Origin of the sequence: Acidipropionibacterium jensenii DSM 20535 (assembly GCF_000425285.1) — a bacterium.
GTDB classification, from domain to species: domain Bacteria; phylum Actinomycetota; class Actinomycetes; order Propionibacteriales; family Propionibacteriaceae; genus Acidipropionibacterium; species Acidipropionibacterium jensenii.
The window spans coordinates 1-52,601 of the sequence record NZ_AUDD01000019.1; the positions used below are offsets into that span (position 1 = coordinate 1).

Sequence of the window (52,601 nt, forward strand, 5' to 3'; positions counted from 1 at the left end):
AGCCCGACGATCCGGTGCTCGGTGCTCCGCGACAACCGGTTGGGGCTGTGAGCCGGCCGGGAGGAGTGATCGATCAGCGGCTGGCCGGCACGATAGCGATCGGCCCAGCGTTTCGCGGTGGCCGGACTCACCTGGAAGCGCTCAGCAGCCCGTCTCAGGGGCCAGCCGTCGTCGACGATGCAGGCGGCCAGCCGGAGCCTTCCAGCGGGGGTCAGGGGTGCGTTAGCGTGGGTCACAGAGGCCTCCGGTTCCTGGATGCGTGTGTGGTAACCCACATCCTGCCGGAGGCCTCCCCCCTCAGCTCAACTGTTCACAACGTCCCGGGGAAGTACACCTAGGCCAGCACGAGCTCCCTGGGCCCACCAAGCCGCACCGGGCCTCACCAAGCCGCACCGGGCCGGGAAGACAGGGAGGACCGGGCTGGAAAGCCCGGTCCTCCCTCACATGCCGCTCGCAGAGCCGTTACAGGTTGGCCTGACGATCGGCGACGACCGCGGTCAGCGCCCCGAACAGCGGGTGGTCGGAGCCAAGGCCGGTGACCTGGGTGACGAACTCACCGGGCTCGAGATCTGCCAGCAGCTTCTGCAGCTCGACGCTCTGCGGATCCTCGGGCACATCGAACTGGAGAGCCTTCCCGACCGCCTCGACGAGGGCGTCGACCGGCAGGCCGGCCTCCGCCAGTGCCGCCGCGGGTCCGATGAACCGCTCGGGGCCCGACAGCTTGCGCAGCGGCTGACGTCCCACCCGCTCGACGGTGTCGGGCAGGGCGGGCTCGGCGAACCGGTTCAGGATCTTCTCCCGGTAGCGCGCCAGGTCATCGGGATCGAGCCCGTGGCGCCGGCTGAGAAGGGTCGACGTCTCGGCCTGGACCCGCTTGACGAGGTCGGCCACGGCCGGGTCCGCGAGGGACTCGGCGATGCTGTGGTGACCCGCCGCGAAACCTGCGTAGGCGGCCGTCGCGTGGCCGGTGTTGACGGTGAAGAGCTTGCGCTCGATGTAGGGGGCCAGCGAGGGGACGAAGGTGGCACCGGGCAGATCCGGGACCTCGTCACCGAACGGAGGCTGCTCCACGGCCCACTCGAAGAACGGCTCGACGGCCACATCCAGACCCGCATTGGGATCCTGGGCCGGGACGATGCGGTCCACGGCGGTGTTGGCGAACACCGCGCGACTCGCGATGGTCTGCCAGTCCCCGGCCGCCTTCTTCATCTCGCCGACCAGCACATCGGTGGCATTGATGGCGTTCTCGCAGGCCATCACCGCCAACGGTGCCGCCGACGGATCGCGGGACTCGATGCCGCGGTTGATGACCGGAGCCACGAACCGCAGGATCGTCGGGCCGACGGCGGTCGTCACGACGTCGGCCGTGGCGATCTCGTGGACCAGGTCGTCCTCGTGCTCGGCGCTGTTGATCCCCCGGTAGCCGGTGACCGTGTGGTCGTGGCCGGACTCTCCCACCTCGTGCACGCGGTAGCTCGGCTGCGCGTTGAGGGCGTCGATGAGAGCCGCGCTGACGTCTGCGAAGACGACCTCGTAGCCCGCCTCGTGCTCCAGCAGACCGATGAATCCGCGCCCGATGTTTCCGGCTCCGAAGTGAACTGCCTTCTTGCTCATTCTGCATTCACTCCCTCGAGGATGTGGTAGATCCCGTCGGCATCAGGGGCGTCCAGCAGCTTCTGCGCCTCGTCCTCGTCGGAGAAGATGATCGCGATCTTCGACAGGATGGTGAGGTGCTCGTTGTTGACCCCCGCGATGCCAGCGACGATCCGGACCGGATTGCCGTCTCCCCAGTCGATCGGGTTGGCGTAGCGCACCAGGGAGATCGCCGAGTGCGCGATCTTCTCCTTGGCCTCATTGGTGCCGTGCGGAATCGCGAGGTGGTTGCCCATGAAGGTGGACACCGTGTGCTCACGCTCCACCATGGCATCGACGTACTCCTCGGACACGGCGCCCGCCCTGACGAGCAGGCCGCCGGCCTCACGGATGGCGTCCTCCTTCGTCGACGCGGTTCCGGACGCAATGATGAGGTCGCGCGAAAGGATCTCACTCATGGGACTCAGCCTCCTGGGCTTCCTTGATCTCCGTCACGACGGTCTCGTAGACGGGGCTGTTCATGAAATTGTCCACCGACAGATGCTTTGCACTGGGCGCCTTCTGCCTGGCCCGGTCTGTGAGCTCGCGCTGGGTGATGACCAGGTCGACGTCATCGGAGAGGCTCGCCACCGCAAGGTTCGTGACCGTGACGCCCTCGACACCAGCCTTCTTGAGCCTACTGCGCAGCACGCTGGCACCCATCGCACTCGAGCCCATGCCGGCGTCGCACGCGAAGATGATCTTGTGCACCGAGGCCATCGAGGGCTCTGCGGTTGCGACGGGACCGGCGGCCGCGGCGGCCGGGGAACCGGTCTGCGCGTCCTCGGACTTCTGGTCTCCCAGGTTGCCCAGGACGGCGATGCTGCCGCCCTTGTTGGCCTCGGTCTGGGCGATGGCGGCGCTGAGGTCGCCCGTCTTGCCCGCGCCGAGGTCACGACGGCGGGAGGCCCGCAGGATGACCGACGCCACGATGAAGGACACGGCTGCGGCCAGCACGACCGAGAGGATGACGCCGATGAAGCTGCCGCGCGGCGTCTGGGCGATGACGGCGATGATGCTGCCGGGGGCGGCAGGCGCCCTCAGGCCACTGCCGAACACCGCGTTGGTCGCGATGCCGGTGGCGCCACCGAGGATGGCCGCCAGGATGAGGGTCGGCTTCATGAGCACGTAGGGGAAGTACACCTCGTGAATGCCACCGATGAACTGAATCACCGCTGCACCGGGGGCCGACGCCTTCGCGGCGCCGATTCCGAAGAAGGTGTAGGCCATCAGGATGCCGAGGCCGGGGCCGGGGTTCGACTCGACGAGGAAGAGCAGGGACTTGCCCGCCTCGATGGTCTGCTGGGTGGCCAGCGGGACGAGGACGCCGTTACCGATGGCGTTGTTGAGGAACAGCACCTTGGCGGGCTCGACGATGACCGCCAGGACGGGAAGCAGCTGGTGGCTGGCGAGCCATGCCGCACCAGATCCCAACCACGAGCTCACCTGGGTCACCAGCGGCGCGACACCGAAGAATGCCGCCACCGACAGCCCGGCGGACACGATTCCGGCCGAGAACATGTTGACCAGCATTTCGAAGCCGGGCTTGATCTTGCCGTCCCAGATGCTGTCGATCTTCTTCATGATCCAGGCGGCCAGCGGACCGACGACCATGGCGCCCATGAACATCGGGATGGTGCTGCCGACGATGACGCCGACGGTCGCGATGCTGCCGACCACACCGCCCCGCTCGCCGTAGACGATACGGCCGGCGGAGTTCGCGATGAGCAGCGGGAGCAGATAGGTGATCATGGGCTGGACGAGACCGACGTACTGCGTGAAGGTCGCGCCGTTGGCGGCCTTGGCCAGCGTCGTCGCCGCGCCCTGCCAGCCGATCAGGTCGGCATTGCCGAATCCACCGAGGATCCCGTTCGGGGCCCATCCGGTGGCGATGAACAGGGCGGTGATGAGGCCCCAGGCGACGAAGGCCGGCAGGTTCGGCATGACCATGCCGGACAGGAAGGTGCCGAACTTCTGGGCGCCGACCTGGGCTCTCTTCAGGCCGGACTGGGCCGGCGGACTGACTTCTGTTGTCATCATTGACTCGATTCCTGTGAGTGACGGTGTTCCTGATGGGAGTCGGCGGCAGCTATCAACGGCAGAACCTCGTGGCCGTCACCGCCGTGCATGGTGGACTCGGGCAGTACCGCGACCGTCGCGCCATGGCGGGCCGCGGCGTCCCGGATCTCATCCAGATGGGCCGACAGGTGAGTGGCGACCAGGACGACGTCGGCATCGACGACGCGATCCTCGAGCTCGGTCAGGGCGCACGGAGTCACGACCACCGCCAGGCCCGCCTCGCCTGCGGCGTGGCGCACCCGGTGTGCGACGAACGCACTGGAGGCGCCCAGACCGCACACGATCACGATCCGGCGCGCACCATTCGTCGAAACCTTTGCCATCGATTCCCTCCTGATGACATATTGGCCTGCGACAAGAGGTCACGACCAACACGTCTCTTTCCGCACCCGAGGAAGATCCGCTGCGTGGCCCATGGCACTATTGGAATGGCGACGGGCCAAGGAAGGTCCCACGAGATGGGCATCCGCCGAAGGTCGGCAACGACGGGGGCGCGGTCGTGAACCAGGAACGGGAACAGCAACTGGTCGAGCGTCTCGGTCGTGCCGAGGCATGGACGACCAGCAGCTCTCTGGCCGATGCCCTGGGAGTCACCAGGCGTTCCATCAGGAACTATGTGGCGTCGATCAATCGGCACTCCCGCAACCACGAGATCATCGAGTCGAGCCCGCGCGGCTACCGGCTCAACGCCGCCGCCTACGCGGTCTACCGCGAGTCCTTGTCCGCCGGTGAGGCGGCGACCCCCCGTCAGCGGCTCTACGACCTGGTGCGCACGCTCGTCGACAGCGACGACGGGGTCGATCTCTACGAGCTCGCGGGCGAGCTCGCCGTGAGTGACTCCACCGTCGAGTCCGATCTGGGCCGCGTCCGCCGCATCCTGCCCGAGGGCCTGGGGCTGTCGCGGTCCGGCAGCATCGTCGCCCTGGCGGGCGGGGAACGGGCCAAGCGCCGACTGCTGAGCCGGATGTTCCACGACGAGACCGAGCACGGCGTCGTGGGACTGGAGGCCATTCAGCGGGAGTTCGTGCCCGATCACCTCTCCGAGTTCAAGACGGATCTGGTCTCCGCGTTGCGCGAGGCCGGCTACTACGTGAACGACTTCGGCATCGACAGCGCCCTGCTGCACATCGCGATCGCGGTCGACCGCACCAGGAAGGCTCCCGTCGCCGAGGAGGCCGAGGCCGTCCCGGATGACCCGGTGGCCAGGATCATCGCCGGGCTCACGGCGCAGCACTTCGACGTCGCCCTCAGCGGCGACGACCTCGAGTACCTGCCCTCCCTGCTCGCCGTGCACGCCATCACCCCCCTGCTCAATGACGCCGGGCGCTCCTACCTCGACCCGAAGATCGTGGCGGTCGTCCGCTCGGTCATCGAGGACGTCGGGCGGGAGTACCTCATCGACCTGTCGGATGACGAGTTCATCAACCGGTTCGCGCTGCACGTGCGCAGTCTGCTGCGTCGGGCCAGTCAGCGCGCCTACTCCCGCAACCCGCTGGCCGGCTCCATCAAGACCTCCTACCCGATGACCTACGAGCTGAGCGTGTACGTGGCCCGAGGCCTGCAGAAGCGGCTCGGCGTGACCTTCAACGACGACGAGATCGCCTACATCGCACTGCACATCGGCGCCTACCTGTCGGAGCGCGCCCAGGCCGAGGAGCGGGTCACCTGCACGATCGTCTGCCCGACCTACTACGACCTGCAGACCACACTGCGAGACCGGGTGCAGGTGATGCTCGGGGACGTCCTCGACGTGAAGATGCTCATCGCCAGAACCGATGTGGACTGGGACCGTCTGGGCACCGACCTCGTCCTGACGACCATCGAGCCGCCGGTGCCCTCGCCCTCGGCCCTGGTGATCAAACCCTTCTTCTCGCCGGCCGACGCGGACCGGGTGCGCGGCGCCCTCCCCCGGATCCGGACGACGCGACGCCGCCGGGCCATCAAGGAGAACCTGCTGGCCTACTTCGACGAGTCGCTGTTCGTCCGGGACGCGCCGCTGACGGGCGCCGACGACACGATCCGGATGCTCGGGGACCGCATGGTGGCGGCCGGTGCCATCACCTCGCAGTACGTCGCGGGCGCCCTGGAGCGCGAACGGCTGTCCTCGACGGTGTTCGCCGACGGGCTGGCCGTCCCGCACGCCCTCGAGATGTCGGCCCGGCGGACCGTGATCGCGGTTGCCATCAACGGGTCCAGCATCCCGTGGGGCGGCAAGAGGGTGAATGTGGCTGCCTTCGTGGCCTTCAGCTCGGACTCCCGGTCCGACTTCCAGACCTTCTTCGACCAGTTCATCGCGGTGTTCTCAGACGGTTCGAACCTGCGGCGGATCGTGGAGCAGGCCACCTCGTTCCAGGCCTTCATCGCCGAGCTCACCGCGATCCTCGACTCCTGAGTCCGAGGGCGCTGCGCCGGGGCCGCACACAGCGACGTCGGCCGGCCCCAGGCAGTCCCGGGGCCGGCCGACGTCGAAGCGGGCCGATCAGTCCTCCGCGAGGGTGACCTCCAGGCCCCCCATGACCTGGGCGGCCAGGTTGTACAGGAAGCTGAACAGGGTGGCCAGAGCGGTGAACAGCACCGCGTCGATCGCACCGATGATCGCCGTCAGACCCAGCACCCGACCGGTGTTGAGGTAGTCGGACAGCTGGAACTGCTCCTGGGAGGTGGGCGAGGCGATGAGGTCGTTGACGGCCTTGTTCATCGAGTCGAAGGCACCGGAGGCGCCGATCACGCCCCACACCACCCACACCGCGATGAAGAAGATGATCGCTCCGGCGACGCCGAACAGCAGCGAGGTCTTCATCACCGACCACGGGTCGATCCGGGAGATCCTCAGCCGTGCCTTGCGGGTCCTGCGCAGTCCCGCGGCGGCGGTCCGGCCGGCAGGGGCCTGGACCGGACTGCTCGGGGCCGACTGGACGCCGGCGGCCGAGGCCCCGGAGACCGCGGCCTGATTCTGTCCAACCGAGCTCTGTGCGGCCGGGCCCTGCGCGCCCTGGTTCTGGGCCGGCGGAACCGGTCCGGACTGGTTCGAGGGGCCCGGTCCGAAGCTCTCCCGGGCGTCCTTGGCGGTCCAGTGCGTCGCGTCGAGGTCGTTCCCACCCGGGTCTTTTCGGGGGTTCACCCGCGTCCTGAAGTCACTCACCGTCGTCCTCTCCAGTTGCGACGCCGTCCTGGTCGGTGCCCACGCTACCGTGATCCTGCTCGGAGTCGGGCACCGTGCCATCGGCGGGCGTGGTGTCGGTCTCCTCATCGTCCTCGCGCTCCGGGTTGAGCGCGATGAGGGAGACGGCGTCCTTGCCCTTGACGGAGACGAACTTCACACCCATCGTCGAGCGGCCCTTGACGGGAATCTCGGCCACCTGGGAACGGGTGACCTGTCCGGAGTTCTTGATCGCCATGACCTCGTCGGCCTCGCTGACCACCAGCCCGCCGACCAGCGAACCGCGGTCCTCCGACAGCGCCATCGCCTTGATGCCCAGGCCGCCGCGGCCCTGGCGCCGGTACTCCGAGACGGCCGTCCTCTTGGCGAACCCGCCGTCGGTGACGGTCACCACGAAGCGGTCGTCCTCGGGCATGTCGGCGGAGATGATCGACATCGACAGCAGCTCGTCGTCGCCGCGGAACTTCATCCCGGTGACTCCCGAGGTGGCCCGCCCCATCGGCCTCAACTGGTCGTCGGAGGCGGCGAACCGGATCGCCTGGCCCTTGCGGGAGATGAGCAGGACGTCGTCATCGGGTCCGCACAGCTCGGCGCCGATCAGCTCGTCGTCCTCGGTGCGGAAGTTGATCGCGATGACGCCGGCCGACCGCGGGGAGTCGTAGGCGGACAGGACGGTCTTCTTCACCAGTCCGCGCCGGGTGGCCAGCAGCAGGTAGGGCCGGTCGTCGTAGCCGCGCAGCGTCATCACCTGGGTGATGTGCTCCTCCGGCAGGAAGCTCAGCAGACCTGCGACGTGGCCGCCGCGGGCGTCCCGGCCGGCCTCGGGCAGCTGCCACACCTTGGTCCGGTAGACCCGGCCCATGTTGGTGAAGAACAGCAGCCACTGGTGGTTGGTGGTGGCGAACAGCTGGGCCACCTCGTCGTCGGCCTTGAGGGCAGCCCCCTTGACCCCCTTGCCGCCGCGCTTCTGGACCCGGTACAGGTCGGTGCGGGTGCGCTTGGCGTAGCCGCCGCGGGTGATGGTGACGACGACGTCCTCGTCGGGGATGAAGTCCTCCTCGGAGAAGTCCCCGTCGGCGGCGATGATCCGGGTGCGCCGGTCGTCGCCGTACTTGTCGACGATCTCGGCGAGCTCGGTGGAGACGATCTCGCGCTGGCGGGCCTCGTGGGCGAGGATGTCCTTGAAGTCGGCGATCTGACGCTCCAGATCGGCCAGCCGGTCGATGATCTTCTGGCGCTCCAGGGCGGCCAGTCGACGCAGCTGCATGTCGAGAATGGCGCGCGCCTGCACCTCGTCGATGTCGAGCAGCTGCTGCAGTCCGGCCGAGGCCGTCTCGGTGTTGGGGGAGCGCCGGATGAGGGCGATCACCTCGTCCAGCATGTCGAGAGCCTTGACCAGGGCGCGCTGGATGTGGGCGTCCTTCTCGGCCTGGGAGAGCCGGTAGGCGGTCCGGCGCCGGATCACCTCGAGCTGGTGGGTGATCCAGTAGCTGATGAACTGGTCGAGTCGCAGGGTCCGGGGGACGTTGTCGACCAGGGCCAGCATGTTGCAGCCGAAGGTGTCCTGCAGAGCGGTATGCTTGTACAGGTTGTTCATCACCACCCGCGGCTGGGCGTCGCGCTTGAGGATGATGACCAGCCGCTGGCCGGTACGGGCCGAGGAGTCGTCGCGGATGTTGGCGATCCCGTTGATCCGCCCGGAGTTCACCAGGTCGGCAATCTTCTGGGCCAGGTTATCCGGGTTGCACATGTAGGGCAACTGGGTGACCACCAGGCACTGGTGGCCGGCCTTGTCCTCCTCCATGTCGATGACCGCGCGCATGGTCACCGAGCCGCGCCCGGTGCGGTAGGCGTCCTCGATCCCCTGGCGGCCGACGATGAGCGCCCCGCCGGGGAAGTCGGGCCCCTTGATGCGGGCCATCGCGGCCTCCAGCAGCTCCTGCTGGCTCGCCTCGGGATGGGCCAGGGACCACTGGACGGCCTCGTTGACCTCGCGCAGGTTGTGGGTCGGGATGTTGGTGGCCATTCCGACCGCGATGCCGCTCGAGCCGTTGACCAGCAGGTTCGGGAACCGGGCCGGCAGGACGATCGGCTCGGTCTCCTTGTTGTCGTAGTTCGGCTGGAAGTCGACGGTGTCCTGGTCGATGTCGCGGACCATCTCCATCGCCAGCGGCGCCATCTTGCACTCGGTGTACCGCATCGCCGCGGCCCCGTCGTTGCCCTGGGAGCCGAAGTTGCCCTGCCCCTGGACCAGCTTGTAGCGCATCGCCCAGGGCTGGGCCAGCCGCACCAGGGTGTCGTAGATCGCCGAGTCGCCGTGCGGGTGGTACTTGCCCATCACGTCCCCGACGACGCGGGAGCACTTGTTCCAGCCGCGGTCGGGTCGGTAGCCGGAGTCGTACATGGCGTAGATGACGCGGCGGTGGACGGGCTTGAGGCCGTCGCGGACGTCGGGCAGGGCGCGCCCGACGATGACGCTCATCGCATAGTCGAGGTAGGCGTTCTGGATCTCGTCGCGGATCTCGACGGGCTGGACGCCGGTGTGGCGTCCGGTCACCAGGCCCTGGGTGTCGGCCTGGTTCTGCTCATCGGGACCGGTCTCGTCGTCAGCCATGGAATTCCTTGTCAGTGATCATGCATGAAGTTGTTGATAAAGGGCCGGCGACCCCTGCCCCCTGCCGCGGGCCCCCTCCGGAGGGGGCGGGCGGCCTCGCGAGGGGCGTCCTCCTCAGATGTCGAGGAACCGGACGTCCTTGGCGTTGCGCTGGATGAAGTGGCGGCGCTGCTCGACGTCCTCTCCCATCAGGATGGAGAACATCTGGTCGGCCATCGAGGCGTCCTCCAGAGTCACCTGGAGCAGCAGCCTCTTCTCGGGGTCCATGGTGGTGTCCCACAGGTCCTCGGCATCCATCTCGCCCAGGCCCTTGTACCGCTGGATCGGGTTGACCTGGGGCAGCTTCTTGCCGTGCGCGATGCCGTCGTCGCGCAGCGCGTCGCGCTCCTCGTCGGAGTAGGCCAGCTCATGGGCGGAGTTGGTCCAGCGCAGCCTGAACAGCGGCGGCTGGGCCAGGTAGACGTGGCCGGCGTCGATGATCGGGCGCATGAACCGGAACAGCAGGGTCAGCAGCAGGGTCCGGATGTGGGCCCCGTCGACGTCGGCATCGGCCATCAGGATGATCTTGTGGTAGCGCAGCTTGTCGAGGTCGAACTCCTCGTGGACGCCGGTGCCCAGGGCGTTGATGATGCTCTCGATGGTCTCCGAGCTCAGCGCCCGGTCCAGTCGGGCCTTCTCGACGTTGAGGATCTTGCCGCGCAGCGGCAGGATCGCCTGGATCATCGGGTCGCGGCCCTGGGAGGCCGAGCCACCGGCGGAGTCGCCCTCCACGATGAAGATCTCGCACTCCTCGGGATCGGTGGAGGAGCAGTCCTTGAGCTTGCCGGGCAGCGAGGTCGAGCCGAGCAGGCCCTTGCGGTTGCGGGCCATGTCGCGGGCCTTGCGGGCCGCCACCCGGGCCTGGGCGGCCGCCTGGGACTTGCGAACGATGTTCTTGCCCTCGTTCGGGTTCTCCTCGAACCAGTCCGACAGCCTCTCGTTGAGCACCTTCTGGACGAAGGAGCGGGCCTCGGTGTTGCCCAGCTTGGTCTTGGTCTGGCCCTCGAACTGGGGCTCGGTGAGCTTGATCGACAGGACGGCGGTCAGGCCCTCGCGGATGTCGTCTCCGGAGACCCGGTCCTCGCGCTTCTTGATCAGGCCCCAGGTCTCGCCCCACTTGTTGACGGTGCCGGTCAGCGCCGCCCGGAAGCCCTCCTCGTGGGTGCCTCCCTCGATCGTGTTGATGGTGTTGGCGAAGGTGTGGACGCTGGTCGCGTAGGAGGTGTTCCACTGCATCGCGATCTCCAGGCCCATCCCCTCGTCGGGGCGGTGCTCCTCCAGGGAGATCACGGTGGGGTTGATGACGTCCTTGGGGCCGGTGAGGAAGCGGACGTAGTCCTGCAGGCCCCGCTTGTAGCAGAACTCGTCGTGCAGCGGCTCGCCGTCCTCGCCGACCCGGCCCTCGCGGCGGTCGGTCAGCGAGATCGACAGGCCCTTGTTGAGGAAGGCGTACTCGCGGAACCGGGTGGCCAGCGTCTCGTAGTCGAAGACCGTGGTGTCGAAGATGTCGGCACTGGGCTGGAAGGTCGTCGTGGTGCCGGTCTCGTCGGTCTCCTCGAGCATCTCCAGTGGGGCGTCGGGCTCGCCGAGGGTGAAGGCCTGGCGCCAGCGGTGGCCGTCGCGGCGGACCTCGACGATGTAGTGGCTCGACAGCGCGTTGACCACCGAGGAGCCGACGCCGTGCAGGCCGCCGGAGACCTTGTAGCCGCCGTTGCCGAACTTGCCGCCGGCGTGCAGCACGGTGAGCACCAGGGTGACGGTGGGGATGTGCTCGACGGGGTGCTCCTTGACCGGGATGCCGCGGCCGTCGTCGACCACCCGGCACCAGCCGCCGTCGAGCAGTTCGATGGAGATCTTGTCGCAGTATCCGGCCAGTGCCTCGTCGACGGAGTTGTCGGCGATCTCGTAGACCAGGTGGTGCAGGCCGCGCTCGCCGGTCGACCCGATGTACATGCCGGGGCGCTTGCGGACCGCCTCCAGGCCCTCGAGGACCTGGATCTGCTCGGCGTCGTAGGCGCCGTCGACCATCGTGGGGGTGATGTCGTCGGGTGTGGTGTCGGCCTGTGCGCCGTCAGCGGTGGGGGTGTCGTCCACCAGGAGTTCACTCATCTCTGGGTCGGACGACGGTTCGGGCTTCGGCGACTGGCTCACGGGCAACGCGCTCCTGTGTGATCGGGATGATCGGAGAGAGGATCTCTCGGCGTCGGGAGATCCGCGCGAGCGGTTTCCCTGACATCGGCCCCACTCTACTCCTCCTCACCCCCGAAATCCCCTCGGCCCCGCCGCTCAGCGCGGCCCTTCGCGGGGTGGGCCCCACTTCAGGACGCCGTGAGTGCCGCTGAGAGTCGCGCGACCCCCGGTCTGGACTCCCGGGCCGACTCCGGGGGTCCAGACCGCGACACCGGGGATCGCGGGAGAGCCGGCCCGCGGTGAGGGGTCACCGGTCCGGTGCTCCTCCATCACCGGGTCTCCATTCACCGGATCGCTGGTACCGGCTCGCTGGTGTGGCGCTCACCCGGTGATGGGTCGGATCCCGACCCGTCGCACCGCCGGGTACAGGGCCGAGGTGACCGGCAGACCGGCCAGCCGGCCGGCACCGTCCAGGGCGGTCCCGGGGTGCTCGACGATCCGCACCCCGGGAACGGTGCGGGTCAGGTGCTCGTCGAAGGCCTGGCGCACCACCTCGGAGCCGAAGACCTTGCCCACCCGGGCCACCGACGGGGTCCCGACCGCGCGGGTGACAGCTGGGGCCGGGGTCCGGGTTGCGCTCTGCTCGGTGAGCCCGACCACCCGCAGGGCGGCCAGCACCGAGTCCGCCAGGGTGTGCCCGGCGTCCCGGCAGATGCCGGCGGCCACCGGGTCCTCGGCGGCCAGCTCGGCGGTGATCCTGGCGTAGCGGGCCACCCGGCTCACCTTCCCGGGGTCGGCCTGGACCTGGAGGTAGAGGGTCGACAGGTCGGGGAACTCGCTGGTCACCCGCTCGGTGAGGGCGGTCCGGGGGCCGCGTCCGTCGTAGGCCCTCAGGACCGCATCGATGGCGGCCCGGCCGATCCAGAACCCGGACCCGGCGTCTCCGAAGAGGTATCCCCATCCGTCCACCCGGGCGACCCGGTGCTCGCCGACGCCCAGGGTGACCACCCCGGTGCCCGAGGCCACCACCGCGCCCAGGCTGACGTCGCTGGCCCCGCCCTCGGCGTTCTGGGCCAGGGCTCCGAGGTAGCTCGTCACCGAGTCGTGGGCGAGGATCACCTCGCTCACCCGGTCGCTGTCGACCAGGCGGCCCACCTCGGCCGGCTCGGCGTCGTCGGACCATCCCGAGGAGCCCACCGCCACGGTGAGGTTCTCGGTGCCCTCCGGCAGGTCGCCTGCGGCCCGGCCGATGAGTTCGGCCAGCTGGGGTTCCAGCGCGCTCTGGGTGAACACCGGGCCGTACTCGGTCTCCGAGACCGTTCTCCCGGCACTCATCAGGCGCGCCCGCGAACCGCTCTGCCCGCAGTCGATGGCCAGTAGCTCACTCATCGTCGTTCACCTCTCCGTGTCCGATCCCGGCCCTCGTGTCGACGTCTCGTGTCGACGGCCGCATCCATTCTTCCGCCATCGCACGCCCGAGATGAGCATTCCTGGGATCTGGGAGCGGGATCTGCACGACTGGCGGTGCGGTGCGGCCATACTCGGTCCCATGTCATCCGGCGATCTCCCTCATGTCACCGTTCTGGACAGCGGCTGGACCCTCAGCCATCTGGGCGGGGCTCCGGCCCCGTTCCCCATCGAGGAGATCGACGCCCGGGTTCCCGGGTGCGTGCACACCGACCTGCTCGAGGCCGGGCTCATCGCCGATCCCTTCCACGGCACCAATGAGCACCTCACCGACTGGATCGGGCTGTCCGATGTCCGCTACCGGTGCCGCTTCGCGACCCCTGCGGGAACCCCTCCTCGGACGCCGTCCGAACCATTCGAGCCGACCTCCGAGTCATCCGAGGCGTACGAGACGGCCGGGCCCTCCGAACGTGTCACGCTGCGGTTCGAGGGGGTCGACACGGTGGCCGACATCGTCCTCAACGGCACCCTGCTGGGCCGGGTCGCCGACATGCACCGCAGCTACGACTTCGACGTCACCGACCTGCTGCGTCCCGGCCTCCCGCAGGACGCCGGTGGCAGCCCTGCCGAGACCGGGGCCCCTGACTGCAATGTGCTGGACGTCGTCATCCATGCCCCGGTGACCGCGGCCCGGGAGGCGGCCCGGCGGATCGGCGACCGGCCCCAGACCGGTAACGCCCATCCCTTCAACGCGATCCGCAAGATGGCCTGCAACTTCGGCTGGGACTGGGGTCCCGACCTGGCCACCTCCGGGCTGTTCCGGCCGGTGCAGTTGATCCGCTGGCGCACCGCACGGCTGCGGGACCCGCTCAGCGTGGTGGCGGCTGTGGCACCCGGGGCCGGCGGTCAGGTCGGGACCGTCCGCGTCCAGCCGTTCGTCGACCTCGACCCGGCAGCCACCCTGGCAACGGCCGACCTGACTGTCGACGTCTGCCTCACCGACCCCCAGGGCCGGACCCTCGCCACCGCCCGCCACCGGCTGACCGGGGCCGACGACGTCACCCTCCAGGCCCCAGACCCCCGGCTGTGGTGGCCGGTCGGGGAGGGTGACCAGCCGCTCTACCGGGTCGACGTCTCCCTCATCTCTCCGGACGGCAGGGTGCTCGACCGGCGCAGCCGCCGGGTCGGCTTCCGCAGCGTCGAACTGATCACCCGGCCCGACGAGCACGGCACCAGCTTCACCGTCCGCGTCAACGGCCGCGACCTGTTCCTGCGCGGGGCCAACTGGATCCCCGACGACGTCTTCGTCTCCCGGATCGGCCACCAGAACTACCGGCGCGGCATCGCCGACGCCCTGGACGCCCACATGAACGTGCTGCGCATCTGGGGAGGCGGGCTGTTCGCCGACGAGTGGATGCTCGAGCGCTGCGACGAGGTCGGCCTGATGATCTGGCAGGACTTCCCGTTCGCCTGCGCCGCCTACGCCGAGGAGCCCGAGCTGTCCCGCCAGGTCGAGGCCGAGGCGGTCGAGAACGTCATCCGGATGTCCGTCCACCCCAGCCTCATCCTGTGGAACGGGTCCAACGAGACCATCGAGGGGTACGTCCACTGGGGCTGGCAGGACCATCTGGCCCCCGACCAGAGCTGGGGGCTGGACTACTACACGCGGCTGCTGCCCGAGATCGTGGCCCACTGGGACGGCACCCGTCCCTACACCCCGACCTCTCCCTTCAACCCGGTCGACCTGATGGACCCGCGGAATCCCGATCATGGATCGGTGCACTCCTGGCAGGTGTGGAACCAGCTGGATCAGACCCACTACCGCGACTCCGTGCCGCGGTTCTGCGCCGAGTTCGGCTTCCAGGGGCCGGCCGAGCGGGCCACCCTCGCCGAGTACCTGGACGACGACCCGCTCACTGCCAGCAGTCCGGGGATGGTCCTCCACGAGAAGGCCGCCGACGGGCTGCGGAAACTCGAGGACGGCTACGCCCCTCATCTGCCCCGACCGGTCGACTTCGAGGACTGGCACTTCACCACCTCGCTCAACCAGGCCCGGGCGATCGAGTGCGGGATCTCCTGGTTCCGATCATGGTGGCCGCGCTGCGCCGGATCGATCATCTGGCAGCTCAACGACTGCTGGCCGGTGAGCTCGTGGGCGGCGGTCGACTCCCGAGGACGCCGCAAACTGCTCTGGTACGCGCTGCGCGACCTCTACGACGACCACTTCCTCACCATCCAGCCGCGCACGACTGACGGCCTGGGCGGTGTGCCCACGGTGGTCGCCAGCAATCTGGCCGGATCTGCCTGGGAGCAGACGCTCAGCGTCCAACGGTGCGATCTGGGCGGGCGGGTGCTGGACTCACTGACCACCCCGGTGGTGGTCGGACCGCGCGACAATCTGACGATCGCCCTGCCTCAGAGCCTCATCACCCCCGCCGACCCGAGCCGCGAGCTGATCGTCGCGCAGCTGGGCGACCGGCGAGCCCTGTGGTGGTTCGTCAGGGACATCGATCTGGCCCTGGAACCCGCAGATCTGGACATCATCCCTGGTGAGGCCATGATCACCGTGACGGCGCACAACCTCGTCAAGGATCTGTGCCTGCTGTGCGGTCCGGGCGACCCGGTGCTCACCTCCGGGCGACGACGTCTCACCCTGCTGCCCGGGCAGACCGCGGTCCTGCACCTCGATTCGGCGCGACCGGGTGATTCGACACGGCCGGCAGGGCCGCGGCTGCGCAGCGTCAACGACCTGTTGGAGGCCGCCCGCCGCAGGCGCTGAAGCAGCGTTCCCGTGCCTCCCCGGTGCCTGCCGGGTGCGTCGCCACAGTGTTGAGTCGGTCGAGTCGGCTGAGTCGGTTGACTCGGCGGCGACTCAGATGCCGGGGCCGGCGAGGAAGGCCAGCGTGTCGGGGGCCGCGCAGATGGCGACCTTCTCCCCGGCGGCCAGCCACGCCGATCCGCCCGCGGTCACGGTGAGGCTCTGGTTCCCGGCGCTGCAGTCCAGGGATCCCTCGATGACCAGCAGGATCCGGCCCCGTTCGGTGTCGGGCAGCTCCACCGGTTCGGACGGGGTGAGCCGCCACAGCCGGAACTCGGGGTAGGGGGTCTGGTACAGGGCGATGCCCGGGGCGCACGGCTGCGCCAGGGAGGGCACCACCGGATGCGGTTCCAGATCGGCGATCGTGAGCAGGGCGTCGATGTCGACGTGCTTGGCCGTCAGGCCGCCGCGCATCACATTGTCGGAGTTCGCCATGATCTCGATGCCGGTGCCCTGGAGGTAGGCGTGAATGGTGCCGGCCGGCTGGTGGATCTGCTCGCCCGGGCTGAGCCGGACACGGTTCATCAGCAGGGCGGCCAGGATGGACGGATCCCCCGGGTGGTCTGTGGCCAGGTCGACGGCGGTCCTGGCGAACTCCCCGGCGGGCCCGACGCCGTCTGCCCGGTAGCTGCGGGCGGCGTCGAGGAGCTGTGTGAGAGCGGCCCGGACCCGGTCCGATCCGGTGAGGCAGTCGCGGATCACGGCGGCCAGGCCGGTGGCCGGGTCGGACTGCCTCAGCGGCTCCAGGACCTGGTCGACCAGTGGCATCGGACCGAGGGCCGCCACCAGGGCCAGCGACTCGGCGGGGTCGCGGAATCCCGAGAGGGCGTCGAAGTCGGTGAGGGCGACGATCATCTCCGGCTTGGGCCAGTCGTCGCGGAACAGTCTCTCGGGGACGTCCAGGGGGATCCCGGCGGCATTCTCGGCGGCGAAACCGGCCTGGGCCTGGGCCCGGGAGGGGTGGGCCTGAAGGCTCAACGAGTGGGCTGCCGACAGGATCTTGACCAGGTAGGGGAGTCGCTCGCCGAAGGTGGCGCGCGAGACGTCACCGATCTCCTCGCCGTGCCGGGCCAGGTACTCGTCCAGGACGTCCCCCGAGCCGACCTCACCGGACTGCGGGTCGTCCAGGGCCGAGGGGGCCGAGGCGTGTGCGCCGAGCCAGTACTCCGCCCACGGGGCGCCGTCGGGGGGAGTGCCGAGGATCCGTGGAATGTCGTCGGTCGAACCCCACGCATAGTGCTGGACCCGTCCGGTCAGCGACCGCATTCCACCCCTCCTTGTCGACCGGTCCGTCCCGGTCCCAGACAGAGTCAACCACGAGTGCGCACCGGCTACACAGAAACGGCGATCTCACCGGTCGGGTCGGGGGCCGTCAGCCGTAGGTGTCGCGGGGACCCCGACCGGGCACGCTGCGGATCCCGTGCTTCCAGCTGGGTGCGGCGGGTCCCTCCACGACCACCCGGGTGACCGTTCCCTCCCCCAGCTGATGGTTGAGCTCGGCAACCAGATTCGCAGCGATCGATCGCAGCGAGGTGGCCCACACCGTCGACTCCGCCTGGACTGTGAGCACGCTGTCCCGGTAGCCGATCGGATGGGAGTGATGGGCGTTGACCGGCCCCACGAGATCGCTCCAGCGTTCCAGAACGACCCTCAGGCTGATCTGCCGGGACCATCCGCGGTCGGCGATGAGACGATCCATCGCCGTCCCGAGGGAGACCGGGTCGCGACCGTCGGGTCCCGATCCCGACCAGGGGGAGGAGCGACGACGACGCCGCTTGCGGGTGCGTCGGATGCCCATCGGCGGGGGCAGGATGACGTCGTGGTCGGCCCCTGACCGGGGGGTTCCGGCCGGATCGCCCCTGGCCGACAGGGCGATGATCCGAGCCAGGTCGACACCCTCGTCGTCGTGGTCGGCCAGGGCCTCCAGGTCGAACTCGTCGGGAGCCTGGTCGGGGTCTCCGGTGCTATCGGGGCCCCCGGACCGGTGCTCGCTGTGACTCTCGACGCGGCCCCCGCTGTGACGAGGTGCGCTGGTGGACTGTGGATCCTCGGGCGTGGTCGGGTCAGTCATCCTGCCTCCTCCCGTCATCGTCGCTGTGCTGTCCATCCGGGTCGAGCTCGGCACCACTGGTGGTCGTGCTGCTGGGCTCGCTGCTGCTGGACTGGTCGCTGTGGGTCCCATTGTCGTCGGACCCACTGACAGTCTGGGACATCTGCTGGTCGGCGGGGTGCACCTCTCCTCCCCCGACGTGGAACCGCGCCCCGGCCAGCTGGGCCGGCACGTCCTGGGCGACCGCCGCGGTCACCAGAACCTGGTCGGCGTCAATGACGGCGGCGGCCAGCCGGTCGCGACGGGTGGCGTCGAGCTCGGAGAAGACGTCGTCGAGCACCAGCACCGGCTCGATGCCGTCGGCGCGCAGCAGCTGGAAGGAGGCCAGGCGCAGCGCCAGGGCGAGGGACCAGGACTCGCCGTGGGAGGCGTACCCCTTGGCGGGCAGGTCGCCGATGGACAGGATGACGTCGTCGCGGTGGGGTCCGACCAGGGTGACCCCGCGCACCAACTCGTCCGGACGGCGTCTTGCCAGGGCGTCGAGGAACTCCTCGACCAGCAGGGTGCGGTCGACCGGAGCACCGGGGTCCTGCCCGGCGACCGGGGGCTGCCACAGCCGGGAGAGGTCGAGGCTGGCCCGGTAGTCGGCGCTGGCCAGGTCGTTGACCGGCGCGATCTCGCGGTAGGCGGCCGAGGCCAGCGGCATCACCGCGGTGAGGGTGTCCAGCCTGGCCGACAGCAGTTCGGCGCCGATGGTGGCCAGCTGGTCGTCCCAGATGTCGAGGGTGGCGCCGATCTCGGACCCGGCGGAGGCGCCTCGTCCCGACACCGACTTCAGCAGCGCGTTGCGCTGGCGCAGCACCCGCTCGTAGTCGGCCTTCACCCCGGCCATCCGGGGCCAGCGGGTGATCACCAGGCTGTCCAGGAACTCGCGGCGGTCCGAGGGGTCCCCGCGCACGATGGCCAGGTCGCTGGGGGAGAAGACCACCGTCCTCAGTACCCCGAGCAGGTCACGGGTGCGGGGCAGGTTCGCCCGGTTGATGCGGGCCCGGTTGGCCCGGTGGGCGTTGATCTCGATCTCCAGCAGCAGGGACCGGTCGTCGCCGTGACCGGCCCTCACCCGGCCGCGCACCACCGCCTGGTCGCAGCCCATCCGGACCAGCGGCAGATCCTGGCGGACCCGGTGGGAGGAGAGCCGGGAGAGATACTCCACGGCCTCGACGAGGTTGGTCTTGCCCTGGCCGTTGGAGCCGACGAAGGTCGTGACGCCGGGTGCCATGGGCACGTCGGCGCGGACATAGGACCGGAAGTCGGTGAGGGACAGATGCTCGACAAACATCGGGACGATCCTAGAAGACGACGATCCCGGTGAGCCACGGGAGACCGACGGCCCGGGTGGTCGTGGCCCATGATCACCGGGTGCCGGACCGGCAGGCCCGGGTCCGTGAGAGGTCGGGACCGGGTGGTCTGACTGGTCAGGCCCGGGACAGCCAGGACCTGCCGCAGTGGACGATCGATCCGACCGGCAGATGAGGGTCGTCCCCGGAGCGCACCGCGTCGACGATCTCGGCAGGCTCGGCGGGACCGTCCCCCTGGAGGCTCCAGTCCTCCTCGGTGGCCACGATGAGGAAGCGCGGCACCGGGCGGTCCGAGTCGTCGCGACTCACCGGTCCGATGACGACCACCAGGCTTCCGGTGACCGTGGCGACGAGCAGCGCGTCGAGCTCTGCCAGCAGGGCGTCCGAGCCCGTGTCGCAGGCGTCGCAGGCGCACCCGGGAAGGAGTCCGAAGTCGACCGGGTCGTCGGCGATGCCCAGTGCGACGCAGGTGATGCCGCCGTCCTCCAGGACGGTGGTGCGCAGCGGGAGAGTGCCCTCCCGCGCACTTGTCCACAGGCTGGTGGTGGCTGTGGACAACTTCTCCTCCGGCGGGAGATCTCCCGCCGATGGTGTGTCCCCGGGCTCCGCGACGTCGACTCCCCAGGCCTCAGCGAGACACCTCCGCCACGCCTCCAGGCGCAGCCTCAGAGCTCGGAAACGGCCGGGATCTGTGACCCGTCCGTACTCCTCCTCCATGACTCGGCGACCCTCGTGCGGATCGGGCCAGGAAGGAGCGTCGAGCCGGCTGAATTCGGCATCGACGGAGGCCATGGCCTCGTCGATGATGCTCATGTCCGAAGTCTGGCATGGGGTCCGGGGGCCACTGTCGTCACCCCGTCTCAACAGCTCCGGTCCCCCAGTGGTAAAAGACCCGGCGCCCCACCACCTGAACCACCCACTACCCAGCCCGCCTTCTAACCCACCTCACGCGTCCACCCCCACCCCACGCGTCCACCCCCACCCCACGCGTCCACCCCCACCCCACGATGCTCGCGAAGTTCGACGATGCTCGCGCTATAGCGCGAGCATCGTCGAACTTCGCGAGCATCGTGGACATTTCCGGGCCGGGACACTGCCGGGCCGGGACATGTCGAACCCCGGCATTTCAGACCTGGGCACTCCAGACGACCCCGGACATGGCGACGGACCCCCGGTTGTGACCGGGGGTCCGCACACGACGGGGGGACTGAGTCCCTCAGGTCAGTTGGGCAGCCTCATGAGCATGATCACGTGGCGGTAGTCGACCTCCGGCTCCCCCTCCAGGGAGTCCAGGCCCATCACCAGACAGGGCTTGCCCGGGGCGGTGAAGGAGAAGTCGACGAAGGGGGTGTCCAGAGCCCCCAGCGCATCGGTGAGATAGTGCGGGTTGAACCCGGCGGCCAGGATCGACGGATCCCCGTCGACATGGTCGGTGACCAAGGCCTGGATGGCCTCGGAGGCCTGGGCCTGGTCGCCGGTGGCCGCCGACAGGGCGATGTCGTCCTCGTTGATCTCCATCCGCAGCGAGGTGTTGCGCTCGGCGACCAGGGAGACGCGACGCACCGCAGCCATCAGCTCGTCGGTGCGCACCCGCACCGACCGGGTGGCCTTGATGTCCATCAGGTGCCGGACCTTCGGGAACTCGCCGTCCAGCAGTCGGGTGGTCATCCGGCGGCTGCCCGCGGTGCCATGACCCTCGAAGCCGACCAGCCCGTCGCCGGTGGCTCCCGAGGACAGGTTCACCGTCACGCTGTCGCCGGCTGTCATCGACCGGGCGGTCTCGTTGAGCACCTTGGCCGGGACCAGGGCGGTGGCCTCCAGATCGGTGGCGGCGGGCTGCCAGGTGATCTCCTTGAGGGCCATCCGGTACCGGTCGGTCGCCAGCAGGGACAGGGTGTCGCCGTCGATCTCGACGCGCACCCCGGTGAAGACGGGCAGCAGTTCGTCGCGTCCGGCGGCCACCACGACCTGGGCGACGGCCTTGGCGAAGACGTCGGCGGCCACCGTTCCGGTGGTTCCCGGCATCTCGGGCAGGGCCGGGTACTCCTCGACAGGCAGCCCCTGGAGGGTGAACCGGGCGGACCCGCAGACCAGCTCCATCCGGGAGGCGTCGGCGGTGATCTCGACCGGCTTGTCGGGGAGGGACTTGGCGATGTCGGCGAGCAGCTTGCCGGAGACCAGCGCCTGACCCGGCTCGTCGACCTGGGCGGTGAGGGTGATATGACCGGTGGTCTCGTTGTCGGAACCCGACATCGTCACGGTGTCGCCCTCGGCGCGCACCATCAGTCCGGCCAGGATCGGCACGGCCGGCCGGTTCGGCAGGGTACGGGCAACCCAGGAGACTGCATCGGCCATGACGTCGCGTTCCAGCCGGATCTTCACGTGGATCGCCTCTTCTGGTTGTGGAACAAGTTCATCTCGCAGCACACGACTGCGCGCGCATCGATCATATCCAGCCCACCACCCCTCACGCGCCGACAGCAGCCGCGACCTGGAAGGCCCGGTTGAAGGTTGAGGTCCCGCCACTCGGTCCCACTCGGTCCCGCCACTCGGTCCCACTCGGTCCCGCCACTCGGTCCCACTCGGTCCCGCCACTCGGTCCCACTCGGTCCCGCCACTGGGTCGCACTGTCCCGCCACTGGGTCGCACTGTCCCGCTACTCTGCCCCACTACTCGGTGGCGATGGCGGTGAGCACGTTGATCCGGGTCGCCCTCCTCGCCGGCCACACCGCCGCCAGCACCCCGACCGCCGCGGCCGCCACCAGGAAGACCAGCAGCTGGAGCCAGGGGATCGACAGCACGGTGATCCCGTCGTCGACCAGCAGACGCTGCAGGACGGCGCCGAAGATCACTCCCAGGATCAGGCCCACCACCGCTCCGAACAGGGCGATGAGCACGGACTCCAGGGTGATCATCCGCCGCACGTCGCGGCGCTTCATGGCGATCGCGCGCAGCAGTCCGATCTCCCGGGTGCGCTCGATGATGGACAGCCCCAGGGTGTTGACGATGCCCAGGATGGCGATCACCACGCTCAGTCCGAGCAGGGCGTAGATGAACACCAGGATCTGATTGATCTGGGCCATCTGCTGGCCGGCGTACTCGTTGATGTCCATCACCGAGACCAGCGGCATGTCGGCGGTGGCCCGCTCCAGTGCGGCACGGACGGCGTCCCGGTTGGCGCCCGGGGCGATGTTCACCGAGACGAAGGTGTCCTGGCGTCCCAGCCCGACCCGGGTGAGGGTCTGCTTGTCGGTCCAGATGCCGGCGCCGGCCTGACCCTCTCCCGAGCTGAAGACGCCGACCACGGTGAAGGTGACCTTCTTCTGCTTGGAGGCGTTGTAGCCGGCGAAGGTCGACCCGACGCGCATGCTGCGCATGGAGGCGGCGTCCTCGGAGATGATGACCTCCCCGGGGGCGCGGAACATCCTGCCCTGGACGATCTTCTGCGGGAACATCGTGTCCAGGTCGGAAGGCTTCATCCCGGCCACCGAGAAGTAGAGCAGCCGGTCGCCGCTGCCGCCGGGCAGGCGCTGCAGCTTCCCGTCCGGGCCGAGCAGCTGGAAGCCCGCGGTGGTCATGGTGTGCACGGACTCGACGCCGGGGACCTTCGCCGCGCTGGTGGCCACCTGGGTCGGGAAGTCGTCGAATCCCTGGCTGCCGATGAGGTAGTCCCCGCGCAGCCCCTGATGCACCTGGTCGGAGATCGAGGCCTTCGCCGAGGCACCGAAGACGGTCATCAGGGTGACCAGGGTGAGGCCGATCATCAGGGCCGAGGCGGTCGCGGCGGTGCGGCGCGGCTGACGGATGGAGTTGAGTTCGGCGATCCGCCCCACCTCGCCGAAGCCCGCGCGGTAGGCGCGCCCGACCAGCCAGACGACGGGCCGGCCGAGCAGCGGGGTCGCGATCGTCACCCCGATGGTGACCAGTCCCATCCCGATCCCGGCCCAGGCGGCGTCGTGTCCGGGATGGCCGAACAGGCCCATCAGGATTCCGATCGTCCCGACGCCGGCCATCGACAGTCCGACGGCGGTGCGGGCGCCCAGCCCCTGGGGGTTCTCGGTGCGCGACCCGGTCATCGCCTCCACCGGGGGGACCCGGGTGGCGCGCTGGGCGGGCAGCAGGGCGGCGACCAGGGTGACGGTCATCCCCACCACGACCGAGATGGCCACCGCTCTGGCCGGCACCGACAGGTGGGAGACCCCCAGGTCGTAGCCGGCCATCGCCATGAAGGTCTTGATGGCGTAGGCGACGCCGATCCCGGCGACCACTCCCAGCGCGGAGCCCACCAGTCCCACCACCGCGGCCTCCACCAGGACCGAGTTGCGCAGCTGCTTGCGGCTGGCGCCGATCGCCCGGTACAGGGCCAGCTCGCTGGACCGCTGGGCGATGAGGATCGAGAAGGTGTTGAGGATCAGGAAGGCGGCCACCACCAGGGAGATCCCGGCGAAGATCAGCAGGAAGGTGTTGACGTACTTCAGCGCCTCGTTGATCTGGGAGGTGACCTCGGCGGCCAGTGTGGCGCCGTTGGTGGCCCGAATATTGGAGGGCAGGAAGGCGTTGATGGCGGCGGCGACGGCGTCCCGGTCGGCGCCCGGCTCGGTCTGGACCCGCACCCCGGTCCAGGCGTCGCGGCCGGTGGTGAGCAGGGCCTGGGCGCGCGCCGGGGTGAAGAAGATGTAGGAGGCTCCGGCGGTGCCTCCCGACTCCCAGCCGGCGGTGCCGACGACGGTGACGCGCACGGTCCCCCTCTCGGGGGTGATGACGCGCATCGTGTCGCCGATCCGGTAGCCGGACTTCTCCAGGGTGGCGGGATCGACGACGATCTGGTCGTCGGCCCTCGGGGCGTGCCCGGACTTCAGGACGACGCCGGGCTGTCCGCCGTAGACCGGCAGGGTGGTCCAGCTCATCCCGAGCTGGGGCGGTCCGAAGGCGGTGAGGGCCTTGCCGTCGGACCCGATGGCGTAGACCCCGGGGGTGCTCACCACCCCGACCGCCTTCGCGACGCCGGGGACCTCGCCGATCTTGGCGACCAGGTCGGAGCTGATGAGCGGGGCCTCGGCGCCCGCGGAGACGACGGCGACATCGGTGCGCGGGGACACCTCGACGTCGCTCGTGGTGCCCTTGACGATGGCATCGAAGGATCCCTGGAGCATCGCGGTGAAGATGAAGGAGCCGGCCACGAAGGCGACTCCCAGAACCACCGCGAGGGTGGACATGAGCAGCCGCACCTTCCGCGCCCACAGCGACTTCCAGGTGGTCTTCCACACGGTTCTGCTCCTTCCTGCGTCCGGTTGATCAGTTGGTCAGTTCGGCGACGCCGGAGACTCCCGAACCGGACGTCGGCGCGACGGGGCGGGCGGCCACCGGCCGGCGCGGGCGACGGGCGGGACGCGGTGCGGCCGGTGTCCGCTCGTCGAGACGGGCCATGGTGTCCAGGACGTGCTCCCGGGTGGGGTCGGCGAGGTCGTCGACGATCCGGCCGTCGGCCAGGAACAGGGCCCGGTCGGCGAAGGAGGCGGCGACCGGGTCGTGGCTGACCATCACGATGGTCTGGCCCATCGTCTCGACGCTGGATCGCAGGAAGTCCAGGACCTCGCCCGAGGAGGTTGAGTCCAGGTTGCCGGTGGGTTCGTCGGCGAAGATGATCTCGGGCTGGGAGACCAGGGCGCGAGCGCAGGCGACGCGCTGCTGCTGACCCCCCGACAGCTCGGAGGGCTTGTGGCTGAGGCGGTTGGCCAGTCCGACCGTCTCGATGACCTCGTCCCACCAGTGGGGGTCGGGTCTGCGACCGGCGATGGCCAGCGGGAGCAGGATGTTCTCCTTGGCGGTCAGTGTCGGCACCAGGTTGAAGGACTGGAAGATGAATCCGATGCGATCGCGGCGGAGCTCGGTGAGGCCGTTGTCCGAGAGGGTGGCGACGTCGGTCTCCCCGATGAAGGCCTGTCCGGAGGTGGGCCGGTCCAGTGCGGCCATGCAGTGCATCAGGGTCGACTTGCCCGAACCGGAGGGTCCCATCACGGCGGTGAAGTGTCCCTGCTCGAAGCCCACGTCGACACTGTCGAGGGCAACCACCAGGGTGTCGCCGCGACCGTAGGTCTTGGTGAGCGCGGCCGCGCGTGCAGCGGGTGCCGTCATCTGTCCTCCTGGAACTGGTGTCGGGTGCGCGGACCGCGGTGCGCCGGTCCGGTGTCCCAGTGTGCTCTTGTCCACAGCCTGCATCGACCCAGGACCCGTGAAGGGTTGTCCACACGGTGCACCGCACTTACTTTGAAGACCTTTGGATGTATGTCCTTTCGCCGTAGTCATCACCACTGTGGAACCTGTGGAAAACTCGAGTATCCCCTAGTCAGAATGGGATTGAGGGTGTGCAGTGGGATGGGGATCGAGGTGGATCCCGAGGGCCTTGCTGTGGACCTTTTCGGCTGTGAACAGGCGTCCCCCGGTTGTCCACCGGTTATCCACAGGCCCCTGGGGACAACCCCCACCCACCGAGTCTGGACCGGGATCACGACGACGAGAACGGCGGTCGTCCCCGGTTCTGGGGACGACTGGACCCGACTGTGCAGAGGATGGGCGGCAGCCGACGACGGCGTGTCGCGAAGGGATGACGCTGGTACGGGAACGGGAGAAGGGACCAGGGCGTCCTGCACGGTCGGCACGAGTCTGGTTCCCGGAGTGCCTCGGGGACAGATCAGTTCTGCTTGATGCGGTTGGTGAGCTCGGAGACCTGGTTGAAGATCTGGCGCTTCTCACCCATCAGGGAGCGGATCTTGCGATCGGCGTGCATCACGGTGGTGTGATCCTTGCCGCCGAACTCGGCCCCGATCTTCGGCAGCGACAGGTCGGTGAGCTCCCGGCACAGGTACATGGCGATCTGTCGGGCGGTGACCACGGTCTGGGTGCGCGAGGTGCCCATCAGGTCGTCTCGGGTGATCCCGAAGTAGCCGGCGGTCACGGTGATGATCCGGTCCACGGTGACCGGGGCCTCCTGGCCGTCGGGGATGAGATCCCTCAGGACCACCTCGGCCAGGGACATGTTGACGGGCTGCCGGTTGAGGCTGGCGAAGGCGGTGACGCGGATGAGGGCGCCCTCCAGCTCGCGGATATTGGTCTGGATCCGGCTGGCGATGAACTCGAGCACGTCGGGACTCACCGACAGCCGCTCGGAGGCCACCTTGCGTCGCAGGATCGCGATCCGGGTCTCCAGGTCGGGTGGCTGGATGTCGGTGAGCAGACCCCACTCGAACCGGCTTCGCAGCCGCGGCTCGAGGGCCTCCAGGAGCTTCGGGGGGCGGTCGGAGGTCATCACGATCTGCTTCTGCGCGTTGTGCAGGGTGTTGAAGGTGTGGAAGAACTCCTCCTGGGTCTGGATCTTGTTCTCCAGGAACTGGATGTCGTCGACCAGCAGGACGTCGACGTCGCGGTAGGCGCGTCGGAAGTCGTTGGCGGTGTTGGTGCCGATGGCATTGATGAAGTCGTTGGTGAGCTCCTCGGTGGAGACGTACCTCACCTTGACCTTGTCGTAGTAGTTGACGACGTAGTGGCCGATGGCGTGCAGCAGGTGGGTCTTGCCCAGTCCGGAGCCGCCGTAGATCAGCAGCGGGTTGTAGGACTTGCCCGGTGACTCCGCGACCGCGACCGCGGCGGCGTGGGCGAACCGGTTCGAGGCGCCGATGACGAAGGTGTCGAAGGTGTACTTCGGGTTGAGGCGCATCAGCCCGTTGGCCTCGCCGGCCAGTCGCTCATCGGCGCTCTGCGGCCGGTAGGGCAGGGCGTCGGGATCCCCGGGATTGACCTTGGGGACGAACTCGGCCGGGGGCAGCTCCTCCTCGGCCTCCTGCGGCGAGGAGTCGGGGGCGCCAAGGGCCAGCTCGATGTCCGGGTCGATGGTGATGGCCAGGTGGATGGGCCGCCGGAAGTGGTCGGACAGCAGTTCCTCGAGCTCGCTGCGCATCTTGGTCTCGATGCGGTCCCGGGTGAACTCGTTGTGGACGGCGATCATGGCGGTCGAGGTGTGCATCGTCACCGGGCGGCTGTTGGTCAGCCAGGCGCGGTTGGCCGGTGAGACCTTGCGGATGATCGAGGACCAGGCGACGACGAGGTCGGCGGTCGGATCACCGGGTTCATGGGCGCTCATCGGTGGCGGCAGGATGGCATCGGGATGGGGGGAGGTCCCGACGGTGTTCGGACCGGGCTGTGAGGGCCCGGTCGAGTCGTGCTCGATGTGCTGGTGCCCGGCCTGCGGATCCTGTCCGGAGCCCGGGTAGGACGTGTCGCCCTCGGAACTGGCCTCCGTCATACTCGCCACCTGGTTCTGTCGCTCGCTCGTGCAGTGTCCATCCGGTCCCCCGTCGGCGTTGCCGTGGTCGGCGACCGGTTGTCGGCTGTGCCCCCGGCATCCCGAGCTCGTGCGGCCCGTTCCCAGTTGTTCACACCGTTGTCCACAGGACATGGTAGCGGCGGACGGTCGCGGCCTGTCTCCGAGGACCCGGGCTGCGATCGGGCGCCCGGAACCACTCCTGCCATCATTGCTGTCCGGGATCGGCGTGTCGAGTGGACTACTCCGGTGTGATTCAATATGGGTTCTGTTCGAGTTGCCCCGGACGGGGTTGGACTCGTATCGTTGACAAGTCGCCGTCCTTGGCGACTCTTTCCTCCGCGCCCGTCCGGGCGCCCCGGACACAGGGCTGCGGGTTCCGCCGTCACTTCCGGGTGATCCTCGAAACACAAGGGAGAATATCCCGTGAAGCGCACCTTCCAGCCCAGCAATCGTCGCCGTGCACGCAACCACGGTTTCCGTTCCCGGATGCGTACCCGCTCGGGTCGCTCCATTTTGGCCGCCCGTCGCCGCAAGGGTCGCGCGAAGCTCTCCGCCTGAGATCTTCCATGCTGCCTGCCCGCTGCCGGGTGCATCGGCCCGGTGAGTTCCGTGCCGTGACGCACCGCGGCGTCCGGGCCGGTCGGTCCACGCTCGTCGTGCACGCCTCCCGGACCGGTGGTCCGGGCGTGCGCGACGGCGTCACACACCCGGAGTTGTCCACAGATGCTGTGGACAACTCCGTTGACGCTGTGGACAGCCGGCCGCGTGTGGGCTTCATCGTCTCCAAGGCGGTCGGGAACGCGGTGACCCGCAACCGGGTCAAGCGGCGTCTGCGTCATCTCAGTCGCGACCTCCTCGGCGCAACCCCCGATCACACCCTGGTGGTGGTGAGGGCGCTTCCGGCGGCCTCGACCAGTCCGGAGTCCGTGCCCGGGGATCTGGCCGACGCATGGCGGTCGGCGATGCGCAAGGTCGAGCGGGATCGACGTCGCTCGGCCGACCGGTCCACCTCGGCGCGCCCCTCCGGCGCACCCGCCGGCGGCCCCGGTACCGCCGGGACACGAGGATGATCCCGATGACTGGTCGACTGGCCGTTCGACGGTTTCGTCCGGTGACCTGGTTGGCGATCGGGTTCGTCAAGGTCTGGCGCCTGGTGATCTCCCCGATGTACGGCAATGTGTGCAAGTACAAGCCGAGTTGTTCGGCCTACGGCCTTCGGGCACTCCAGGTGCACGGGGTGCTGCGCGCCACCCCTCTCATCGTGTGGCGGATCCTGCGCTGCAACCCCTGGTCCAACGGCGGCTACGACCCGATTCCCGGAACACCCGAGGCCGACGAGTGGGCCGAGCGCCAGGCGGAGCGGGTTCGCGACGTCGCCTCCAGCCGTTCGGGGGTGTGCGGACCAGAGGGTGGTGCCAGCACCGACTCCTGCGCGGTGTCCGCGTCCCTGCGCGTCGATGAGGATGCACAATTGGACGAGATGACGACCGCTGACGGTCGGCACCGCCCGGAGCCCTCCGGGCCCCACACAGTCCCCGGGTCGCACGATCCGGACGATTCCGCGGACAACACCGCGACCATGAACCATTCCCGGGCCGGCCGGCCCGGGAAGTACCTGCGGGACGGCGGTCTTCCGTCTCTCGCGGGGTACACCCGCTGATACCTCTGAGGTGAAGAACTGATGATGAGCCCGCTGGTCATTCTTGGCCTGTGGAGTGGACTCCAATCGCTTGGCCACGCCATCATGATCCCGCTGTACTGGGCGGTCTCCGGACTGCTGGTACTTTTCCACAAGATGTGGTCGCCGCTGCTCGGCGCAGACTCCGGATGGTCCTGGACCCTGGCGATTGTCTTTCTGACCATCTCCATCCGAATCATCCTCATTCCACTGTTCGTCAAGCAGATCAACACGTCTCGGCAGATGCAGCTCATCCAGCCGAAGATGAAGGCCATCCAGGAGAAGTACGGCGACGACCGTGAGCGCTCCGGTCAGGAGATGGCCAACCTCTACAAGGAGGAGGGGGTCAACCCGACCGCCTCCTGCCTGCCCCTGCTGCTCCAGATGCCGATCTTCCTGGCCCTGTTCCGGGTCCTCGACGGTGCGTCGAGGGGGATCGCGCGCGGCAAGTTCTTGGTGGAGAATCCCGATCTGCTGAACTCGCTGCGTCACTCCAAGATCTTCGGCGCGAATCTGTCGGGCCGGTTCCTGCCGTTGAATGATGGTTTCGGCGGCACTCAGATCGTGGCCATTGTCCTCATCATCATCATGGTGGTGACGCTGTTCTACACGCAGCTCCAGCTGATGCGGAAGAACATGCCGCCCGAGGCTCTCACCGGGCACATGGCCCAGCAGCAGAAGATGATGATCTACCTGTTCCCGCTGATGTATCTGTTCACCGGCGTGAGCTTCCCGATCGGCGTCATGCTCTACTGGTCGACCACCAACCTGTGGACGCTGGGACAGCAGGAGATCCTCATTCGGAGCAATCCGACACCGAACACTCCCGCCTTCGTCGACTGGCAGGAGCGGATGCGCGCCAAGGGCAAGGATCCCGACGAGATCGAGCGGCGTCGTCGCGAGAAGGGACGTCGCAAGTCCGTCAAGGCGACCACTGTCGCGGCCGGTTCCGATGAGTCCGGATCGGCCGTCGTGGCCCGCCAGGGGGGCGTGACCCGCCAGACCGTCCGCAAGGCCAGCGACGGCACGAAGCAGGTGGTGCGGCGACAGCAGCCCACCCGCAAGACTCGTGCCGACCGCAAGCATTGAGGTCGGGTCCCCCAGTCGCTGACGGTCATGGGATCGTCACCATTGTCACCAGGTTGCGGGCCCTACCGTCCGCTGGATGAAGGAACCAATTTCATGAGTGAAGAGAGTGCACAGCCGCAGGCCGACGTCCAGGTTGATGACGCGGTGGCAGAGGTGACGATCGAGTCGACCCAGGTGGGCGAGGAGCCCGTGGAGGTCGTCTCCGAGGTGGTCGTCGAGCCTGCCGATGAGGCAGATGCCGATGCACAGGCGCCGGCTCCGGAGGAGGTGGACGTGGTCGAGGTCGTCGAGGAGGATGCCCCGGTGGTCGTGGTTGAGACTGCCGAGGCCGCCGAGCCTGCCGGGGATGTCGCCGGCGAGGCTGAGGATTCCGGGACCGACGACACCGAGGGTGCGCAGGCCGCCCCCAAAGATGCCGAGGAGTCCGAGGAGGGCGAGGAGGGCGACGTCGATCCTCTCGATGAGGAGGGCGATATCGCCGCCGACTACCTCGAGGAGCTCCTCGACATCGCCGATCTGGACGGTGACATCGACACTTATGTGGAGGCCGGGCGTGCCCACGTCTCCATCGTGACCGATTCCCAGACCCTGGTCGGCAAGGACGGGAAGGTGCTGGAGGCCCTCCAGGAGCTGTCCCGACTCGCCGTGATGACCGAGGCCGGTCACCGCTCGCGGCTGATGCTCGACATTGCCGGGTACCGCGAGGTGCGCCGTAAGGAGCTGCTCATCCTGGCCACCGAGGCGATCGCCTCGGTCAAGGAGAGCGGTGAGCCGGAGCACCTGGCCCCGATGAATCCGTTCGAGCGCAAGATCATTCACGACGCCGTGGCGGCAGCCGGACTCTCCAGCGAGTCGGAGGGTGTGGAGCCCCGCCGGCATGTGGTGATCTCGGCCTGACCCTAGTTCGGCAGAGCCTGGTTTCTCCTGAGGCTGGTTTCCATTGAGGCTGGTTCAGGCAGAGCCTGTTGCGCGCTCCCCATCTGAACCTGCTGTGCGTTCTCGGTTGAGGGCGTGTGGGAGTGGCTGCCTGTAGGCCGAGGGTAGTGGGACGGAGGTATTCAGTCGAGGGTGTGCCCTTCACGGGGGACGTCGGGAGTCCGTTGATGCGGACCTCGACGTCCCCCGTGGTGCATTTACCGTGCTGAGCGTTCTGTGGGGAGCTGTACGGGAGCTGTACCCGTGGTGCGTTCCCAAGGAGCGTGCCGTTGATGGTGCCTTCCACCGTGGCGTCTTCCGCTGCGGTGTGCTCCGATGTGTTCCGTCGGTGCTTTCGCAGAGTGGGGCCCGGGAGGCATGGCTTCCGCATCACTCGGGCCAACTGCATCACCCCGCACATATGGGCATCGGATGAAAGCATGCGCACAGTCCGTCGATGAGCGGAAAGGGCATTTGTCGATAAATAGACATGTCGGCGAAGCGATGGTGAACCCGGCGGCCTCATGCGCTGGGGCCCAGCTCGCATCGGTGTCGCTGCGAGCGCTGTCTGCATCGTGAGCCTGTCCTGCTCAATCCTGGGGATGGTGTGCTGGTCACGAGCAGTGTCCCAAGAAGTGAGTCTGGTGGACTCAAGACTGAAGACTTCGACTCACGCACGGAGCCGGTGACAGCTGGGCCAGGGAGAGTGCGGGTTGAGTTGGATAGCTGCCGGTCGTGCCCCTCGGTGGGGGCTCGGTCTGGGGGTCTAGACGCATGAGTCCTTAAAAGTGTGCAGGGAGAAGTGATTGAAACTGAGCCTAAATGGACTGGAGGCGTGCCCCGGGCAGCACTCCAACAGCTCTGGTGACCCCGTTCGGTACGGCATTGCAGCAAGTGGTGTGTGGGGTGTTGATCATGGTCCGGGTAGGAGCGTTGCCGGAAGCTGACGGGGCGCACCAGTGACCCCTGTCGGTCTGGTGATCATGGTTGGGCAGGCGAACCGGCGCTGGATCCGCACGTGACCCGTCGCTCTGGCGGGAGCATGGTCCGGCTCCTCGGTCGTTCGAGGGGTGTGGGGTTGCGAGTGTTGCCGCGGCGCTTGGCACGAAGCGATGAGATGGGAGTCCTCGCACGTGCGAAGAGCGAAGATGTCGGGAAAGATGGAAGGCATGGCAACAGAGGATTCCGAACTTCAGACTGCGGCTGAGGTGTTCGACACCGGACTCGCGCAGATAAAGCAATATGTCGACATATTGACATCGCGCGGTGTGGAGTGGGGCCTTCTGGGACCCAAGGAGGCTCCGAGGGTGTGGGAGCGGCACATTCTCAACAGTGCCGCTCTGACCTCTCTCATCCCGGAGGGATCGCGTGTTGCTGATGTGGGCAGTGGCGCTGGACTTCCTGGAGTCCCTCTGGCCATCCAGCGCCCCGACCTGCGGGTGACTCTCATGGAGCCCCTGCTCAGGCGGTTCAACTTCCTCAGCCAGGTGGTTGAGGAGCTGGGTCTTGGGGATCGCGTCGATGTTCTTCGCGCCCGGGCTGAGGACTGCGATGAGCTTTTCGACATCGTCACCGCCAGGGCAGTCGCGAAGCTGCCGACCCTCATTGGCTGGACGAAGAGCCTCTTCCTTCCCGATGGGTACCTGCTGGCATTGAAGGGAGTGTCGGCTGCCGACGAGGTGAAGGGGTCGGCCAAGGCGCTGAAGGCCGGGGGCCTGGAGGCTGAAGTCCTGGTTGTGCGTTCTCATCCACAGGCACAGGTGACACACGTCGTGCGAGTTGGCAGGAGCAACTGACCCCGGGTTGTTGTCACAACGCCCGGGCTAGTACAGCTAGTGGGCCGTTGTGACTGGAGGTCGCGACATCGTCGATGTCGTCCCGGAGTCCAGTAGCGGCGCACTGAGAGTGGCCTGCCAGCGGTGCGTCCTGGTGATCAAGGAGGCCCGCGTGGGACTGCGGCGACGGTCAGGGCTGTGTCCGTGCCGTTGTGAGTGCGGCGGACACGTGTTCCGGTTGGGCAGCGCGGAACTCCGCGAGCTCCCCACTGAGTGGCGCGAGAAGCGGTTGAACGAGAAGCGGCTGGGTTGAGTTCGCCGTACATCCCGGCGCTCGGGTCGGGTTGGGAGGGGCTCAGCCGGAAGGCCTTCAACCGATGCAGCGACCTGCGGAGTGAGAATCAGATGGGTCCCCAGACATCTCCGAATGTATGTGGATGTTTCACGTGAAACATTGAGGGGGACTCGTCGGTGACAGCGGCCGTCGGTCGGCGCACTGAGAGGGGGGGCCAGCGTCCGCTGAGTCACCGAACGGTTGTGAGGAGCACCTGATCAGGGTGTGCCGGGTGATCTTGGATAGTGTCGCCAACAGATGGAATGGGCGCCCGCACGGCGAGTGACTGGCTCGACGTCCCGGGGTCCACCAACACGCCATCCATCGTGAACACCACTTCATCGCGAACACACTGCGGGGAAAACACTGCGGTCCCAAGGCGAGTGGGCTGAACTCGGGTGTTGCCGATGATGAACTCGGGGTGAGCCTTGGGGCGGGCAGGTCAGGGTGTCGTGGCACGGCGTCGGGAGGCCGACTCTGAAGTCTGGGTCCGGAGTCCAGGGCGGGACGAAAGCCACAGCCGAGCAGCGTCGTGAGAGTGGTTGGGCTGACACAGCGGCGGGCAAAGTGGGCCGAGGTTAGCTGGTTGAACCGGGAGGTTGGCACACCGTCTTACGACGAGTCGCGGAGCTACGCCGACTAACCCTCGACGTGTGCGGGGCTCAAGCGGTGGACAGCCTGTGGATATGTGGATAAGTCGACATCGGGGCCGGCGGTAGTCCCGCCGTCGATCACCTGGGGAAGAGAGCGTCAGGTGAAGACTCTCAGTGGGAGAGCGCAATGAGGACCATGTCGGTGCCAGGTGCCAGGTGCCAGGCGTTGCGAGCCCTGGCTGGTGCACCCGGTGCGGCCCGGAAGGCGAGAGGCAGCAATGATCCCTTCAAACCAGGTCTGCGATCCGTGGCGCTGCCTCGACGATGCAGCCTCCTGTGGATAACTGTTCTGAGTCAGGGGAAGTTATCCACAGCTGGACTGTGTCGTGATGAACCTGGGGTGACCCACGGCTAGAGTGTCGTTGCGGCCCGCGGTCAGTCGGCAGAGTGTGGAACACGCGATGTTTCACGTGAAACATCGATGCTGCATGTGACTGCGATGGGCATGTACATCCACTCCACGCATAGCCACGGAGGATATCCATGAAGGACGAGGTCCCGGTCTACAAGGACGCTCCCAAACGCGCGGCCTTCGAGGTGTCAGACGTACCGGAGCAGCAGAGCCACGAGGCCGACAAAGCAGATGAGGCCGAGCTGCGCACTCTTCCATTGACTCTCCCCCGGCCGACGACTCGGCGTGTGGTGGGAGTGGCGAACCAGAAGGGTGGAGTCGGGAAGACCACGACGGCGGTCAATCTCGCAGTCGGCCTGGCGATGGGTGGACTGAGGGTCCTGCTTATTGATGTCGACCCGCAGGGGAATGCCTCAACGGCCCTGGGGATTCCGCATGAGATCGGAACACCCGGCACCTACGAGGTGCTGGTCGACCAGGAGAAGATCTCCCCACTGGCGCAGATGAGTCCCGAGACTCCGGGGCTGGAAGTGGTTCCCGCCACGATCGACCTGTCGGGTGCGGAGCTCCAGCTCGCCATGGCTCAGAATCGGGAGAGGCGGCTGAAGGACGCCATCGATGAGCACCTGAAGGACCATGACATCGACTACGTGATCCTCGACTGCCCGCCCTCTCTCGGACTGCTCACCATCAACGCCCTCGTCGCAGCTGACGAGGTCCTGCTCCCCATCCAGTGTGAGTACTACGCGCTTGAGGGGGTCACTCAGCTGCAGCGCACCATCACGGCTGTTCAGAAGGCGTTTAATCCGCAGCTGACACTGACCAGCATTCTCATGACGATGTTCGACAAGCGCACCCGTCTCTCGGCCGATGTGGTCGAAGAAGTGCGCCAGCACTTCCCAGGTGAGGTGATGACGACGCTGGTGCCACGATCCGTTCGTGTTGCCGAGGCACCCAGCTACCAGCGGTCCGTCCTGACCTATGAGCCACGATCAACGGGAGCAGTGGCCTACCGGGCGGCCGCCGCCGAGTTTGCCAAGCGACACAGCAAGACCACGGTCAGTGCTGGTCAGACCGGGACGGCAGGGAAGTCAACATCCAAGGGACAGCGGAAGAAGAGGGCATAAACCATGGCGAGCAAGCACCAGGGTGGGCTGGGACGAGGGTTCGGCGAGTTCTTCCAGCCATCGGCACCGGTCGACACCAAGCCCGTTGAACCCATCCCTGACAGCACCGTGACCAAGGCCGACACTGACGCAGCGACACTGACGCGGCCATCCGGACATGAGGATGCCGCGGGCCGGACTCCAGAGGAGACCGAGACGACCGGCTCCTCGACCGACAGTCACGCTGACCAGCAGAATGGCTCGCGGGCCTCAGAACTAGCACACGACCAGGCGGATGCCGCACTTGAGGAACCTCATCGTGACGGCGGGTCCGAGACCGAGGGCACGGAACTGGTGGATGGTTCTCGTCTTCAGTCGGTCGCTGTGAACAAGATCCATCCCAATCCACGGCAGCCCCGTCGTACCTTCGACGAGGAGGCACTCCTCGAGCTGTCTGAGTCGATCGCCGAGGTCGGTTTGCTGCAGCCCATCGTGGTGCGTCCAGAGGGCGACAGCTATGAGTTGGTCATGGGCGAGCGCCGCTGGCGGGCTACCCGGCTGGCGGGACTCGAGAGGATTCCCGCAATCGTCAGGACCACTGAGTCCAAGGATCTACTGCGTGACGCCCTGCTGGAGAACCTTCACCGTGCTCAGCTCAATCCCCTCGAGGAGGCTGCTGCCTATCGGCAGCTGCTGGATGACTTCGAGTGCACCCAGGACGAGCTGTCCAGAAGGATCAAGAGGTCCCGATCGCAGATCGCCAACACTCTGCGGCTCATGAGGCTGCCGAGACCCGTCCAACGGCACCTCATCGATGGATACCTCACAGCCGGCCACGCTCGCGCACTCCTCGGTGCCAAGGATGCGGAGGATCAGGTCAGCATCGCTGAGGAGATCGTCGATGAAGGGCTCAGCGTAAGAGCCACTGAAACCTTGGTGAAGTCCGTCAACGACTCGAAGACCACGGTGAAGCCGCATATCCGCCGCAAGCCCCGAAGCGACGAGGTCGCCCTTCAGCTGGCCACTAGGCTTGCCGATGTCTACGACACCGAGGTGAAGGTCAAGCGCAGGAAGGGTCGGGGGACCATTACCCTGGGCTTCGAGGACGACAACGACCTTGATCGCCTCATGGGGATCTTGGAGCGAACCCAGGAGTCAGCGGCAGATCACTAGATCTATATATCGATTTGTCGACATATAGACGTGTCGGTAGTGGTCCCGCTCAACGGGGGACGCGGTTGGCAAGCCTGCACCCGCCTTGGCAGGCGGGCGTCACAGGACCCGGTGAGTGCCACGGGGCCCGGTTGTGCGCTGAAGGGTGACGAGTGGCGCAGTGTGAGAGCGGCAAACGGCACGGCGGGTTCAGGATGGGCACTGTGTCCATGATCACAAGCTCTCCCGGCAAGGCCCATGCCGAGCCTGACGAAGGTGCGACTTGTCCGGTCGCCGTGCGCGGGTAAGGGGCCAGCGACTCATCCACGCTGTGGTCGCCACGGTGCTGCCCTGGTGTCCATTCGCTTTGGGCGGCAGTGAGCCTTGTGGGTGGGCCCCGACGGCACGTCTGCGTGTTCAGAGTTGGTCGAGTGCCGGAAAAGAGCCTCTCAGTGCCGCTGCGAGAGAGCCGCAGAACAATCAGATCATGCTTCTAGCTGAGAACAATAGAAGATGATCATGCTGGCATGGAGATGTGGATCATGATCGGCGCCGCTGTGGCCACCTGACTACTTAGCTTTGGTTCCCAGTGGGCCAGGCCACAGGAGTCCGCGTGCGTCAGCTCTTGCTGACAGCAGCACAGTACCCCGACCGGCGCACATGCCTCTCCTACAGTCTGAGGGAGCTGGCTGTAAGTGGCTCGTCAGGCAGACAGTTTGGCGCTGCGTTGTCTTGGCGACAGGTGGGACTGGTCGGTCAGGAGGAGAGTGTCACGGGCCTCGTCTTGGCGGCAGGTGACACCCACTCGCCTCGGCGAGGGGTAGAACTGGCGGCTCTTGGTAGCGGGCCGCCAGGCCCCCTCGTCAACCACGTGTGCCGACCGGGGGCGGTTGGTCCTCAGGCCTGTTCCGGAGAGTCGGAGTAGTAGGCGGTCGACTCCGCGATGCGGCGGTTCACATCGGTGCGCGCGTAGTGCTCTGCGACGAAGGACAGGAATGGCACGGTCCCGGCCAGGGCGATGATGGCCAGTCTCCACAGCGGCCAGCCCGCTCTCCTTCCCAGCATGTACGCGGTGATGAGCAGCAGTGCGTACAACCACCCATGGGCGACGCCGACCACACTGGTCATCTGGGGGATGTCGGCGAAGTACTTCAGGGGCATGGCGACGCAGACGAGCACGATGAGGAGAGTCCCCACGACGTAAGCCATCACCCGGTAGCGCAGCAGGGCGCTACGGACCGCGGGAATGTCGTCTGGCAGGATCCAGGGCTCCTGATCGTCGGGGCCGGACTGTGTGGGTTCGGATCCATCGTCGGAGGCTCGTGGCTGGTCGGGGGTCTCATAGAACGCGTCATTGGTGACGTCGTCGACAGGATGCTGCTCGGGCACGTCCCTCAGGCTACTCGGACGCCGGTAGGGGCCTCGACCACTGCGAGGAACCGCCTGCCGAGGTCGGCAGCGACATCTGCAAGGGCCGAGTCGGCCGCCCCGATCTGCTGGGAAGCAGTCAGCGCCGTCTCCCGTGACGCACGGACCTGCCATCCCGACGTCTCAGAGAGCCGCAGCCACCCGTCGAAGATGGACTGATCGGCCTCGGGGTGGAACTGGACTCCCCAGGCGCGCGGAGCGAACCGCACCGCCTGGGGCTGGCCGGTGGGGTCGCTGGCCAGCCGAGTCGCACCCGTGGGCAGGCTGACGGCGATGTCGTCATTGAAGTGAATGGCCTCCGATCCCGCGAGGCCGCCGACAAGAGGGTCCTCCCGGCCCTCGTCGAGCAGTCCGACTGGAGTCATTCCCAGCGTGACGTGATCGCTGCGGCCCACCTCCCCACCGAGTGCGACGGTGGCGAGCTGAAGTCCGAGGCACACTCCGAGGAACGGTGTTTCACGTGAAACACTCGAGCGGATCAGTTGTCTGACAGCTGGCAACCAGCCCCAGACATCGTCGTCCAGGCAGTTCTGCGTGCCACCCATCACGACCAGAGCGTCGGCGTCGTCGATCGACTCGGGTACTGGCTGGTGCCACGCCTCGATGACATCCAGGGTGCAGCCGAGATCGGTCCACACCCGCTGGAGGTGACCCAGCGGGCACTCAGGTTGGTGCACGATGACGCGGATCAGAGTCATGACGAGGATCCTAGGCAGATGCCCGTGTCGAGCGTGTTACCACCCTGGACGCCCGGAATCGTCACCTGGACGCCTGGAATCGTCACCTGGACGGTATGACTCCAGCTGGGTGCCCTGCAGTGACTGGCCGGTTGACGCCGGAACCACGGTCAGTGCCGTGCGTTCCCACCGTTGCGGTTCTTGTCTGCCGCCCGGGCGAAGACGATCGACATCCCCAGGGCGAAGGCCGCGAAGGCCCACCACTGCAGCGCATAGCTGCGGTTGCGTGCCCCACCGTCGGTCTTCGGCAGCGGCAGGGTGGCCGCCTGCATGCCTCCGCGTGCGGCGTCGTCCTTCCCGAGGGTGATGTAGCCCGGCACCATCGGCTCCGGCCACGACTGGGCCAGCACCTCGAGACGCAGTGCCGGCAGGATGGAGGCCGGCATGTGCACCGACGGGCTCTGTGCCTCGGTGGGTTGGGCATCGGATGCGAGCAGGACGCCGACGAGGGTCACGGTGCCGCTGGGTGGCGCGGTGACCTTGGAGACCTGGCTCACCTGCCCGCGGACCACCGGAATCACCTCACCCGAGGTCATCCTCAGTCCCGTCACGACACGCAACGGGTAGGAGGTGCCGACCAGGACCTGGGTGTCCTTGAGGTAGCTGCCCGTCACCTGGACGCGGCGTCCGTAGACGTCGCCGGCCTCACTGTGACGCTGCTGGTTTCCGGACCACATGACCGGTTGCTGGCTCGCGCGAGCCTGGGCGGTACTCGCCCGCTGCGACTCGAAGACGTTCATCTGCCACAGTCCCAGCCCCGTCATCACCACGGCCAGCACCAGTCCGAGGGTGACCAGGAGGAACTGGGTGAGGCGAACCGAGACCTTGCCCGAGCGTCCACGACGTGCGGCCGACGGCGATGCACCTTCCCGGGAGGTCCGCGACACAGGTTCGGTGGGATCAGGCATCGTGGGCGGCGTCGGAGACCAGACGGGAGCAGACCTCCGCCAGATCGACACCGGCGGCTCGCATCCCCACCGGCACCAGGGAGGTGCCGGTCATGCCGGGGGCGACCCCGGCCTCCAGGAAGACCGGTCGTCCGTGCTCATCGATGATGGCGTCCACCCGCGAGATGCCGTTGAGATCGAGGGTCTGCTGGACGGTCCGGGCCATCTCGGCGGCGGCCCGGGCCTGGGTCTCGGTGATGTCCGCCGGCGCGGTGAGCCGGGTCTCCCCGGCGGTGTACATCGACGCGTAGTCGTAGACGCCACTGGCCGGCCTGATCTCCACGGCGGGCAGCACCTCGGTGCCCTCCCGGGTGGTGAGCATGCCGATCGCGAGCTCGGTGCCGGTGATGAACTGCTCGATGACGACCATGTCGTCATAGGCGTAGGCGGTGGCCATCGCCTGCGGGAGGTCGGCGGCGTCGGTCACCTTGGTCACCCCGAGGCTCGACCCGCCCCGTGCGGGCTTGACGATGAGAGGCAGCCCGATGCGCTCGGTGAGGGCCTTGACGAGCTCGACCGCCCCCAGCTCGCGGAAGATGTCATGTGGGAGTGCCGCCTGACGAGGCGTCGTCACCCCGGCCCCGGCCACGATCCTGGTGGCGATCGACTTGTCGAAGGACACCCGGCAGGTGGCCGGTCCCGAGCCCACATAGGGAATCCCCAGGAGTCGCAGCACCTCGGGCAGGGCGCCGTCCTCCCCGACCCCGCCGTGCAGCATCGGGAAGGCCACCAGCCCCTCGGTGCCGAGCAGGGTGGGGACCAGACCGGAGTCGACGTCGGTCTCCACCACCGTGTGACCGGCCCGGCGGAGAGCCTGGGCCACGGTGCGGCCGGACTTCAGGGACACATCTCGTTGGTGGCTCAGACCACCGGAAACGACGACGACGGGGTGCTTCATGGGGCCCATTCTGTCAGGAGGTACCGACCGACGTCGGACCGACACCTCGCGAGCTTGTGACGGACCGCACCACGGCCCACATGACAGACCGCAACCAGCTCCCACCGGCGACCCGCACGACGTCCTGCACGATGCCCCGCGCTGCAGCGGGAATCCCGGCCCACCGTCACAGTGAGTTGGGCCCGGGGCCGAGATCGCGGGAACGCGAGCCGACAGAGGGTCCGACACCGAAGGTCTCGCGGATGTCCAGCTCGCGTCGCATCACCCCGGCGAGCCGGTCGACACCCAACCGGATGCGCTCGGGAGTCGGGTAGCAGTACGACAGCCTCATGTTCTGCTGTCCCCGCCCGTCGGCGTAGAAGGCCGTGCCGGGGGTGTAGGCGACCAGCTCGGTGACCGCCCGTGGCAGCATCGCGGTTGAGTCCAGCCCGTCGGGCATCGTCAACCACACGAAGAAGCCCCCCGAGGGGTGGGTCCAGGTGGTGCCCTCGGGCATCTGCTCGGCCAGCGACTCGAGCATGGCGTCGCGCCGCTGGCGGTACATGTCGATGAACACCCGAACCTGCTTGCGCCAGTCCCAGCTCCTGAGATAGGTCGCCACCGCGAACTGGCTGAACACCGGCGGGCACAGGGTCGCCGACTCCTGGGCCAGCACCAGGCGTTCGCGCACGAAGGTCGGTGCCAGCGCCCAGCCCACCCGGAACCCGGGTGCGAAGGTCTTGGAGAAGGATCCCAGGTAGACGACGTTCTCGGGAGTCATCGAACGTAGCGTCGGCAGCGGGTCACCGTCGAGGTTGAGCAGGCCGTAGGGGTTGTCCTCGACGACCAGCAGATCCAGTCGTCGGGCCTCCTCGGCCAGCGCATGGCGCCGCTCCAGGCTCTGCGAGATCCCCGACGGGTTCGAGTGGTTGGGGATCGTGTAGAGGAACTTCACCCGCTTGCCGGCCCGACGGGCGGCGCTCACCTTGACCCTGAGGTCCTCTGGATCGATCCCCTCCTCGTCCATCCCCACGTGGACCACCTGAGCCTCGTAGGAGGCGAAGGTGTTGAGCGCCCCGACATAGCTCGGCGACTCGGCCATCACGACGTCCCCGGGATCGCAGAAGATCCTGGTGACGAGGTCCAGCGCCTGCTGGGAGCCACAGGTGACGGTGACGTCGTCCGGGTCGGCGTGGACCCCCTCGACCGCCATCACCTGACAGATCCCCTCGCGGATCTCGGGCTCCCCCTGCCCGGAGCCGTACTGCATCACCTGGGCGCCCCGGGCGCCGACGAGATCCTTGAGGACGTCGCCGACGACGTCGAGCGGGAGGTCGCTGATGTTGGGCATGCCACCGGCCAGGGACACCACCTCGGGACGGTTGGCAACCGCGAACAGGGCGCGCACCGGGGAGGTCTTGAGGCCCAGGGTGCGGTTGGCGTACAGCCGGTGGAAGTGGTCGAAGGTGGTGTCGATGCGGGTCTGGTGGCGGGTGGGCTGCTGCTCGTGAGGTGTCATGTCGGTGCGCTCGCTGCTCGTGCTGAGGGTGGTGGGGGTGGGGTGCTGCGAACCGGCGCGGGCCGGCTCAGTAGCCGCTGCGGCCCCGGCAGCCTCGGCGGCGCCCGCAGCGGGAGCGATGAGGTGTGCGAGGTCGGGTGTGGTCTGGCTGAGTCGGTCTGTCATACTCACCCGGCTACTGTGCCTCAGAATCCGGTCCGGTACATAGAATGACACGGCTGAAATTGTGCGGTTTCTCACTCCGCGAGCCTGTCCGGTGGCAGTGGGGTGCCCGCTCGAGTGGCCGCACCGGCACCCTGCGGGGACGAGGTCGACGCGGTTCTGGAGCCCGGCTGTCGGGGATGGCGGGTGTGCGGCAGGATGGGAGCACGGTCCGGGAACCACTCGGATGCTGCTCCAGGGCAGGAGGTCCGGATGCCCCTCAGGCGATTGCGCCCCGTCACGCGGGATCTGGTGGATCGACTTCGCGGTCTCCCGGACGATCCGGCCGCTCATATGTGGGGGCTGGGCCATGGCGATCCGCTGCCCGACTGGGCCGAGGCGGCACTGGAGACCTGGGGAATGATCGGCGTCAGCTACCACGGCCCCGATGGACTCGGATTCCTGCTGGTCGCACCGGGCGACGTCCTGCCCCCCGGCCATCAGATGGGGCGGATCCCTCGGGCGCGAGGAGCCGCCGTCGTGGTGGCCGCCCTTGCTCCCCAGCCCGGGCACAGCAGGGACGCCGGCTCCGGACACGGTCGCAATGGCGCGGCCGGACACGGTACTGGGCGCGGCAATGAGTCTGGTGGTGGCTCTGGGCACGGTGCGGCGGCTTTCGGCCGGCACGGTCGAGATGGCAAGAACGGACATGACCGCTGGCACAATGTCGACAAATCGACCAACCGACATGACGACTCGTCAGACTGCGGCTGGGGCGCGGCCGGCGGAGCCGCGGAGGATCGTGACCCCTTCCACTCGGTGGCCGGTGGCCATCAGCTCACCAGCTTCCTGGTGGGCCGACTCCATGGCAGCGTGACGGCGATCGAGGCCGGCGGGGTCGAGACGCTGTCGCGCGACCCACGGGTCGCCCCGACCACCTGGTGGGAGCGTCTGGGGTTCAGGCTGGTCGACCCGCTGGATGCCGCACCGGTGCGCAGACTGCAGCTGGACCTGCGGCACACCGTGGTCGCCGACGACTGGGGTCGCCGGATCCTGGGATGGGTGAGACGGTGGTCCCCCGAGGTCTCGCCCGAGCCCAACAGCGCCCAGAGGCAGTAGCGCCCGCGGCGGTGGTGCTCAGAGTGGGCTGCGCGGAGACTGGGGGCCCGGAGCACGAAGCCTCCAACGCCGTGGCGCTCAGACCCGTGGTCCCGACTCGCGGCGTCCCTCCCGGCCCGGACTGACCACCTGCCGAGGATCCGTCCGGTGACTCAGTTGGCGGTGAGGTTGAACTGGAAGGAGTACAGCGCCGCGTTGTACACGTGGGAGCCGTACTCGATGACCTGTTCCCTGGCGTCATAGGCGGTCCTCTGCATGGTGAGCAGGGCCGCTCCGGCGGAGATCGCCAGCCGGGAGGCGTCCGCGTCGTTGGCCGACCGTGCGCCGATCGCCTGCTCGGCGGCGACCGGACGCAGCCCGCGCTCATCGAGGCAGGCGTAGAGGCCGAACTGACTGAGCTGGGTGAGGGAGGGGGCGATGTCGGCTCTCAGCAGGTTGGACATGAAGGCCAGCGGGCGCTCGTCGATGAGTCGGAGTCGTTCGATCCGGACGATCTCGTGGCCCTCCTCGCAGTGCAGCAGGGCGGCCTCCTCGTCATTGGCGAGCCGCACCTGGTAGCTCATCACCTGGGTGTGCGGTTTGAACCCGGACTTCACCAGGTCGTCATTGAGTGAGGTCAGGGACAGCGAACGCCTGACATGGGAGGGGGTGACGCGGGTGCCGGCGCCGCGTCTGCGGGTGAGCAGTCCACGCGCGACCAGGTCCTGCAGGGCGCGCCTGGCGGTGGGCCGTGAGACGCTGAGGCGCTGGGCCATCGACACCTCGTCCTCGATGAGCCGGCCGGCCTTGAGGGCCCCCGACAGGATCAACTCCTCGAGGGGTTGGGAGATCTGCCGGTAGAGCGGATCGGCGGAGTCGCGGTCCAGATCGATCTGCGGGATGAAAGGCTGGTCTGCCTCACCGTCGGCAGCTGCGGTTGAAGTCGTCGTCATGGCCTTTGGATGGGGTTGGGAGGGCGGGCTCGCGGTCCATGAGAGAACATAAAGCCAGTATCAGTCGAACGTCCCACAGTGTAGCGACGGGAGGTTCGTTCGGCAGTGAATTTGTGACATGACATGCGGAGCCCGGAAAAGGCCGCGGACGGCGGCCGGTTCCGACGAACCGGCCGCCGTCCGACGCCCCTGTGACCGACGCCGGGCGGCGTCGGTCTGTCGAGTGAACTCAGAGACCGAAGGTCTCGTGCAGGTACTTGCGGGCGTTGAGAGCCTGGACGAAGGGATCGGCCAGGGCCGGGTCCTGCTCGGCCTCGATCATGAACCAACCGTGGTACCCGGCGTCGATGACCGGCTTGAGGAGCGGGCCGTAGTCGGTGGCGCCGTCGCCGGGGATGGTGAACACCCCGGCCAGCACGGAGTCCAGGAAGCTCAGGTGCTCGTCGTGGGCCTTGGCGACCATCGCCGGGCGGACGTCCTTCATGTGCACGTGGCCGATCCGGTCCGCGTAGCGGGTGGCGATGTCTTGGGGGTCCTCGCCGGAGAACAGCAGGTGGCCGACGTCGAGCAGCAGCTTCACCTTGGAGGGATCGGTGTTGTCCATCAGCCGGTCGATCTCGGCGGTGGTCTGGACGCCGGTGCCCATGTGGTGGTGGTAGGCGATGATGAGGCCGGCCTCGGCGGCGCGGTCGCCCAGCTTGTCCAGCCCGGTGGTGAGGTTGTCCCACTCCTGGTCGGTGTAGGTCGGCTTGCCGTCGAAGATCGGGATGTCGCGGCTGCCCTGGATCGTGTGACCCTGCTCGGCGACATTGATGCAGTCGGCGCCGAGGGCCGCCATGTAGTCGCGGAAGGCGATGAACTCCTTCTCGACCTTCTTGTAGGGCTCGGTGGTGAGGTGGAGACCGCACCAGGCGGCGGCGATCCGGATGCCGCGCATCTCGAGCTGAGGCTTGAGGACGGCCGGGTCCTTGGGGTACTTGTTGCCGATCTCGGTGCCCTGGAACCCCGCCAGAGCCACCTCGGAGAGAATCTGCTGGTAGGTGGTGTCTCCTCCAAGCGATGGCATGTCATCGTTGGTCCAGCCGATCGGGGCGATACCCAGCTTGATGGTGCTCATGATCTCCTCGCAGTTGCCGGGGCGGATCGCGCGGACGCTCGTCGTCCGCCAACTCCGACCGCCCGGATGGGCGCAGCCGTCAGTCGTTGACGTCGGGACAAGTCTGCCTTGACATGCCGTCTATGTCAATACATTTACTCCCTGTCGGCGTACACCGGGGGTGGGAGAGGTGCCGAGATGATGCCGGGACCCTGCCGGCACGGCGTCGGGCTCGGTGTCCGTGGTGGATCTGGCGGCCAGGGACGGGGGCTCTCGGTGCACAGTCCCGCTTTGTGTGCACAAAGCCCTGCGGGATCGGTTAGGATGATCCCCGACACCGTGAACGACCACGGTTCGAGTGAATTCTGGTTCCAATGAAGGACTCAAGAATGTCGGTACAAATTCCTGAAACCATGCGCGCCGCTGTGCTGCGGAGCATCGACAAGGGGTTGGAGGTGCAGACCATCCGGACCCCCCACCCGAAGGCCAGCGAGGTACTCGTCAAGGTCAGCGGATGCGGTCTGTGCCACTCCGACCTGCACGTGATCAGCGGGGCGATCGCCTTCCCGCTGCCCGCGGTGCTCGGCCACGAGGTGGCCGGCGAGATCGTCGAGGTCGGCCCCGGCAATGAGCACAATGCACTGGAGGTGGGACAGCGGGTGGCCGGCGCCTTCCTGATGCCCTGCGGCCAGTGCGAGGCCTGTTCCGAGGGACGCGACGACCTGTGCGCCCCGTTCTTCGACCTCAACCGCATCCAGGGCAAGCTCTACGACGGCACCACCCGGCTGGCCGATCTGGACGGCACCCCGATCGCGATGTACTCGATGGGCGGCCTGGCGCAGTACTGCGTCATCCCCTCCACCTCCGTGACACCGGTCCCCGACGCCATCGACCCGGTCTCCGGGGCCATCCTCGGCTGCGCGGCGATGACCGCCTACGGTGCGGTGCGCCGCGGCGCCGACCTGCGCTTCGGCGAGACGGTGGCGGTGGTCGCCACCGGCGGGGTGGGCTCCAACATCATCCAGATCTCCAAGGCCTTCGGAGCCAAGCAGATCATCGCCATCGACGTTGCCGACGACAAGCTGCAGGCCGCCCGCGCTCTGGGCGCCACCGACGTCGTCAACTCGATGACCGCCAATGTCCACGACGCCGTGTTCGCCGCCACCGGCGGCCGCGGGGTCGACGTCGCCTTCGAGGCCCTGGGCCGCCCGCAGACCTGGGCCTCGGCCCTCGACGCGCTGCGCGACGGCGGCCGGATGGTCCCGATCGGGCTGGGTGCCGGGGTGCAGACCGCCGAGGTCGAGATCAACCGGACGGTGCGCCGCTCCCAGTCGATCCTGGGCAACTACGGCGCCCGGACCCGCCAGGACCTGCCCGAGGTGGTGCGGATGGCGGCCGCCGGAGCGATCAACTACCAGGAGATCGTCACCCGCCGGTTCTCCCTGGATGACGTCGCCCAGGGGTACGACCTGCTGCGGCAGGGCCACATCCAGGGCCGTGGAGTGGTCGACATGTCGCTCTGACCTCCTCGATGAGGGGTCCACGGTCCAGCGGTGTGACCACCCGATGAGCCGTGCTGCCGGCACGATGCCGGCCGTGCGGATACTGGGAGCGGGATCGGCGTCGGGAGCGGGATCGGCGCCGGATCCCGGGACACGCTCAGGGCGATGACCGCAGCCGGGGCATGGGTTCGGTCGGGGCCATCAACACGCTCAGGGCACCGATCCCTGGGGTGTCCCCAAAGAGGGGATGGCGGCTCGCCAGGAGTGCCCATACGGTGGTGGCATGTCCGCACCTGGACCCGCACCTCGGATCGGCCACCCGATCCAACGCTCGTGGGGCCCGTGACGTGAGGTCCATGTCCTGGAGCCCGCTGCGGTGGGTGTCGCGTCCAGTGACCCCGCACCTGGACCGCACGGCCGATGTCATCGGCTGTTTCATGAATGGCCTGGGTCTGCTCTGGGGAATCGGCGCCACCGGATTCCAGTGGTTCCACCACCAGTTGACGCCGCGCGACGGCGTCATCGTCGCCACCCTGCTGCCCCTCACCGCGATCACGACGGGATGGATCGCGACCGCGGTCGTCCGGAGGTGCAGCGCCCGCGTTCCCCTGGTGGTGCACACCGCGGTGTGCTTCCTCTCGGTGCTGGTCTTCCTGGGGTTCTGGGAGGCCTCCCCGGGGCAGTTCCTCTCCCCGATGACCTTCGCCGTCGAGCTCGGTGCCGCCGCGGCCTGGACCTGCCTCACCTGGCCGGTGGCCGTCGTCGACCAGCTGTTCACGGTGAGTCTCGGCGGCGTGGTGATGGCCCGGACCGGGGCGGTGGGCCAGATCGAGGCCGTCGTCCTCAATATCGGCAACTCGGCCTACTACGGTGCGATCGGGCTGGTGGCGACGATGGCGTGGACCGCCATCGTCTCGGCCGTCCAGATGGCCCAGCGCGCCAGCGACAGCTCCGCGGCAGCGGTCTCCCAGCTCGTCACTGCCCAGGAGGCCGCCGCGGCGTCGAGTCGGTGGGACGGCGTCATCCACGATCACGTGCTCAACGCCCTGGCCACGGTGGCCCATCCGGGACTGGTCTGCGAGCAGGCCGCCCGGACACTGTCGCGCGAGGCTCTTGACGCCCTCAGTCAGGACCAGATCCATCCCCCGGCGAGGGGCCTGTCCGCAAGACTGGTCGACGCCGCCCGGTTGCGCGGACTGGACGCCGACATCGACATCACCGGGGAACCGCCGTCGTCGATCGTCGGCGTTCTGGGACGAGCTGCCGAGGAGGCGCTCACCAACATCTCCCGACATGCCGGGACGGCGTCTGTGCGGGTGACAGGGCGGTTCACGCCGGAACATGCCGAACTCGTCATCAGGGACGACGGATGCGGATTCGACCCCGACCGGGTGCCCGATACCCGGCACGGCCTGCGGGGATCGATCGTCAGCGCGATGGAGGTCAGAGGGGGCCGGGCCCGGATCGACTCGGCCCGGGGCCGGGGCACGACCATCACCCTGCTGTGGGACGATCCCCGAACCGAACCGGTTCATCTGGCGCGGTTCTGGTCCTTCCGCGCGATGGTCGTCTTTCTGGCTCAGGCCCTGGCCATCAGCCTGTTTCTCGGCTGGTTCGTGAGCGAGGACGTCATCGAGACCAGAGTGCAGATCGGGTTGACGGTCGTGCTCATCGGCCTCGTGGTCGCCGCCTTCTGCTGGGGTCCACTCGGTCGCAACGCCAAGGTCGTCATCACGGTGCTGACGGTGTGCTGCCAGGTCGCGATGCTCGGGAATCTGCGCACCGGCACGGTCCAGTCCTGGCAGGAGTGGTTCATCGGATTCGGGCTGGGAGTGTTCGCCCCCCTCGCATGGCGGACCATGAGGAGATCCTGGGCGGTCGTGGTGGTGGCGAGCTGGCCGGTGGTGACAGTGGTCGGCACCCTGATCAACGGGGCGAGTCCCTTCTGGGTGATGCTGAGCAGGGGAAGCTCCTACACCTGGCCGTTGACCCTCACCATCGCCGCGGCCTGGGCGGGACGCAGCATGAGGAGCTCCCTGCGCGAGATCGCTCACAGCCACCAGGCGACCCTCGACACCCTCCGACGACGGGCCCGCGCCGATGCCACCCGACACGAGACCGAGCGGCGGCTGGCCACCATCAAGGGGGCGCCGATGGAGATGCTCGACTACCTGGCCTGCGGAGGAGCGATCACCGGATCGGTGAAGCAGCAGTGCAGCCTGTTGGAGGCCTCCACCCGCGACCTCCTGGTGGCCCCCTTCATCCTCGACCACACCATGCAGGCCCAGTTCCAGCGGGCCCGACGCCGGGGAACCCGGGTCACCATCACCGGCGGCGAGGCGATCGAGGATGCGTCCCTGGACGCCGCCCAGGCCTTCCGGCGGGCCTGCGCGATCCTGGCGGAGGTGGCCGGAGCCGGCCAGCGGCTCACCTGCCGCTGGCATCCCGGCGCCGAGGGGGACGCCGCCACCGTGGCGCTGGTCAGTGAGAACGGTGCGACGGTCGGTGACGTCGTCGACTCCACGGGCGAGCAGGGTGGGCAGTCCTGGCGGCAGACCGTTCTCGCACGGCTTCGGGACGCCACCGGGAGGAGCACGCCGGGCACGGCGGGCACGGCGAGCCCGGTGCCCATCGAGATCATCGACGCCGATGGGGATCTCCTGGTCCTGATCGGCGCCGTATGACGGCCGGGTCTCACAGGATCGTGCTGGCCACGAGGATCCCGGCAATGATGTCGACGACTCCCAGAACCATCCAGCCGGTTGATCTCACGCTCAGGCTGCTGGCCTTGCCCGCCTGCCAGATCACCAGAACTCCGAAGACCGGGCCCGCCAGCAGGAACCCGGTCACCGCGAGGATGCCCGCGTTGCGCCTGTGCTGGAGCCCCTCGCTCCGCTGAGCCGATCTCCTTGGGACAGTTCCTTGGAACACTGGTGATTCTCCATCTCCTGTGCACACCTGTCGGGGAGAGGATCCTGAACCCGAGGTGATTCCCGGAGAATCGGTCGAGTTATGATGTCAGGCGTCAATCGCCAGCCCCCGTGAAAAGGGTATGAATTGAGGGGATCCGTGGTCCAGAGACCATCCGTCCCCGATCCCGGGTACACGAGAAACAGGCGCACAGGCTTCTCCCGATCTGTCCCCTCAACAGGGGATGGTCGGGGGTGGGCACACCTCAGTAGCCTCGCCTCATGTCGTCATATCGCCCCGCAGCCAGATTCGTTCCTGCGCCGGGTTGGCCGGCGTCACCGGAGCCGGGATATCTTCCCCCATTGGGCTGGATTCCTGACCCACAATGGCCGGATCCCCCGAAGGGATGGGTGTTCTATGTCGACAGTGCCGGACACCCGGCCGCACCGCCCGCAGGGGCATGGGTGCCTGCTCCTGGACGCACCCCGCTGCGAGAGAGGATCGGGCGCAGGTGGCTGGTCGCAGCCGGCGTCGGGGTGGTGGTTCTCGCACTGGCGCTCGGCGGCGGGTTCTGGTGGCTGAACAGGCAACCCACGATGGCTCCCGACGAGGCGGGCAACGTCTTCTCACCAGCGATCATGGGTCTCACCAACAACTCGTACTACGGCAGCATCGACGGCAATGGCCAGTACTCCGGTGACGAGGTCAGGGCGAACCTGAGTCGGACAAAGTTTCACGGCGACGCCCTCAACTCCTGCATCAGTGCTGTCAAGCAGAAGATGACTCATGTGGACATGCTGCAAGTGCTCGCATCATCTCAGCGGCCGACTGATCATTATCTGTTCGGACCGGCCTGGGGTCATTCTCAGTCGAGAACCGTACTGGGTGCAGTACTCGCATTCGACTCGCCACGAGATGCGGAGGACGCCCTCGGCGATCTGGACTACTGGAAACCGTGTCTCACGATGAACACCGCGCAGAACAACTCCGGGGCGACCGATGAGACCCATGACCAGGGCAGGAAGAACGGGGCCGACTGGGTAGCTCTCGAGATGCGGACGACATTCTCCACCAATGGTGATGCACTGCCCACCGAGGGCTCGAGCTCCTCCTCTGGACTGGCGACAGGAGGGTGCCTCGTACGTTATGGAAATACCATCACTCTGGCGGCCAGGAAGGCCGAGGACAAGGGCGGCGCCGGCTCGCCATCGCTGTCCGACATCGACTGCGCCGGGTTCGCGCAGAGGGTCAGCAGTCGCATCGACCACCTGGCCTGACAGACCCGCGTCACTCACGCCGCGCCGTACCGGCGGGGTCCGGACCTGTCCCCTGTTCAGGGGACAGGTCCGGCATCTCCCCTTGCCCGGCACGACCGGAGTGACCACTTTTCGCTCACTGCCACCGAGCGTTACCGTGTCGTGTCACCATGCTGGCGTGACAAGCATGATGCACGCTGATAACGGACCGTCTGCTGCTCGCCGTTCGGCCGCCGCGCCGTCGAGCAAGCCCCCGACCGGCTGTGAGCATTCGCTTGTCCTGGCTGCCGTCGACGACGTCCCGGTCCTGCTCGAGGGGGTGCGCGTCGTCCTGGCGACACGGATGCCGATCGCCGACTACACCTGCGCGGCCACCGTCGACGAGCTGCTGGCCAGCGGCATCCGACCCGACGTCGTGCTGCTCGACATCCGTCTCAACGACGGCTCCCTGCCGCACCAGAACGTCACCCGGATCGTGAGGGATCTCGGTGCGCCGGTGCTGATGTTCTCCCAGGAGGCGCAGCCCAGCGTTCTGCAGGCCTGTCTTGCTGCCGGTGCGGCCGGGATGCTGGAGAAGAACGCCGACGCCGACACCCTCGCCGAGGCGGTGGCCACCGTCGCCGGTGGCGAGCCCTGGCTGTCCCAGGAGTGGGCCCAGGTGGTGTCCGACCCGACCTGGATCATGCCGCACCTGGCAGAACGCGAGCAGGAGGCACTCAGGCTCTTCGCGGCCGGACTGAAGGCCGCCACCATCGCCCGCAGGATGGGCGTCCAGGGTGACACCGTCGGAACCTGGCTCAAGCGCATCCGGGGCAAGTACATCGCGGCGGGCAGGCCCGCCCCGACCCGGACCGATCTGTACATCAGGGCAGTGGAGGACGGGTACTGCGAGGGCCCCCAGCCTCACTGAGGCGCACCCTCGTGCGCGCCGATGATCTGCCCGCGAGTGGTCCACGACGGCCACCGTGGCGTCTGTTGCGAGTCCTGGCCCCCAGTGGGGGCCGGCGTCTGGACCGGACCTCCGACCTGACTTGTTGCATTGGCTTAGTGCCCCGCATCGGACTCGATCGCGTTGATGATGGCGCGGGCCTCGGGTGTGGTCTGGGGCTTGATGGTGTGAAGCGAGCCGTTGATCTCCAGGGTCGCTGAGCGTAGTGGGGCGAGGGTATGGACGATCCGTTTGACCGACAGGCCGGTGACCTGTCGTAGGTAACGCGAGACTGCCAGGGCGGCGAATGCCGTGGTCAGGTGGGCCTCGATGGAGTCAGAGAGCCGGTGGAAGATGGGCCGGGCCCGCAGGTCGGACTTGGCCATGCGGAAGGAGTCCTCGACGTGCCAGAGGTCGTGGTAGGCCCCGATCACCTGGACCGGAGTCATCACCGATACTGGAATATTGGTCACGTATCCCTTCAACCCGACCAGTTGGCGGGCCCGGTCGATCGCCTTGTGATCCAAGGACAAGCCGTTCGCCGATGC

General features: G+C 67.8%; 41 protein-coding genes. 15 read left to right on the forward strand and 26 right to left on the reverse strand.

Going from position 1 to position 52,601, the window contains the following annotated elements; genetic code table 11:
• From H590_RS0110605 to H590_RS16160, 5 genes are all read right to left on the reverse strand, one after another.
• A partial coding sequence (locus H590_RS0110605; protein ID WP_028703541.1) for a leucine zipper domain-containing protein occupies nucleotides 1–236 on the reverse strand: 236 nt, incomplete at its 3' end.
• A gap of 226 nt (nucleotides 237–462) precedes the next feature.
• Nucleotides 463–1,614: a mannitol-1-phosphate 5-dehydrogenase gene (locus tag H590_RS0110610; RefSeq protein ID WP_028703542.1), complete on the reverse strand. Its 1,152-nt coding sequence runs from the start codon at nucleotides 1,612–1,614 to the stop codon at nucleotides 463–465.
• Nucleotides 1,611–2,051 (reverse strand): PTS mannitol transporter subunit IIA, encoded by a 441-nt coding sequence (locus H590_RS0110615; RefSeq protein WP_028703543.1) that lies wholly within the window; start codon nucleotides 2,049–2,051, stop codon nucleotides 1,611–1,613. The genes H590_RS0110610 and H590_RS0110615 overlap by 4 nt, the downstream gene beginning before the upstream one ends.
• Nucleotides 2,044–3,672, reverse strand: coding sequence for a PTS mannitol transporter subunit IIBC (locus H590_RS0110620; protein WP_197720466.1), 1,629 nt, complete (start codon nucleotides 3,670–3,672; stop codon nucleotides 2,044–2,046). Before H590_RS0110620 ends, H590_RS0110615 begins: the two co-directional genes overlap by 8 nt.
• Nucleotides 3,669–4,034, reverse strand: coding sequence for a PTS sugar transporter subunit IIB (locus H590_RS16160; protein WP_051238513.1), 366 nt, complete (start codon nucleotides 4,032–4,034; stop codon nucleotides 3,669–3,671). The genes H590_RS0110620 and H590_RS16160 overlap by 4 nt, the downstream gene beginning before the upstream one ends.
• A 176-nt stretch (nucleotides 4,035–4,210) precedes the next feature.
• Here H590_RS16160 and H590_RS0110630 point away from each other — a divergent pair, with 176 nt between their 5' ends.
• A complete protein-coding gene (locus tag H590_RS0110630; RefSeq protein WP_028703545.1) occupies nucleotides 4,211–6,103 on the forward strand; it encodes a BglG family transcription antiterminator in 1,893 nt (630 codons plus the stop codon).
• Between the two features lie 87 nt (nucleotides 6,104–6,190).
• Here H590_RS0110630 and H590_RS0110635 read toward each other — a convergent pair whose 3' ends face one another.
• From H590_RS0110635 to H590_RS0110650, 4 genes are all read right to left on the reverse strand, one after another.
• Complete coding sequence (locus tag H590_RS0110635; protein WP_414973622.1) at nucleotides 6,191–6,853, reverse strand: DUF3566 domain-containing protein; 663 nt, start codon at nucleotides 6,851–6,853, stop codon at nucleotides 6,191–6,193.
• Nucleotides 6,846–9,485, reverse strand: a complete 2,640-nt coding sequence (gene gyrA, locus H590_RS0110640; RefSeq protein ID WP_028703547.1) for a DNA gyrase subunit A — start codon at nucleotides 9,483–9,485, stop codon at nucleotides 6,846–6,848. Before gyrA ends, H590_RS0110635 begins: the two co-directional genes overlap by 8 nt.
• Nucleotides 9,486–9,599: 114 nt before the next feature.
• A complete protein-coding gene (gene gyrB, locus H590_RS0110645; RefSeq protein ID WP_172599475.1) occupies nucleotides 9,600–11,633 on the reverse strand; it encodes a DNA topoisomerase (ATP-hydrolyzing) subunit B in 2,034 nt (677 codons plus the stop codon).
• A 402-nt stretch (nucleotides 11,634–12,035) separates the two neighbouring features.
• On the reverse strand, nucleotides 12,036–13,043 hold the full coding sequence (locus H590_RS0110650) for an N-acetylglucosamine kinase (protein WP_028703549.1): 1,008 nt from the start codon (nucleotides 13,041–13,043) through the stop codon (nucleotides 12,036–12,038).
• Between the two features lie 160 nt (nucleotides 13,044–13,203).
• Here H590_RS0110650 and H590_RS0110655 point away from each other — a divergent pair, with 160 nt between their 5' ends.
• Nucleotides 13,204–15,840, forward strand: a complete 2,637-nt coding sequence (locus tag H590_RS0110655) for a glycoside hydrolase family 2 protein (RefSeq protein ID WP_036982022.1) — start codon at nucleotides 13,204–13,206, stop codon at nucleotides 15,838–15,840.
• 93 nt (nucleotides 15,841–15,933) lie between these two features.
• Here H590_RS0110655 and manA read toward each other — a convergent pair whose 3' ends face one another.
• The 8 genes from manA to dnaA form a co-directional block, all read right to left on the reverse strand.
• Nucleotides 15,934–17,145: a mannose-6-phosphate isomerase, class I gene (manA, locus tag H590_RS0110660; RefSeq protein ID WP_028703551.1), complete on the reverse strand. Its 1,212-nt coding sequence runs from the start codon at nucleotides 17,143–17,145 to the stop codon at nucleotides 15,934–15,936.
• A 106-nt stretch (nucleotides 17,146–17,251) separates the two neighbouring features.
• The gene (locus H590_RS16165) at nucleotides 17,252–17,950 is read right to left on the reverse strand and encodes a DciA family protein (RefSeq protein ID WP_084149450.1); all 699 of its coding nucleotides are present in this window, start codon (nucleotides 17,948–17,950) and stop codon (nucleotides 17,252–17,254) included.
• A complete protein-coding gene (gene recF, locus H590_RS16170; RefSeq protein WP_084149451.1) occupies nucleotides 17,943–19,268 on the reverse strand; it encodes a DNA replication/repair protein RecF in 1,326 nt (441 codons plus the stop codon). The genes H590_RS16165 and recF overlap by 8 nt, the downstream gene beginning before the upstream one ends.
• Nucleotides 19,269–19,404: 136 nt before the next feature.
• Nucleotides 19,405–20,100, reverse strand: a complete 696-nt coding sequence (locus H590_RS0110675; RefSeq protein ID WP_028703552.1) for a DUF6226 family protein — start codon at nucleotides 20,098–20,100, stop codon at nucleotides 19,405–19,407.
• A 408-nt stretch (nucleotides 20,101–20,508) separates the two neighbouring features.
• Nucleotides 20,509–21,669 (reverse strand): DNA polymerase III subunit beta, encoded by a 1,161-nt coding sequence (dnaN, locus tag H590_RS0110680; RefSeq protein ID WP_028703553.1) that lies wholly within the window; start codon nucleotides 21,667–21,669, stop codon nucleotides 20,509–20,511.
• A 287-nt stretch (nucleotides 21,670–21,956) separates the two neighbouring features.
• Nucleotides 21,957–24,554 (reverse strand): ABC transporter permease, encoded by a 2,598-nt coding sequence (locus tag H590_RS0110685; protein ID WP_028703554.1) that lies wholly within the window; start codon nucleotides 24,552–24,554, stop codon nucleotides 21,957–21,959.
• Nucleotides 24,555–24,582: 28 nt separating this feature from the next.
• The gene (locus H590_RS0110690; protein ID WP_028703555.1) at nucleotides 24,583–25,422 is read right to left on the reverse strand and encodes an ABC transporter ATP-binding protein; all 840 of its coding nucleotides are present in this window, start codon (nucleotides 25,420–25,422) and stop codon (nucleotides 24,583–24,585) included.
• A gap of 556 nt (nucleotides 25,423–25,978) precedes the next feature.
• Nucleotides 25,979–27,424, reverse strand: coding sequence for a chromosomal replication initiator protein DnaA (dnaA, locus tag H590_RS0110695; RefSeq protein WP_028703556.1), 1,446 nt, complete (start codon nucleotides 27,422–27,424; stop codon nucleotides 25,979–25,981).
• A gap of 606 nt (nucleotides 27,425–28,030) precedes the next feature.
• Here dnaA and rpmH point away from each other — a divergent pair.
• From rpmH to H590_RS16190, 8 genes are all read left to right on the forward strand, one after another.
• A complete protein-coding gene (gene rpmH / locus H590_RS17975; protein ID WP_084149452.1) occupies nucleotides 28,031–28,165 on the forward strand; it encodes a 50S ribosomal protein L34 in 135 nt (44 codons plus the stop codon).
• A gap of 8 nt (nucleotides 28,166–28,173) precedes the next feature.
• On the forward strand, nucleotides 28,174–28,677 hold the full coding sequence (rnpA, locus tag H590_RS17980; protein WP_084149453.1) for a ribonuclease P protein component: 504 nt from the start codon (nucleotides 28,174–28,176) through the stop codon (nucleotides 28,675–28,677).
• Nucleotides 28,674–29,267, forward strand: coding sequence for a membrane protein insertion efficiency factor YidD (gene yidD / locus H590_RS19440; RefSeq protein ID WP_414973621.1), 594 nt, complete (start codon nucleotides 28,674–28,676; stop codon nucleotides 29,265–29,267). Before rnpA ends, yidD begins: the two co-directional genes overlap by 4 nt.
• Before the next feature lie 21 nt (nucleotides 29,268–29,288).
• Nucleotides 29,289–30,374, forward strand: coding sequence for a membrane protein insertase YidC (yidC, locus tag H590_RS0110710; RefSeq protein ID WP_028703557.1), 1,086 nt, complete (start codon nucleotides 29,289–29,291; stop codon nucleotides 30,372–30,374).
• A gap of 309 nt (nucleotides 30,375–30,683) precedes the next feature.
• Nucleotides 30,684–31,271, forward strand: coding sequence for a Jag family protein (locus H590_RS0110715; protein ID WP_084149459.1), 588 nt, complete (start codon nucleotides 30,684–30,686; stop codon nucleotides 31,269–31,271).
• A gap of 1,178 nt (nucleotides 31,272–32,449) precedes the next feature.
• Nucleotides 32,450–33,085, forward strand: a complete 636-nt coding sequence (rsmG, locus tag H590_RS0110720) for a 16S rRNA (guanine(527)-N(7))-methyltransferase RsmG (RefSeq protein WP_028703559.1) — start codon at nucleotides 32,450–32,452, stop codon at nucleotides 33,083–33,085.
• Between the two features lie 1,443 nt (nucleotides 33,086–34,528).
• Entirely contained in the window at nucleotides 34,529–35,530 is a 1,002-nt protein-coding gene (locus H590_RS16185; protein WP_051238515.1) for a ParA family protein, read from the forward strand.
• A 3-nt stretch (nucleotides 35,531–35,533) separates the two neighbouring features.
• Nucleotides 35,534–36,682 (forward strand): ParB/RepB/Spo0J family partition protein, encoded by a 1,149-nt coding sequence (locus tag H590_RS16190; protein WP_028703560.1) that lies wholly within the window; start codon nucleotides 35,534–35,536, stop codon nucleotides 36,680–36,682.
• An 876-nt stretch (nucleotides 36,683–37,558) separates the two neighbouring features.
• On the opposite strand, the gene H590_RS0110735 is transcribed toward H590_RS16190, so the two are convergent.
• From H590_RS0110735 to H590_RS0110755, 5 genes are all read right to left on the reverse strand, one after another.
• Entirely contained in the window at nucleotides 37,559–38,050 is a 492-nt protein-coding gene (locus H590_RS0110735) for a DUF3817 domain-containing protein (protein WP_232020889.1), read from the reverse strand.
• A gap of 5 nt (nucleotides 38,051–38,055) precedes the next feature.
• A complete protein-coding gene (locus H590_RS19180; protein ID WP_084149456.1) occupies nucleotides 38,056–38,787 on the reverse strand; it encodes a type 1 glutamine amidotransferase in 732 nt (243 codons plus the stop codon).
• Nucleotides 38,788–38,936: 149 nt separating this feature from the next.
• Nucleotides 38,937–39,734, reverse strand: coding sequence for an SURF1 family protein (locus H590_RS16200; protein ID WP_084149457.1), 798 nt, complete (start codon nucleotides 39,732–39,734; stop codon nucleotides 38,937–38,939).
• Complete coding sequence (locus H590_RS0110750; protein ID WP_028703562.1) at nucleotides 39,727–40,671, reverse strand: D-alanine--D-alanine ligase family protein; 945 nt, start codon at nucleotides 40,669–40,671, stop codon at nucleotides 39,727–39,729. Before H590_RS0110750 ends, H590_RS16200 begins: the two co-directional genes overlap by 8 nt.
• Before the next feature lie 166 nt (nucleotides 40,672–40,837).
• On the reverse strand, nucleotides 40,838–42,169 hold the full coding sequence (locus tag H590_RS0110755; protein WP_028703563.1) for an aminotransferase-like domain-containing protein: 1,332 nt from the start codon (nucleotides 42,167–42,169) through the stop codon (nucleotides 40,838–40,840).
• 414 nt (nucleotides 42,170–42,583) lie between these two features.
• Between H590_RS0110755 and H590_RS17420 the strand changes: the two genes are divergently transcribed.
• Nucleotides 42,584–43,429 (forward strand): hypothetical protein, encoded by an 846-nt coding sequence (locus tag H590_RS17420; RefSeq protein ID WP_126412711.1) that lies wholly within the window; start codon nucleotides 42,584–42,586, stop codon nucleotides 43,427–43,429.
• 152 nt (nucleotides 43,430–43,581) lie between these two features.
• Here H590_RS17420 and H590_RS0110765 read toward each other — a convergent pair whose 3' ends face one another.
• Together H590_RS0110765 and iolE are read right to left on the reverse strand one after the other, a co-directional pair.
• On the reverse strand, nucleotides 43,582–44,361 hold the full coding sequence (locus tag H590_RS0110765) for a GntR family transcriptional regulator (RefSeq protein WP_028703565.1): 780 nt from the start codon (nucleotides 44,359–44,361) through the stop codon (nucleotides 43,582–43,584).
• A 229-nt stretch (nucleotides 44,362–44,590) separates the two neighbouring features.
• A complete protein-coding gene (gene iolE / locus H590_RS0110770; protein WP_028703566.1) occupies nucleotides 44,591–45,478 on the reverse strand; it encodes a myo-inosose-2 dehydratase in 888 nt (295 codons plus the stop codon).
• A 368-nt stretch (nucleotides 45,479–45,846) separates the two neighbouring features.
• Here iolE and H590_RS0110775 point away from each other — a divergent pair, with 368 nt between their 5' ends.
• The gene (locus H590_RS0110775; protein WP_028703567.1) at nucleotides 45,847–46,980 is read left to right on the forward strand and encodes a zinc-binding dehydrogenase; all 1,134 of its coding nucleotides are present in this window, start codon (nucleotides 45,847–45,849) and stop codon (nucleotides 46,978–46,980) included.
• A 335-nt stretch (nucleotides 46,981–47,315) separates the two neighbouring features.
• Nucleotides 47,316–49,643, forward strand: a complete 2,328-nt coding sequence (locus tag H590_RS0110780; protein WP_161626021.1) for a sensor histidine kinase — start codon at nucleotides 47,316–47,318, stop codon at nucleotides 49,641–49,643.
• Between the two features lie 10 nt (nucleotides 49,644–49,653).
• On the opposite strand, the gene H590_RS16210 is transcribed toward H590_RS0110780, so the two are convergent.
• The gene (locus H590_RS16210) at nucleotides 49,654–49,809 is read right to left on the reverse strand and encodes a hypothetical protein (RefSeq protein ID WP_154655321.1); all 156 of its coding nucleotides are present in this window, start codon (nucleotides 49,807–49,809) and stop codon (nucleotides 49,654–49,656) included.
• 524 nt (nucleotides 49,810–50,333) lie between these two features.
• On the opposite strand from H590_RS16210, the gene H590_RS18670 reads away from it, so the two are divergent.
• Together H590_RS18670 and H590_RS17995 are read left to right on the forward strand one after the other, a co-directional pair.
• Nucleotides 50,334–51,146: a hypothetical protein gene (locus H590_RS18670; RefSeq protein ID WP_161626022.1), complete on the forward strand. Its 813-nt coding sequence runs from the start codon at nucleotides 50,334–50,336 to the stop codon at nucleotides 51,144–51,146.
• Between the two features lie 166 nt (nucleotides 51,147–51,312).
• On the forward strand, nucleotides 51,313–52,035 hold the full coding sequence (locus tag H590_RS17995) for a response regulator (protein WP_161626023.1): 723 nt from the start codon (nucleotides 51,313–51,315) through the stop codon (nucleotides 52,033–52,035).
• Nucleotides 52,036–52,169: 134 nt separating this feature from the next.
• On the opposite strand, the gene H590_RS0110800 is transcribed toward H590_RS17995, so the two are convergent.
• On the reverse strand, nucleotides 52,170–52,601 hold a 432-nt coding region (locus H590_RS0110800; RefSeq protein ID WP_028703324.1), incomplete at its 5' end, for an IS1634 family transposase.

Coding starts and splice junctions, on each gene's coding strand:
- H590_RS0110675 (WP_028703552.1), bottom strand. CDS start 20,100: ATGAGCATCATCGACGAGGCCATGGCCTCCGTCGATGCCGAATTCAGC.
- yidC (WP_028703557.1), top strand. CDS start 29,289: ATGATGAGCCCGCTGGTCATTCTTGGCCTGTGGAGTGGACTCCAATCG.
- rsmG (WP_028703559.1), top strand. CDS start 32,450: ATGGAAGGCATGGCAACAGAGGATTCCGAACTTCAGACTGCGGCTGAG.
- H590_RS17420 (WP_126412711.1), top strand. CDS start 42,584: ATGCCCCTCAGGCGATTGCGCCCCGTCACGCGGGATCTGGTGGATCGA.
- H590_RS0110775 (WP_028703567.1), top strand. CDS start 45,847: ATGTCGGTACAAATTCCTGAAACCATGCGCGCCGCTGTGCTGCGGAGC.
- H590_RS0110765 (WP_028703565.1), bottom strand. CDS start 44,361: ATGACGACGACTTCAACCGCAGCTGCCGACGGTGAGGCAGACCAGCCT.
- recF (WP_084149451.1), bottom strand. CDS start 19,268: ATGTTTGTCGAGCATCTGTCCCTCACCGACTTCCGGTCCTATGTCCGC.
- H590_RS0110610 (WP_028703542.1), bottom strand. CDS start 1,614: ATGAGCAAGAAGGCAGTTCACTTCGGAGCCGGAAACATCGGGCGCGGA.
- gyrB (WP_172599475.1), bottom strand. CDS start 11,633: ATGAGTGAACTCCTGGTGGACGACACCCCCACCGCTGACGGCGCACAG.
- H590_RS16160 (WP_051238513.1), bottom strand. CDS start 4,034: ATGGCAAAGGTTTCGACGAATGGTGCGCGCCGGATCGTGATCGTGTGC.
- gyrA (WP_028703547.1), bottom strand. CDS start 9,485: ATGGCTGACGACGAGACCGGTCCCGATGAGCAGAACCAGGCCGACACC.
- H590_RS0110690 (WP_028703555.1), bottom strand. CDS start 25,422: ATGACGGCACCCGCTGCACGCGCGGCCGCGCTCACCAAGACCTACGGT.
- H590_RS0110755 (WP_028703563.1), bottom strand. CDS start 42,169: ATGACACCTCACGAGCAGCAGCCCACCCGCCACCAGACCCGCATCGAC.
- yidD (WP_414973621.1), top strand. CDS start 28,674: ATGATCCCGATGACTGGTCGACTGGCCGTTCGACGGTTTCGTCCGGTG.
- H590_RS0110780 (WP_161626021.1), top strand. CDS start 47,316: ATGTCCTGGAGCCCGCTGCGGTGGGTGTCGCGTCCAGTGACCCCGCAC.
- dnaA (WP_028703556.1), bottom strand. CDS start 27,424: ATGAGCGCCCATGAACCCGGTGATCCGACCGCCGACCTCGTCGTCGCC.
- H590_RS0110615 (WP_028703543.1), bottom strand. CDS start 2,051: ATGAGTGAGATCCTTTCGCGCGACCTCATCATTGCGTCCGGAACCGCG.
- H590_RS0110655 (WP_036982022.1), top strand. CDS start 13,204: ATGTCATCCGGCGATCTCCCTCATGTCACCGTTCTGGACAGCGGCTGG.
- H590_RS16200 (WP_084149457.1), bottom strand. CDS start 39,734: ATGCCTGATCCCACCGAACCTGTGTCGCGGACCTCCCGGGAAGGTGCA.
- H590_RS16190 (WP_028703560.1), top strand. CDS start 35,534: ATGGCGAGCAAGCACCAGGGTGGGCTGGGACGAGGGTTCGGCGAGTTC.
- H590_RS0110750 (WP_028703562.1), bottom strand. CDS start 40,671: ATGAAGCACCCCGTCGTCGTCGTTTCCGGTGGTCTGAGCCACCAACGA.
- rnpA (WP_084149453.1), top strand. CDS start 28,174: ATGCTGCCTGCCCGCTGCCGGGTGCATCGGCCCGGTGAGTTCCGTGCC.
- H590_RS0110620 (WP_197720466.1), bottom strand. CDS start 3,672: ATGATGACAACAGAAGTCAGTCCGCCGGCCCAGTCCGGCCTGAAGAGA.
- iolE (WP_028703566.1), bottom strand. CDS start 45,478: ATGAGCACCATCAAGCTGGGTATCGCCCCGATCGGCTGGACCAACGAT.
- H590_RS16165 (WP_084149450.1), bottom strand. CDS start 17,950: ATGACTGACCCGACCACGCCCGAGGATCCACAGTCCACCAGCGCACCT.
- H590_RS19180 (WP_084149456.1), bottom strand. CDS start 38,787: ATGACTCTGATCCGCGTCATCGTGCACCAACCTGAGTGCCCGCTGGGT.
- H590_RS17995 (WP_161626023.1), top strand. CDS start 51,313: ATGATGCACGCTGATAACGGACCGTCTGCTGCTCGCCGTTCGGCCGCC.
- manA (WP_028703551.1), bottom strand. CDS start 17,145: ATGCGGTCGCTGACCGGACGGGTCCAGCACTATGCGTGGGGTTCGACC.
- H590_RS0110650 (WP_028703549.1), bottom strand. CDS start 13,043: ATGAGTGAGCTACTGGCCATCGACTGCGGGCAGAGCGGTTCGCGGGCG.